This window comes from Aquaticitalea lipolytica (genome assembly GCF_014641635.1).
Classification (GTDB): domain Bacteria; phylum Bacteroidota; class Bacteroidia; order Flavobacteriales; family Flavobacteriaceae; genus Aquaticitalea; species Aquaticitalea lipolytica.
This window is the reverse complement of record NZ_BMIC01000001.1, coordinates 737207-794877: the sequence shown is the minus strand read 5'-3', so window position 1 is coordinate 794877 and position 57671 is coordinate 737207. Positions and strand designations below refer to the sequence as shown.

Here is a 57671-nt window from a genome sequence, read left to right as displayed (position 1 = left end):
CTCCAAATGGTTTAGACGGGAAAGAGATTTGTACAATTGCACGATATGCAGGAATAAGTAATAAAGTGTCTTCATTTGGTATATATGAATATCAGACCTCTAAAGATGATGATGTAACTGCAATGCTAGTGGCTCAAATTATATGGTATTTCATCGAAGGTGTAAATTGCAGAATTAAGGACGACGATTTTAAAGACGATTCTAACTATCAAAAGTACAATGTCTTAGTTGAAGATGACGAGTTAATTTTTTATAAAAGTATTAAAACAGGACGTTGGTGGATAGAGATTCCTTTTTTGCCAGATGTTAATAATAAATTAAAAAAGCATACGTTATTACCTTGCATGCACGACGATTATGTTGAGGCAAGCCATGGTAAAATACCAGAAAGGTGGTATAAAGCCTACAAGAAGAACAGTTTTTAATATTTTCATTTTTGTAAAATTTAACATATTATTTATCGATGAAATGCATCCTTTTTAGGATAAAGTGTAAAAAAAATGAAAAAAAAATTGTTTTTTTGAAAATATATAGATATGTTTACTGCCTTAAATTTTAAGAACTAACATTTACGACTAAAATAATTTAACCTCGAGTTTATATGAATATGAAGAAGTTTGCTTTATTAACCGCTGTTTTAGCTCTTTTGGCTAGTTGTAATTCTGGAGACAGAGGAGAACTAGTAGGAGTTAAAGGAAAGAAATGGCATCCAGAAAAACCTTATGGTATGACACTAGTTCCAGGAGGAGCATTTATTATGGGTAAATCAGATGATGATTTAGCAGGAATTAATGATGCGCCAACAAAAACTGCAACAGTTAGTGCGTTTTATATGGATGAAACAGAAATCACAAATAGCGAGTATCGCCAATTTGTGTACTGGGTAAGAGATTCTATCATTAGATTAAAGTTGGCAATTTTAGCTGACGACATTGGAGAGACTCCAGGAAATGGTGGAATTGGTGAATTTGCATTTAAAGATGCAGATCCAGAAAACATGACAGTTTACGAAAAATATATGTTCGATAACTATAGTGGTTTAGGACCAACAGGATACGAAGGAAGAAAATTAAACAAAGATGTTGATTTAATTTTTGATACTGCTGACTATCCAGATGAGTACTATGCTGAGGTTATGGATACAATGTATTTACCAATTGAAGAATCTTATAACGGTCAACGTACTTGGGATGTAAAGAAATTTAAATTTCAGTATACATTCATGGATATTGAGAAAGCTGCAAAAAACAAAAATTTAAAGCGTTCTGAATTCATTAAACAAGAAGAAATTGAAGTGTATCCAGATACAACTGCATGGATTAGAGATTTTTCTTACTCTTATAATGAGCCAATGCATAACGATTATTTCTGGCATGAAGCTTATGGAGAATATCCTGTAGTAGGAGTGTCTTGGAAACAAGCAAATGCATTTTGTCAATGGAGAACATTATACAAAAATGGATATCAAAAAAAGAAAGGCGCTCAACCTGTTAATAGATTCAGATTACCATCTGAAGCTGAATGGGAGTATGCTGCAAGAGGTGGACTACAAGGAGCTACTTTCCCTTGGGGAGGACCTTATGCTAAAAACGATAGAGGATGTTTCTTAGCAAACTTTAAACCTTTACGTGGAGACTACGCAGCAGATCAGGCATTATATACTGTAGAAGCAAAATCTTATGAGCCTAACGATTTCAACCTTTATAATATGGCTGGAAATGTTTCAGAATGGGTTCAAGGTTCATATGATCCAGGTTCTTATGAGTATATGTCTACAATTAACCCAACAGTTAACGATGCTAGCAATTCTCGTAAAGTTGTTCGTGGTGGATCTTGGAAAGATGTTGCATATTTCTTGCAAGTAAGTTCAAGAGATTACGAATATTCAGATTCAGCAAGAAGCTACATTGGTTTCAGAACAGTACAAGACTATATGGGAACAGATGTAACATCTAACGCTGGAGTTAACAAAAACTAAACTATCAAATCAAACAACTAAATAAACTAAATATTAATCTACTTAAGTAATTACTTAAATTAAAACAACTAAAATTATGGCACAATCAAGAGCAAGTAAGAAGTTTATGAACATGTCTTACGGACTAGGAGCATCAATCGTAATCATTGGAGCATTATTTAAAATTACGCATTTCGAAATAGGACCACTAACTGGTAACGTGATGTTGGCAATTGGTTTAATTACAGAAGCAGTTATCTTCGCAATTTCAGCATTCGAACCTGTTGATGATGATTTAGACTGGTCATTAGTATATCCAGAATTAGCTGGAGGACAATCTAAAGGTAAAAAAGAATCACCAAAAGATGCTGAAGGATTATTATCTAAAAAATTAGATGATTTATTAAAAGACGCAAAAATTGATGGTGAATTAATGGCAAGCTTAGGAGAAAGCATCAAAAATTTCGAAGGAGCTGCTAAAAATATGGGTCCAACTGTAGACTCAATGTCAGCTACTAAAAAATATAGCGAAGAGTTATCATTAGCTGCTGCACAAATGGAATCATTAAATAGCCTTTATAAAGTTCAATTAGAAAGCGTTAACCGTCAAGCGACTATTAATGAAGAAGCTGTAGAAAACGCAACTAAATTAAAAGAGCAAATGCAATCATTAGCATCTAACTTATCATCATTAAATGGTGTATACGGAGGAATGTTATCTGCAATGAACAGAAACTAATTAGTATAAGTCTAAATTTAACAATTAACTAAAAAAACTAATTAGAAATGGCAGGAGGAAAATTATCTGCAAGGCAGAAAATGATTAACTTGATGTATTTAATCTTCATTGCGATGTTAGCATTGAATATGTCAAAAGAAGTGCTATCGGCATTTGGATTAATGAACGAAAAACTGACTGAGTCTAATGATGCAGCTACAATACGTAATTCTCAATTTTTTGCAGGATTAGAGCAGCAAGCTATAGATCAGCCAGAAAAATATGCACCTTTAAAAGATCAGGCAGCACAAATATCAACTTTAGCAAATAACTTTAATTCTTATTTGTCAGACCTTAAAGGGCAAATGACAGCTAAGTTAAAAGATCCTAAAGATTACGAAGTAATGGATAAAGGTGATTTTCTTGATAATGAATTTTTTAAAGGAGATAAACTTAAACCAGAAGGAGAGAAGTTTTTAGCAGAAATCGCAAAATTTCGTGATGGTGTAGTTGCTATTATCGGAAATGATTACAAAACAATTGCAGACGATGTTAAAGAAAAATTTGCAACAGATCCAGTTAAAAACAGAGATGGAAATACAATAGATTGGTTAGATTACCACTACAAAGGTTTTCCACTTGTAGCTTCATTAACGAAAATGACGCAATTACAAGCTGATATTAAAGGAACTGAGTCTGAAGTTTTATCTTCAATGTTAGCTGGAAAGCTTAAAGTTGAAGCATCTTTAACAAATTTTGAAGCTATAGTTGTACCAGACAAAACTGCGTTCTTTAATGGAGAAAACTTTACTGGTAAAATTATACTTGGTAGAAAAGATAAAACATTAAGAGCTGATAAAGTAGTTGTTAATGGAAGAGAATTATCTAAAGAGTCAATGCAAGAAGGACGTACAATATTAGATTTTCCAGCAGGTAATGTTGGTGAGCAACCAATTAAAGGTCAGTTTACCTTTAAAGAAGGTGGAGAAGATGTTGTTATAGACTTTGAAAGTTCTTACTCTGTAGTTCCTAAACCAAATTCAGCTACAATTTCAGCAGACAAAATGAATGTTGTATATCGTGGTGTTACTAATCCAATGACAATTTCTTTTGCTGGTGTATCAGATAATAATGTATCTGCAAGCGCTCCAGGTTTAAGTAAAGGTTCTGGTACTGGTAAATATAATATGAATCCAGGTTCAGGTAGAGAAGTAACTATTAACGTTACAGGTAAATTACCTGATGGTACAACAGTAAGTGATAGAGCTACATTCCGTATTAAAGATATTCCAAAACCAACAGGAACTATTGCTGGTCAACAAGACAATGTAAGTTTGCCTCGTCAAAATGTTGAAATTGCAACTGTTGGTGCTATTTTAAATGATTTCGATTTCGAATTACCAATTCAAGTTGTTTCATTTAAGGTAAAAGTTCCAGGTCAACCATCTGTTAGCGTTAATGGTAACAAAATGAATGACCAAGCAAAAAATCAGTTACGTAAAGCATCTAGAGGTGATGGTGTGCAGATATTTGATATCAAAGCACAAATTATTGGAAACTCAGCATATAAGCTTCCAACTGTATCACCAGTATTTGTTGAAATTACAAACTAATATAATTTAGGTACTGTTTTAGCGTTATAAAAACATTAAGACTTTTGTCCCAAATAATAAATTAAGAATATGAAATTAAAAAGTTTTTTATTAACCGTTTTAGGAGTTAGCATCGCTACAAGTTCTTTTGCACAAGCCAACTTGTTAAATGCAAAAAAACCTGAAGAAATAGGTGTTAAAACCGAAGCTCAATTGGCATTAGATAATGACAAACCATTAGAATATGGTTATGTTGATGATAGAGATATCATGTTCTCAAAAATGACTTGGGAGAAAATTGTTCTAGATGAGCGTGCTAATTTTCCTTTATATTATCCTGTCGACACCAATAATATTGGTAAAGAGAGACGTTCTTTATACGATGTATTATTAAAGAATGTGAAAAATGGTAATATTGAGAACATTTACGATGATTCTTACTTTACTGCAAAACGTACTTTAAAAGATATCGAATCTGCATTATCTAAAATAGATACTTTAGATATCGGTTATCAACAGTACAATGCTGAAGGAAAGGTAGATCCAGAATATATTCTTAAAAGAGACATACAGTCTTATGATATTAGTGCATATTTAATTAAAGGCTTATGGTATTTTGATAAACGTTTAGGCGAATTAAGATATCGTTTGTTGGCGCTTGCTCCTGCAGCACCAGATGTTAACTTTATTGATTCAGATGATGAAGCTAACAAACAACCAATTGCTTTATTTTGGGTGTTTTTCCCAGAAGTAAGAGATATACTTCATGAAGCAAAAGCGTTTAATAACAAAAACAGCTCAATGCCAATTTCTTTTGACCATCTATTAAACTCAAGACGTTTTAATGGTTATATGTACAAAGAAGAAAATGTATATGGAGATAGAGAAGTTAAAGAGTATGTTGCTGATAATGCTTTAATGCAATTACTAGAATCTGATCGTATTAAAGAAAAGATTCGCAATTTTGAACAGGATATGTGGGCTTACTAATTTAGCCTTAAGCCATATATTTAAACGCTCACTTTTTTAAGTGAGCGTTTTTTTATTACATAAAAGTATAAATCTCATAATAGTAAAGTTCTTATTCTTCTTTACTTTTGACTAATGAAAGAACTCGATTATATTATTGTTGGTTGTGGTTTAGCAGGTATTGCTTTTAGTGAGCAATTGCGTGCAAATGATAAATCGTTTGTAGTATTTGATAACCAATCACAGCAATCTTCAGTAGTTGCTGCGGGCTTGTATAATCCAGTTATTTTAAAACGTTTTACTGAGGTTTGGAAAGCTAAAGAACAGTTAGAGCTAGCTCTGCCTTTTTATAAAAAATTGGAGGTTCTTTTAGATGTAAAGTTAGATTATAAACTACCAGTGTACAGACGTTTTGCATCTGTAGAAGAACAAAACGAATGGTTTACAGCTTCAGACAAACCAAATTTGGAAGATTATTTATCTACACAGCTTATTAAAAATGATAATCCATCTATCATAGCACCATTAGGTTTTGGTAAAGTATTGCAAACAGGACGAATTGATACTTCAACATTGTTAAAGCATTACAAGGTATTTTTAAAAGGGATTGATTCTTATTTTAATGAAACTTTTGATTATTCCGACTTAATAATTGAACAAGATTGTATCACTTACAAAAGCATTAAGGCAAAACATGTTGTATTCGCAGAAGGGTTTGGGATGATTAATAATCCATTTTTTAAAGCATTGCCACTAAATGTTGCTAAAGGCGAAGTGCTTACTATAAAAGCTCCAGATTTAAAAATTGATTATGTGCTTAAATCTTCAGTTTTTGTAGTTCCAGAAGGAAATGATTTATACTCTGTAGGTGCAACTTATAATTGGGATGATAAAACACACCAAATTACTGAAGAAGCAAAAAAAGAGCTGTTAGATAACTTAAAACAATTATTAACATGCAATTTTGAAGTTGTAAACCAAGTTGCTGGCATTAGACCAACAGTAAAAGATAGACGACCACTTATTGGTGTGCATCATACAAGCAAAAATATTGCAATATTAAATGGGTTAGGTACGCGTGGTGTTATGATTGCGCCAAGTGTTGCCAAAGAGTTGTATAATTATATAGAAAAAGGAATTCCTTTAAATAACGAGATTGATATTAATCGTTTTAATTATTAATTACTTTTTTGCTGAAGTTTTATCATAATGCATAAATAAGTTTATCCAAATATTTCTAGATAAACGCATTATAATAGGTGCAAAAACAATTAAAGTGCCAATTATGGCAATAAAAGCAGTAACTAAATTAGAATTTAAAAACAAATAACTAATAACAAAAGCTGCAACTGCAAAAGCAATCCCTACACCATAACTCACATACATTGAGCCATAAAAAAATGAAGGCTCTATTCTGTATTTAGTGTCACAATGCGAACATTTTTCATGAATTTTTAAAGTGTCAGGCAATATGTAAGGATTAGGATTTACATACATTGATTCTTCATGGCATTTTGGGCAAGACCCTTTAAAAATACTATACAGTTTACTTCCTTTATTTATCATCGAGATTGTTTACTTTTGCACTTTTAAAATAAAGTACAAAATTAGGTTTTTCTAATTAATGCTTTGCAACAATAGTTACAAAAATGCTTAACATACATAATCTTTCAGTGTCTTTTCAAGGTGAATATCTTTTTGAGGATATTACATTCAGACTTGGTGCTGGAGATAGAATTGGTCTTATAGGAAAAAATGGCGCTGGGAAATCGACTATGCTTAAAATTTTATCCAAAGAAATGGAACCAGATACTGGTCAAATCGCTGCAGATAAAAATTTGAGTATAGGTTTCTTAAAGCAGGATATTGATTTCGTTTTAGGACGAACAGTATTAGAAGAAGCCTATGAAGCATTTAAGGATATAAAAATTTTAGAAGCTAAAATTGACGACATTAATCATCAATTAGTTGAAAGAACCGATTATGAGAGTGAAGGTTATCATCAATTAATGGTCGATTTGAATGATGTACAACACCAATACGAAATTATTGGTGGTTATAATTACCAAGGTGAAACCGAAAAAATTCTTCAAGGACTAGGTTTTAAGCGTGAAGATTTTAATAAACTAACAGATACTTTTTCTGGAGGATGGCGAATGCGTATTGAGTTGGCAAAACTCTTGCTTCAAAACAATGATATTTTATTACTCGATGAGCCTACTAACCACTTAGATATCGAATCGATTATTTGGTTGGAAGGGTTTTTAAAAAATTATGTAGGAGCTGTTGTTATTGTATCACATGATAAGATGTTTTTAGATAACGTTACTAATCGTACCATTGAAATTTCACTTGGAAGAATTTACGATTATAAAAAGCCATATACACAATATTTAGTACTTCGTAACGAAATTAAAGCACAACAATTAGCATCTCAAAAAAATCAACAAAAGCAAATTGAACAAACTGAAAAGCTAATTGAAAAGTTTAGAGCTAAAGCCTCAAAAGCAACAATGGCTCAATCACTTATTAAAAAGTTAGATAGAATTGATCGAATTGAGGTTGATGAAGATGACAATAGTGTAATGACTTTAAATTTTCCAGTATCTGTAGTGCCAGGAAAAGTAGTGATTGAAGCACATCATATAACAAAAAAATATGGTGATTTACAGGTGCTTAAAAATATCGATTTAACTATTGAACGCGATAGTAAAACAGCATTTGTTGGTCAGAATGGTCAAGGTAAATCAACGTTGGCCAAAATTATAGTTGGAGAATTAAAGCACGAAGGTAAACTGAAGCTTGGTCACAATGTACAAATAGGATATTTTGCCCAAAACCAAGCAGAGTATTTAGATGGTAGCAAAACTGTTTTAGATACCATGATAGATGCTGCTAACGAGAAGAACAGGAGTAAGGTTAGAGATATTTTAGGGTCTTTTTTATTTAGAGGTGAAGAAGCTGAAAAATATGTAAGAGTACTTTCAGGAGGTGAGCGAAACCGATTGGCATTGGCTAAGTTATTGTTACAACCTTTCAATGTATTGGTTATGGATGAGCCTACCAATCACTTGGATATAAAATCTAAAAATGTATTAAAAGAAGCATTAAAAAGATTTGAAGGAACTTTAATTTTAGTATCCCATGACAGGGATTTTCTTCAAGGATTGACTAATAGTGTTTATGAATTTAAAGATCAAAAGATAAAAGAATATTTAGGTGATATCGACTTTTATTTAGAGCAACGTAATGTTGAAAATCTACGTGAAGTTGAAAAACGAGATGTTATTAAAGAAGAGCCTAAAGAAAGCAACAAACAATCTTACGATGATCAAAAGAAACTAAAGTCTTTAAATAATAGATTAAGTAATATCGAATCAAAAATCAGCCAATTAGAGAAAGATATTAAAACTATGGATGTTGATTTGGCAACTGACTATGATAAAACAGCTTCTGATCCAAAATTCTTCGATCATTATCAGGCTAAAAAGAAAAAATTAGAAACATTAATGACTGAATGGGAAACAGTTCAAGAAGAATTAGAAGGTATTAGCTCGTAAGTTAAACCTCCTTTTTTAAGTTTTTTTTAACTGCAAGCAAGAGCTAAATAGAATAGTTTTGTAAACTTATACCATCAAAACTATATTAATGAGAAAACTCATACTCACTATTTTAGGCGTTTTATTAATTATTGCCTCATTTTTTTTCGCTTACAAGCTTATTGAAAGTAAAAACAAAGTAAAACCTGTACCTCAAAAAGTAGTCAAAACTGTTTTTGTAGATACAGTTAAAAACTCAACAATTCCTATTGTAATTCCTGCAAATGGAAATCTTACTGCTAAACGTAGAGTTGAGTTGTATGCTGAAGTGCAAGGTATCTTTACGCCTGGTTCCACATTATTTAAAGCAGGACAAACTTACAGGCAAGGGCAAACGTTAATTCGTATTGATGCTTCAGAATATTATGCAAGTGTGCAATCTGCAAAGAGCAATTTGTACAATTCTATTGCAGCTATTATGGCAGATTTGCGATTAGATTTTCCTGAAGTATTTCCAAAATGGCAAGCATATCTTAATGGTTTTGATTTGAATAAAACAACACCAAAACTGCCTTCAATGGCTTCTGAAAAAGAAAATTATTTTATCACAGGAAGAGGTATTGTATCTAATTATTACAATGTTAAAAATTTAGAGCAACGTTTATCAAAATATACTATTTCTGCACCTTTTGATGGTATCTTAACTGAAGCATTGGTTACCGAAGGTTCTTTAATAAGAAGTGGACAAAAATTAGGCGAATTTATTGATCCTTCTGTTTATGAAATGGAAGTAGCTATTAGTAAATCGTTTGCTAATTTGCTTAAAGTTGGTGAAAAAGTTGAACTTAATAATCTTGATGGAACTGAAGCCTTTACAGGAATTGTATCTAGAGTTAATGGAAGCATCGATGCTACAACACAAACCATAACGGTGTTTATAGAAGTTAAAAGTGAGTTGCTTAAAGAAGGTATGTATCTTGAAGCAAGGTTAGATGCTAAACAAGAAGAAAATGCGATAGAAATTAATAGAAACCTTTTGTTAGATACAAATCAAATATTTGTAGTTAGAGATGGAGTTTTAGATGTTGTAGATGTAAAGCCTGTTTATTTTAGTGATACTAAAGTGGTTTTAAAAGATGTTCCAAATGGAGCTATTATTTTATCTCGTTCTGTACCTGGAGCTTATGCGGGAATGTTGGTAAAAATATTTGAAGACAAACCTAATAAAGCAAGCAATTAGGTATGAGAAAAATAATTGCATATTTTATAAAATATCATGTTGCAGTAAATGTATTTATACTTGCATTTGTTGTGTTTGGTATTGTTGGAATGTTATCTCTAAAGTCGTCATTTTTTCCTCTTGTCGATTCAAAAATTATAACCATTCAAATAGCTTATCCTGGAGCATCTCCTCAAGAGATTGAAGAAGGAATCGTACTTCAAATAGAAGATAATCTCAAAGGTTTAAAAGGTGTCGATAGAGTGACATCTACTTCCAGAGAGAATAGTGGTACAATTACTGTAGAAATCGAGAAAGGCGAAAGCATCGATTTTATGCTTTTGGAAGTAAAAAATGCTGTTGATAGAGTTCCAACGTTTCCAACAGGAATGGAACCACTTATTGTTGCAAAAAATGAAAATGTAAGAGAAACAATTTCTTTTGCTGTAAGCGGAACAGATATTCCATTAGCAACTCTAAAACAAATAGGTAGGCAAATTGAAAACGATTTAAGAGCAATTGATGGTATTTCCCAAGTAGAAGTTTCAGGCTATCCAGCTGAAGAAATTGAAATTGCAGTTAATGAAATCAGTTTATTGGCATATAATATATCTTTTGCCGAAGTAGCTCAAGCAGTAAGTACTTCTAATATTTTAGTTACAGGAGGAAACATTAAAACAGATGCTGAAGAATATTTAATTAGAGCTAATAATCGCTCGTATTATGGCGATGAACTTTCTAATATAATTGTAAGAGCAACACCTGACGGCAAAACCGTTCGATTAAAAGATGTAGCTGTATTACGTGATCGCTTTTCTGAAACACCAAATGCGACTTACTTTAATAAGGATTTATCTGTAAATGTTAGCGTAACAAGTACTAACAATGAAGACTTGGTAACATCAGCAGAAAAAGTAAAAGAATATATTGAAGAGTATAATCAAAAACATAACAATGTTCGTTTGGATGTTGTTAGAGATTTATCAATTACTCTTAATCAGCGTACAAAACTGTTAACTGAAAACGCAGTAATTGGAATGCTTTTAGTACTTATATTTTTATCACTGTTCCTTAATACACGATTAGCATTTTGGGTAGCATTTGGGTTGCCAATTTCATTTTTAGGAATGTTCATTTTTGCAGGTCAGTTTGATGTTACTATAAATGTATTATCTCTCTTTGGGATGATTATCGTTATTGGTATTTTGGTTGATGACGGAATTGTTATTGCTGAAAACATTTATCAACATTACGAAAAAGGTAAAAGCCCAGTAGATGCTGCTATAGATGGTACAATGGAAGTTATTCCTCCTGTAGTTTCGGCCATTATCACAACTTTATTAGCATTTTCAACCTTCCTGTTTTTAGAAAGCAGAATTGGAGAATTTTTTGGTGAAGTGTCTGTAATTGTAATGCTAACTTTAGCGGTATCATTAATTGAAGCGTTAATTATTTTACCAGCGCATTTAGCTCATTCAAAAGCATTACAGCGAAATAAAGAAGCCAATCCAACATCTAAAATAAAGCAGTTTTTCGCTAAAATGAGAGGGATTAATGCCTTTGGAGACCGAATCATGTCTTTTTTAAGAGACAGAGTTTATGCACCAATTTTAGATTTTGTATTCAAGTTTAAAGTACTATCATTTGGAATATTTGTTTTTCTTTTTGTAATGACTTTTGGTTTTATTGGTGGAGGTGTAGTTGGTGTTACTATGTTCCCAAGTATTGCAAGTGATACAGTGACTATTGAGTTAGGTATGCCTAACGGAACTAATGTAAAAGTGACTGATTCTATCATTTCTATGATTGAAGATAAAGCTGAAATTGTAAATAAAGAGTTCACTGAAAAATATCTAAAAGGAACTGATAAAGTATTATTTGAAAATACAATTAAAAGTATCAATAGCTCATCTAGTGCACGACTAGCAATTAATATGTTGCCTGGAGAGGAGCGACCAGATGAAATAAATTCATCACTGGTTGCCAATCGATTAAGAGAACTGGTTGGACCTGTAATTGGAACAGAGCGTTTAATATTTGGTTCAGGTGGTAATTTTGGTGGAAGTCCTGTATCTGTATCATTATTAAGTAATAATATTGATGAGTTAAAAGCAGCCAAAGTTGAGTTAAAACAAATTTTGGAGTCTAACCCATTATTAAAAGATGTTTCAGATAACGATCCTGCTGGAATAAAAGAAATCCGATTAGAACTTAAAGAAAGCGCATATCTACTTGGTTTGGATTTACGAACTGTAATGACTCAAATTAGGGCAGGTTTTTTTGGTGTACAAGCACAACGTTTTCAAAGAGGACAAGACGAAATTAGAGTTTGGGTTCGTTATGAGAAAGATAATAGGGCTTCAATTAACGATTTAGACGATATGCGAATTGTGACGCCTTCTGGAGAGCGTGTCACTTTAAAAGATATTGCTACGTATTCAATTGAGAGAGGAGATGTCGCTATTAACCATTTATCTGGTCAGCGTGAAATACAAGTATCTGCCGATTTAAAAGATCCAAGTACAAGTGCTTCTGATATTATGGAAGATATTGAGAATAATGTTATGGTTGATTTACATTCAAAATATCCAACAGTAACAGCTTCTTATGAAGGGCAAAGTCGAGAAAAAGATAAGCTAGTTGGTTCTCTTAATCAAACGGGATTGATTATTCTAGCATTAATTTATATAACTATTGCCTTTACGTTTAGAAGTTTTAGCCAGCCACTTTTACTTATTTTACTAATCCCATTTAGTTTAACTGCAGTTGCATTAGGGCATTGGCTTTTAGATTTTCCTTTAAATGTTTTATCCTTATTAGGCATTATTGCCTTAATAGGAATTATGGTCAATGATGGTTTGGTACTTATTGGAAAATTCAACACTAATTTAAGATCAGGCTTAAAATTTGACGACGCCATAAAAGAAGCAGGAAAATCACGTTTTAGAGCCATATTTTTAACCTCTTTAACAACAATTGCTGGTTTAGCGCCTTTACTTTTAGAAAAAAGCAGGCAAGCACAATTTTTAAAACCAATGGCTATTTCTATTTCATTTGGTATTGCTTACGCAACAGTGTTAACTTTATTAATGCTGCCATTGTTGTTGTCATTTAGCAATTACATCAAGCAAAAAACCAAATGGTTAGTTACAGGCAATGAGGTTACTAAAGAAGAAGTTGAACGTGCTATAAAAGAACAAAATGAAGAAAATGCACATTAAATATAACATATTATTACTGATAGCATTTTTATCAATATCAGTAAAAGCACAAGAAGTATTAACGGTTTCTGAGGCTATTGAATTGGCTTTGGAAAATAATTATGGTATTAAAATAGCATCTAACAACAACAGAATTGCAGAAAATAACACTAGCGTATTGAATTCTGGTTATTTGCCAACATTAACTGGAAACGCAGGTGCAACTTATAATTTAGATAATACTGAAGCCGAATTTTCTGATGGAAGAGTTACTAATTTAGATGGCGCAGAAAGTTCACGTTATAATGCGTCGTTAAATTTGAATTATACTCTGTTTGATGGTTTAGGAAGGCATTATGATTACAAACGCTTAAAAGAACAATATCAATTATCTGAATTGGAAGCTAGAGAAACCATTGAAAACACCATTTTTCAATTGTTTACAGTCTATTATAATGTGGCTCAAATCTCTGAAAATGTTGATGCTTTAGAGCAAACCTTGAGTATTTCTAAAGACAGAATAGTAAGAGCTCAATATCAGTTTGATTATGGTCAAAGCACAAAACTAGGAGTGCTTAATGCTCAAGTAGATATTAATAACGATAGTATAAATGTTATCAATTCAAAACAGCAATTAAAAAATACAAAGCGCGATTTAAATGTTGTTTTAGGAAATGCTTATGGAAATGAATTTAGTGTAGATACACTTATTAACTTTAAAATTGATATTAGTAAACAAGATCTTTTTGATAAAATGAAGTCAAATAATGTATCGCTTTTACAAATAGAAAAAAATATAGCAATTAATGAGTTTACTATTAAGGCCAATAAATCTGGTTACTTGCCAACGGTTGGTCTAACAGGTACTTATGGTTGGAATAAAAACAATAATAATGCAGCATCTTTTGTGGCAGTTTCTACTAATACAGGACTCTCAGGAGGTGTAAATTTAAGTTGGAATTTATTTGATGGAGGTAGGACTATTACACAAGTAAAAAACGCTAAAATAAATTTAGAAAATCAGCAACTACAAAAAGAGTCTGTGCTAATAAGTGTAGAGCGAGATTTTAATAATGCTTGGGATGATTATAAAAACAAATTAACCATTTTCAGAGTTCAGGAAGAGAATATTTTAACTTCAAAAAATAATTTTGATCGCACTCAAGAAAAATTCAAATTAGGACAAGTGACTTCTATCGAATTTAGGCAAGCACAATTGAATCTATTAAATGCTGAATTAAGCAGAAATCAAGCTAAATATCAAGCTAAAATTGCCGAACTTAATCTTTTATTGTTAAGTGGTGAGTTGCTTAATGTTCAATTTTAATAAGTTTAAGTATGGAAGAGTATTTTTTTCAATGTCCTTATTGTTGGGAAGATATTTCTATGCTTGTTGATTATTCTGTTTCTGATCAAAATTACATCGAGGATTGTGAAATTTGTTGTAATCCAATTCAGCTTGATATAGTAATAGAAAACAATGAAATCACTAGTTTTCAAGCAGAAAGCATTGAACAATGATTTTTGTAAATAGCTAAAATACAGCTGGTTAAATATAAATATAATTTCTAAAGATGCAGTTCGTCGAAAATAATTGGTAGTTAAACGATATTCAACTATATTCGTTATATAAATGTGCTCCCTCACAAAAATCTACCATTATGAATACTTTAAAAACGACATTGTTATTCTGTTTAGTTACCATACTATCTTTTGGTAACGTTTCTACAAAAGAAAAAGAAGCTTTAGTTGCTTTATATAATTCTACACAAGGACTAACTTGGAACACTACTTGGGATTTACAATCTCCAGTATCAACTTGGTTTGGTGTTACATTAAAAGATGATAAAGTAGTAGCTTTAGATTTGCCTTTTAACAACCTTAAAGGGAACTTGCCAGTAGAGTTTGGAGATTTGGTGAATTTAGAAAAAGTGAATCTTTTTAGAAATGATATTTCTGGAGCTATTCCTTCAACAATTGGGAATCTTAAAAATTTAAAAGAGTTAAATATCGCTTTCAATAAATTAGATGGCCAATTGCCAAATGAGATTACTAAATTATCTTCTTTAAAAACGTTGCAATTATTTATGAATAGATTAGAAGGGCAAATACCTTCAACTATTGGTAATTTAACTAAATTAGAAAGATTAGAATTATACAATAATAATTTATCTGGAGAAATACCTAGCACGCTAACAGATATAAAAGGATTAAAAGAATTATTAATAAGTAGCAATAGGTTAACAGGAAAACTACCTTCAACTATTTCTAACTTAAATGAATTAAAAGTATTGAGTGCTTTTGACAATAATTTATTTGGAACACTTCCATCTTCAATAGGTTCTATGGTAAGTCTTGAAGAATTGGTAATTGCAAATAATGCTTTTTATGGCGATTTACCTTCAGAGATGGCAAACTTAGTTAATCTTAAAGTTTTAATGATTGGAGACAATGATTTTAAAGGCGAATTAGTAAAATTAGAAGCTCAGTTTCCTAATTTAATGCAATTTGATTTTGCAAATACAAAAAGCAGAAGCGCTATAGCTACTTTAGACACAGAAGATTAGAAATATAAAGATTAATAGCAAATAAACTCCCATCAATTAATTGTTGGGAGTTATTTTTTTTATAAAGAAAAAGCTATTATATTTGCAGTCTAAATCGCGGGATAGAGCAGTAGGTAGCTCGTCGGGCTCATAACCCGAAGGTCACTGGTTCGAGTCCAGTTCCCGCTACTAGTAAAATCAGGCCTTTCAAGAAATTGAAAGGCTTTTTTGTTTTTACTGTACAACATATGTACAACAAAAAGGGATTATGTAATTTAAGTTTTAATTGTAAATATGATTATACTTATGTTTGAATACTATGGCGGAAAAGAAGAAACAACATTATGTACCTAAGTTCTATTTGAGATTCTTCTCGTCAAGAGACAACCCCAATCTCATTAAAGTTTGTATCAAAGATTCAGTTAAAATAATTCCAAATGCTGATTTAAATGGTCAAGCTCAAGAAAAGTATTTTTATGGTAAAGATTTAGAAAGAGAGAATTGGTTTGGAAATATAGAAGATAAAACTTCAAATGTGCTAAAGAAGGTCGTAAAGACAAAACAACTCCCAAAAGATAAATCTGATGATTATTATTGGATTTGGTTATTTATGTTATTACAAGCTTATCGAACAAGAGCTAATGCAGACGAATTTAATGAGATGGTAGATTCATCATTAAAGACTGCTATGAAATTTGAAAAGAAGTTTGAAGATTTTGAATTTGATAATTACTCTTTTGCCCATGATGACGCAATCGAAATAAGTTTAGATATTTTACTTAAGAGTTTGCCTATGTTATTGGATATGCAGATAAAACTTTTGAAAAATGATACTAATAAAGAACTAATAACTAGCGACAACCCCATATCAAAATACAATCAGTTTCTTGAGTCCAGAAAATTTCCTTACGGTCATACTGGAATTATGAGTAAAGGATTGCAAATTTTTTATCCTTTATCACCTGATTTACTTTTAACTATGTATGACCCTAGAGTTTATAAAGTTGGAAACAAAAAACAGTTTAGTAATATTCTAATGAATGCAAAAGACATCGAATTTCTAAACATTCTAACTTGTTTACACTCCAATAAATCAGTTTTTTCATCAGAAAAAGTTTCTGACTTTCAACTCGAACAAATTTTAGAGAAATCCAAAAAATATCAAGATCAGAAAGAATTAAAAACAAAAAACCATGATTCCATAACCAATAAAGATGGAACACATTCTGTTACGGTACAGCACCACCGTAATCCATTTATGATAAATCTTAACTTATCATTTCTAAAACAAACACAACATGCTAAGTCCTATAAACTGACTGGATATTATGCTGAAATAAGAAATGAAAGGTATCGAAATGCTGAAAATAGACCAACGCTTGAATAATTTTATATAGACTTTATCCACCAAATACACATAATATTTTCGATATTTGAGTTGAATAATTTTTTTGTAATGGGTATTAAAAATCAAAGACCACACCTATCCTCGTTGGAAACTGGCTGGAATAAATTCTGGAAAGACTTTTGGTCAGGTACAAAACCAACAATAGAAGCATCATGGTGTAAAACGGGTAGAATTAACCAAGGGTTAAAAACTAAAATCACAATATCTATAAATAGTATAATATCTCATCACAGAACTAAATTTAAAATTGGCAAAACAGGAGATGCCTATATTAGAGGTGATAAAAAAGATTACAGAAATGATTATCATTTTATGTATTTGTTATACAAATCGAAAAGTTCAAGTTATGTCTCAGAATTAGAAGAGCACTATATTGAAAAATATATGAAGTCTCATCCAAAAGCTAATCAAAACAAAAGGGTAAGGGCACCAGGGAAAAAGATGTATTCTTATGATGGGTACTACTACTTATATATAGTTTGCACAGATGAATGATGTTCTTTGCAACTCTTTATTTTATCTATATTGCAATGTTTACTTTAAAACTATGACATCCACCTCAAATGTTTTACCATTTATTGTTTGTATACCATTCAAATCATAAAAATTAGTTCTGTCTTTTGTTTTGTCTTGCGGGTCATAAATAAAGCAGACTAGATGTTTCATCCATTGACAAACATAATAAGATTGAATGTCTTCTTTTAATTGTTTGATAAATTTACTCTCGTCATTATCATTCTCCTTTATCATTTTCACTTCAATTAAGATTTTTTCTTCACGAAGGATTAAATCTATTTTCGTTGAAGTTGAACCTACTTTTTCTATTGGGTCTTCAGCTTTCATTTTTGGGAAGATAGGTTTGAGCATAATGTATAAGATATCTTGAACATCATATTCATCTTTAAATTGGAATACGTCTTTTCCTTTTCTTCTTGATTTTATTTGTTTAATGGCTTCAGGGAAATTATCAATAACTTGTTTTACTAAATCTAAAGGCTGAAGATTATTATAGGTAGTAGCAATATCTTGTTTTATATAATCTTCTAATATAATTAACTCCTGTAAGCCTAAAGATGAGATAACCATAGCATTGATTGTCTCTTTAAGTTCTTCTTCGTTAATTTGCTCACCAAAGATGTGTCTAATAACCGAATAGTTATTACCCTTAGCGCTATTAGCCATCCTTTCTTTAAATAGTAAAGGAAAGGCTTTATATAGAATATATTGGTTTTCCATTGAGCTGGAGTCGAATTTTGTTTCAACAATTTTTTTAAGTTCTTGTGAAGTGCTACTAGCTAGGAATAATCCGATTAATTTGAATATGTTATTATCTATTTGATTTTTTTTATTACTACTTGAAGTAAGAATTTTAATTTCGCTATCAGAAAGTGTTTCACCTTTAAACCCTCTATTGGCAAGCTCTTCTTGACCAGCTAGTGTATAATTTATAGGCTCTTTAGATATAAAACGATAAAATGAAGATTGAATGTTTTCTTGAATCAAAACACTCTCCCGTTCTTGTTTGTATTTGTCTATTAGATGAACCATAATTTATCATTTATATGCTTTAATCTGTCAAAATCCCACCCATCAATTTCTTTTAGTTTTTCTGTCAAAGCTACCATCAAACTTGGATACATTAATGTTACAGTTCTTTTGGCTGGCATATAACTTCTATGTGATAAGTCTGAAAACCAATAAACTTGTTGTGAAAGATATTGTAAGTCTTGAAATGTTGAACGTCCATCTAATCTTATCTTTAAAGGTAGGTTGCTGTGAGGAACAAAATTTAGAAGAGCTTCATAGTCATCTATTGGCAAATATAATCCTTTAGATACTTTCTGAGTCCCCTGCCCGTAGAAAAGACGGTAATTGTGACCATATGCTAAGTGAATAAGTGCAAAAGTAAATGAATACTCACGAAACAGTTCTATAACTTCTTTGACAGCAGAAAGTTCATATTCGCTACTCGGACTTTTATATATATGAAATATCAATCTAAACTCTTCACTACCGCTTATTGAAGCACTTTCTATTTCTTCTTTAATAATCCTCTTTAGAAAAGTCTTTAAATTCTCTTTATAGTTGTCAAAAGTAGATACTGGAGCACAGTCACCAACAAGATAACGCCCATCAGGGTCAAAAATCTGGGCTAACCCTAAAACGTGGTTTCCATCATCTAATGTTGTAGAACCAATTCCTATGATAAATTCTTTTTTGAGTTTATCTTCTTTTTCTATTGTCCAAGCTGTACCACCAATTTTCGCATAAATATTGAGAGTTAAGTTTGTCATTGCAAATGAATTGACACCTGTATTAACAGTTTCAACTCTAATTAATTGGGTTGGAATACCCATGCCAATTAATTTGGCTTTACAATAATAGTAAGGAGATTGTTTTACTGGAATTATTTTTTGGTCTTCACTAACAACTACAATGACCGTTTTAGACTTTTGTAATTCTTCATCATATAAAACACTTGCATAAGACTCTAATCTTTCATCTTCAATAAACTTAGTGACAAAAGTTATGTGCTTAATGTGCAGTTCTGTTTCTAGTCTGTTTTTTACAGTTTTTAGAAACGTTTCTGTTCTTCCTTCGTGTTTTTTTGGACAAATAACACCAATTTGGACAACGGAATCTATTTCATCAAATGAAGCAGGTTTATACTCTTTTACTTTCTGGTTATAATATTTAAGGTTTTTTGTGTCTTCTTGACCAGAATAAAAATATCTTTTTGGTCGTCTTAAAATTTGATGGTTGAATTCTGTTGATGGAATATTGTAAAATGTTATTGGTTTTAGAGAACTTCCATTTGGGAGCTTTACTTTAGGAATAATATTGCTATTTAACCAACTGACAAATTTGAAGATGCCTTCATAATTTTTCTGATTATTAAAATGTGTTTTTCTGAAACTCTCATATACGGCTGAATAACCCATAGCCTCGACATATCTCTTTACGGCAGGCGTATTGGGATAAATTTCATTTTCATCCCCTTTTAAACCAACAGTGTCAAAACCATTTGCTTCAAGAGTTTTTCGATCATTTAAAAACTTAAATTTTGTCCTTAATGATATCGTAAATCCTAATATTACATTATCATTTTTTCTAATAAATCTAGGAGTTATATTATAGCAATTGAATGCAGCTAAACCCTTAATCCCTTTAAGAATATTATTAGATGACAATACATCCCAAGAGTATGAATGGCTCTTTCTGTTAACTTCAAGGCGTTCATCATTAACGAGGACATTCATCAAACAAGATTCAACTATCTTGCTTATAATTTTTGGTTCAGTTTTCGAATTAACTCTAGATTTAATACTGTTTAATGGAAGTAATTTACTTGAGCCATTTTTGCTCCAATAATGAATTCTACTATTAACACGATAAAATTGATGGTCTGGATAATTGTCTTGTAATTCAAAATAGTCTTCCTTGGACTCATAATCTGAGTATGAGATATTTGATAAATCAAACTCATCGTTTTCTAGGTTTACTTTGAAAAAGTTTAAAAAGAGTCCAGCCATAATTATGTGTTAAATTCTGTTAAAGTTCAATTTCTATACCAAGATTGATAGGAATTAATATGGCACTTTAAACACATATAAATCAACTAAAAGGATAATTAAAAATGACATTGTGTCATATTTATGTAATGTAAATTGAAAAGAGAAAGTAGCTGTTTGATATTTAATACCATTAACTACTATCTCTTTTCTTTGGTTTATGTTTTAGATTACTACTCTTTTGTAAAATGATGAACATTAAATAAAATGTTGTCATTGACTGCTTTTTCCATTTCATCAGAAATAGAAGGTGGGCTGTTATCGTTAGCAGTAATAGTAATCATGCTTTCTAAAGCATCAGCCCAGCAATATAAATGGAATGATGTGGGAGTTCTTACACCACATTCCCATTTACTTACCAATCGGTCAGCAACACCTAGCGTATGGTTTAACTCGTCTTGGGTAATTCCAAGTTCGAGCCGTCTGGCTATGAGTAGTAACACGACATCCTTTAGAAAGTCAGTTCTAGTTTTATTGGGGTAATTAAACTTCATAGTCATAATAGACCTCCTTGTTGTAATTCCTTTTAAAAACTAATTGGACTGGAGCTTACGCACTCAATGGTTAATTTTCCATAAACAAATTAATACAAATTCGTTACAGTTGTAGTTTTTAGTGCGTATTCAATACTTTCATTAAGTCTTAGGTATTTCTTTCATAGAAAAGCAGAAAGGAATCTCTATGGTAAAAACAATTACAAATAATGATGTTATTCTCCTCGACCCTGACGAAGAGACTAAAGTTGTTACCCAACTTTTAATCGATATGAATGCCTTTATTTCAATCAAGACTGCTGAGATAGCCACTACATTGGATAAAACAACGCAGTATAGGGAACGTAAGGCAGGTAGGTTTCCTAAGTTACATTCGATAACGGCTTTAGGTCAAAGGAAAGCTTATAGGATACAGGATGTGAAACAGTGGCTAGAAAATCCATGTTCTTATTCTTCTTCAGAGGTTCATGACGGTTAAGAATAATATCTAAAGGTAATATCTCTTGTCTGAGTACATCAAATGTAGGGACGCTCTCAATATTTGGGCTATCAATAATTAAATTAATAGCTTTATTGAGGGCGTTCATTGCATTCTTCTTTTCAACATCATAAGTGTATTGGTCATAAACATCGGTAATATCATTCCTTACGTGGTTTAGGCACATCTTTACCAAGTCCTGGCGACCAAATAGACCTGCTAAGATTGTAGCCCCAGTTCTTCTTAGATCGTGAGGTGTGAAGGGTTCTTTGATTTTAAAGACGTTGAAATGACGTTTTATGGGCTGGCAAAGAGTCCGATTGTGCAATGGTTTAAGATTTGTCTTTATAACACCACATTTTGAATACTGTCCAGTTGAGCCAAACACCAAACCCTTTCCTTCTGTGTATTTTCCGACCTCTTTCAAGATGTTCATTGCTTTATCATTAAGATATATTCGATGCAAATGACCATTCTTTGTTCTTGGCAATGTCCAAATACGTTCATTAAAATCAATATCGGACCATTTCATTTGCCTTACTTCACCACCTCTGGCTAGGGTCAGCAACATAAATTTTAAGGCATATCTAACAATAGGGGTCATTTTGATTTTATCAACTCCATACCAAAACAAGTATATCTCTTGGGGTGTGAGATGTCTGTTTCTTTTCTTTTTCTTGATATTTAGCTTGATGTCTAAACAAGGATTATCTCTACGTCTCATCAATCCCATATCTGAGGCAAAATTAAATATCCGTCTTATGTAACTGTAAAGATGGGTTGCACTACTAGGAGCTTCCCTTATTGTAATGATTTCATTGAAGATTTTAGCCAAGTCTTTTGGTTCGATTGTAGTAATTTTTCTTTTTCCTAAATGAGAGATTAAATCTTTTTTCAAGCATTTTTCTTCGACTTTATAGCTCTTTTTTCCTGACTTTTTTGAATGTTCTAAATATAGTTCTACGAGTTGTTTGACAGTCAGCTCTTCATCAAACTGTTTTTTTAACTTTTTTAGTTCATCACTTGGGTCTGTTCCGCACTCAACCTTTGTTTTGGCTTCATTATACAATCGATGCGCTTCACTCAAGCAAACTTTAGGGTATCTTCCTAAATTCAACTTTCGTTGTGTTTTGTTAATTCGGTAGTAATACACCCAGGTTTTTGTTCCTTTCGGTGACACCCTTATACCGAAACCTGACAACCCTTTACACCAGAAAATTTTGCTTTTATCTGTTTTTAAATGTCTTATTGTAGGGTCTGTAAATTTTAGCGAAGTAACTTTTTTGGAAGCAAATTTGGAAGCAAATTTGGTGTTTTTGTCTGAATTTAAGTACTGCATTATGCAATCTGTCCTTTCTTGAAAACAAATAGTTAATGCTTGAATACTTAAAATCGGGGAGTACTGATACGCACAGTAAAACCCTCTACGCCTTTATCATCAACACCTACAAATAATACTGGACAAAGCGAAGAAATATATCTATACACTCATAGTCCGTATTTGTACGGTGTGCCCTGATAGCTCAGTTGGTAGAGCAAACGACTGAAAAACTGATTTTATCAATCTCTTTACCCAACTTAACCTGTTGAATTTAAATATTATTATCAAACATTAACCATTTGCGATTACTTTTTAGAAGCAAATATGGAAGCATTTAAGCATTGAAACTAAAAGATGTCAAATACTATCTAATGCCACCAATTAATTTACATTAATTAAGTCGTAAAAATTTTTTAGGATTCTCTCTCTAACTATGTCACTATTTTCATGATTAGATTTTAATCTTACTAGGCTATCAAGAATAATATCAACGGAAGTAGGAATAAAAGGCTTTGAGTTTAGCGAAGTAAAAGGGCCATCTGTTTCTATTAATAGTTTATTTAAAGGAATTCGTTCAATAATTTTTTGCCCATTCTTAGACTTTGTCATTGAGTGGTTAATCGAGAAATAAGCCCCAATCGATATTGCACGATCAAGCTCTCTCAAAGAACCGGAATACCAATGAAGAATAATCTTTCCTGAGAACTTATCGCCAATAATATTGAGTACTTCTTTTTCAGCCTTTCGGCTATGAATTGTCAATATTTTGCCACCCTCTTTATCGCAAGCTTCAATTATTTTCTCAAACACTAATTTTTGAGTCTTAAAATTCTCAGGTGACTTTTTAAAATTATCCAATCCAATTTCACCTATATATTTAGCTTTTGGAAGTAACTTAATAAATTGGTCTATTTCATTTTGCCTCTCAAAAGCTAATTCAGGATGAAGCCCTAAGGCTGGTCTTAAGAACCTTTTATTTAGCGATATTTTTTCTGTATAGAAAAAAACAGTTGGGCTGTTCGTTACGGCGATAGTATAGACTTTATTTTGCTCTATCTTTTCAGCAATACCCTCTGGATTAGGCATTAAATCTAAGTGGAAGTGCGTGTCATGATATCTCATTTTAAAAATTCGTTTACCTCGTCCATTCCGCGTAAATAAGTGTCAATATATAAATACAGGTCATCTTTTGATTCAAACGGGAGTGACCCAGAACTTAATAAATCAAACATGACTGACTCTTTGGATTTACCCTCAAGTCTTTTAAGGGCTAGTTTGAAAGCTCGAATGTCACTGCCAGATTTTTTCTTAGGATGCGGTGTAGATTTTGTTATGTCATGAACATATTGAGTACCCGTTATATTGCTTTTTTTCTCTGCTGACCGCCTTATGATACATGGGACACAATACCCACAATGAATTCCAGGTGGAAGCTTCGCATAGCGACTAATTTCAGAATGAGAACAGGACAATGTCGTTGGTGAAAGTTTTTTTAAAATTTTCTGATTTTTACATTCAGCCATCATTTCACCTTTAGTTTTTAACTGGTAAGGGTTGTAAACCTCATTTTCAATGCCTAATTCCCTTATAATCTCAATAAATAGTGATATGTAGAAAGGATGTGTCGTCCTAGTACTGTGACTACTAAGACGAGTGCCTGTTAAAGGTACATTTAATGAAATAAGACCGTTTTCTGGTATGATAAATTCAATATCATCCCCGAGTGAATTTGCAACTGTAAGCCCCAAACATATAAATAGAAATGACCTTGCCCTAGAGCTGATTTCCTTTGTTGCATTTTTGTGTTTTTGTTTGGGCTGTACATAAAACTGACTAAACGCAAATGCCTTATCACCATAATAATTTGATAATTCACTATATAATTTAGTTTGAACACTACCTTCAGACCCACGTTTATAATGGCTCACGAACGCAACTTTGGTTTTGTTTTCTAATAAATCTATCGCTCCAACGAATGAATCTAATCCGCCTGAAAATAAAGCAACTTTTTGGATTTTCAATGGATTAGGATTTGATATTAATTCCATTTGTTTTCCATTTGAATCTACTTTTTTTCTAAATTCAATTTCCCATTTATCACCACTTAAAAAAGACAATAATTTTTCTAATTTAATTTTGACAGCGTCCCATTCATTTAATGAATAGACTGGGTAATTTATTTTAAAATGTCTACTCCAACCTTGAAAACCATACCTATCTCTAGATACAATCTGGTCTATAGTATAAACACTCAAGGCTAAATGCATGAGGTCTTTTGCCATTAGACTTGGGGTTAAATTAAGTTTATCGAACTCTTTAAATACGTTTGTGCTTAAAATTGAGTTCTGATCTTTTATATCATACGTGTTAATACTTAATTTTTCCTCTGCGGATGAAATTTCCACATCAAAAGAATCCTTCGTATCGTGCTTAATAATTATATTCCAAGTTTTCATTTTTCTAATGTTGAATATGCTAAATCAAATACCTCTGTTATTATCTTTTGTCCTTGACCGCTATTTAAGTCAATTTCTGTAACATCAATTTTTTTAAAGTTGGATTTTACCTCTTCTTTAATAAATGTTTTCATTTCATTTTCTAAGTCTATAGCTTCAGTTTCAGTTAAGTTATTTCTCTCTAGAGCTAGTCCAGCCTCATAAACAAATTTTTTAAAGATATAGGCACTAACAAATTCCAATACAGTTTCAGTTAACATATCCTTATCTAAGCTATCCAATGAGTCTATGTCTTGACCTTGGTCTTCTAGTTTATTGTAAAGTTGTTCCATTGCCATCATAACAGCAGAACGAGCAATAGCATCATCGTTAGTTGAACCAATAGGAGCAATCTCATCAGCAATTCTGGCAAATACTTCTTCTGTAGATTTTCCTATACAATCAGATAAATTATAATTTCTAAGTGTCTGCTCAAAACCATTTTTTGAGACACCGCCCCAAAAGCCAATATAATTACCGCCAGTATTTATACCAGCTCTAGAACCTCTAGTTGCCCCTTTTGAACCACCACTAGACGACACATAAGACTTAGCGAATTTTTTGAAACTTGCACCCTTCGTTCCATTGGCAATTCTTGTCAAATAGCCTTTTGTGGATGATAAATCTTGTGTTGGTTGGGGACTATTATCTTGTTCTAAAGGTGAACTCTCGTCTTGTTGTTCATCATTACTTCCCTCTTGCCCATCCTGATTTTCTTCTTCTGGTGTTTCTGGGGAGCCACTTGGTAAAGCCCAATTTGGAAGCAATGGTGTTTTGCCTTTAGGTCCTCCTCCTGATCCTGATGTTCCCATAGTTATATACTTCTATTTAATTTTTTGTTTCGCTATTCTAGAAAGACCTTTGTTACTTGTGCTCGTACTCCAAACTTGGAGTAACTTAGACCCCATTGGTTCATAATCCGAATCCTTAACTATATCCTCTACCCATGTAGCAACACTCAAAGGTAAAGCTTGATGTGGCATACTATTTATTAAACTTAATAGTTGAGATATAAGTTCTCTCCTAACAGTACAAAAATCTATTAAACGCTTAAGTGTGGAAGTATCCCCTTTTTGTTTTCCCTCTTGAGTCATTTTTTCTGCCAACGATTGGTAAATGCCTGAAGCATCACCTATGCTTATAGAAGAAGCCAATTTTAAAGCTGAATTTCGTATCGTTTCAGAATCACTCATCAATTTCCTAAAAACTTCCTGTGCTTGAGAACTCATCCTCTGCAAATTAACCCCTGAAACTGAAAGCTTATCCCGAGAATAATAGAAATAAGATTGCAAGTTTTCATCTGCCAATAAGGGAGCTTGTGTATACCAATTTTTTAACCAAGAGTCTTGTAAATTTGCATCTTGCTCAATAGTTAGTTCTTTATCATCCTTAGAATTAGTCCCATTAGCATATTTCTCTAAAAGCCCTATTTCTGGTACAATGCCATCATTATTTGCTTGCTCTTCGTAAAAACTTTTAAAAGTTTCAGGTTTAAAATATTCAAGGAGCATTAACTTAGACAAAATTCGTTTATTTAAGGTTTCACCTTTCGATTTAGCCATTTCTTGTCTTAGTAACAATGTATTTAAAAATCTTTTAGTTTGCCTAGGATTGCCATTCAATCCGACAGTCAAAACTGGAATTAATTGAGCAGACAAAGACAATGTCTCTTTTAAATCTTCGCTAGCGCTTTTTACAAAATCTTCAACATTTTCCAAAGCAAAATTAAAACCAAATTGATCTTCATTCTTTTTCTTTAATACACTCTCTCTAACAAATTCAAACTCGCCTATATCAGTATAAAGACTGGTAAACAAAAGATTCACATAAACTGCTAGCTCTTGACCGTTCAAAGGAGGTATTCTAATGGGATATTGAATTAATTTTTCAAGATAATCACGTCCAATTTCGGTGTTATCTCCTGGGATATCAGGAAATCGTCTCCTTACTGCATATCTAATTAAACGCTCATCCGCGCCAATAACAAAGGCTGTGTTTTTGGCAAAAAGGAAAAGCTTAATTGCCTCCAATGTGGCAATAACCGTATCATGTGAACACCTATCTAAATCATCTATAAATACGATTATTTTTTTAATTTTTGTTTCATTTATCAACTCTTCAAAATTTAAATGAAACTCTTGGATATTTGTCCTTAAAGCTTCATCTGGGTCTTGTTCTGTTTGAGTCTTAATGTAGTCCTCATAATTAGTAGTAGATAACTTTTTTATAATGTCACTTGATGTGGTAAGAGCAACACCAGCTGGCCCCATAGTTAAATACCCTAATCCATGCTTTACAGCAGACCTTCCTAATTTTATTAGGTCTATTTTCCTCAGCAACTTAGCGGCTAACTTGAGTCCTTTTTCTCCTAAAGTTCTTTTCTTAATAATTTCATCAACAATTCGACTCATAAGGACAGTCTTTGTGTCTTCATATCCCTCAAACAACCAACCATTAAAACTAATTGTTAGAATATCATCATCGTCATTATATTTATCACCAATCATTTTCATAAGACTGGATTTACCGCTTCCCCAATCCCCATAAATTCCAATACTACAAGGGAGTAAGGCTTCATTATCAATTATACTTGTAACAGCACCTACAAGGTGCTGAAAATCTATAAAGTCAGAGTTGGTTTCGTTATCGTTCCACATAATTTTTGAATATCCAAAATACTTTTATGTTCATAGTTGTTATAATACTACAAATCTGAACAGACGCTTTCGCTTATTATTATAAAGGGCGAAATACACAAAAGAAAAGCCAATTAATAGCAATCTTCTGAATTAATTCTTAGGAAGAAGTAAAGTATAAATATAATTAAAAAAAACAACTTTTTGATGTAGAAAATTTTAGTTAGAAAAGAGGTATAATAGGTTTGTGCCCTATAGCTTAGAAGACGATTGATAGGCTTAACCTAAATAAAAGCCAATAAAAATAACTCTCTGTAATTGCTTTATATTTTGTCCGTTCTATAAATTCTTAAAAATTTCACTGACAAAGTTGTCTATATTATTGTCTTAATTATAGCATAACTCTTTTTCGAAGTGAATTGCTTTTTTTTATTCTTCTGTTTTGAAATTAAAATTTAAATCTTTTTAAGTCAATATAGACATATAAATTCCATTAGAATTTATTTTAACAACTTGGTCATGTTTAATTGACGACAGCAGAGAACGATCATCCGTTTGAAAAACAAAATTTACAGAAGGGTCTTCAGTAATTACATATTGAACGTGATCCCTTAATCGTTTATTGCCGTGATCAACAATTAAAGAAATATTTTTATCGTCTTGTTCTAGCATTTCAAGAATATCTAAAACTCCATAATCATTTTTATTATTTTTATAATCAACAACTATAATATTGTTTGAGTTTAAGACTCCTTCAACTTTTTTACCCATATTTCTGCAATCGAAAATTTTTCCTTCAATTGTACCGACAGTATTTATTATAGCTGATGCCCTTTTTTCTTCTACTACAAATGGGGTTTTTTTCCAATTTTTGAGATGTTTTTCTGAAATATATCTAATTTGTACAATATTTAAATCACCGTTTGGGTTAAATAAATACTCTACATCTAAAGGTTTCTTAAAATTGTCGAATAAAACTTGCATACATTTTACTAATCTTGCAGAAAAATCTAAACCAGATTCGAAATCTCCTAACTCTTTGGGAAATTGAATCGTATTATTTTTAATGCTTAAAATATGTGGATCACTTTGGTTATTAGTCGTTCGTGGTCTCGTTACGTACTCAGTTCGAAGATGATTCTTTGTACAGTAAGCTGTCCCATGAATTAGGTTTTGTTCTATACCTTTGTTGACAGGCTTCATATACATTAATCCAATAGTACGTTTAGAATTTATGTTATGCCTATTATAATATAAATCTGCATATCTAGTAAATCTTCCAGCAAGCACTTTTGCAGAAGCATAAATCAAATTAGTATTGTTATTATCGGGTACAAAACTTTTATAGACACCTGCAAAAGATATGTTGGGATATAAATACTCATCATATGGAGTCGGTCTAACTAATAATTTTTCTTCATTCAAAGATTCTTTTATATTTGAAATTAATTCTTTTTCAGAAGTTAGGTATGACTGAAAAATGTCAATTAGTCCATCTTCAATATTCATCCATTCTTTTGTAGTATTTTTTTTTAAAGTCCTTAAATTCAAAATTGAAGTTGATATTTGTGAATCAACTTTTCTGCACAAATCAAATCCTAAAGTGATAAATTCAGGAACATAAAAACCTCCGAAATGAGACAATAATTTAGCCTTTTCCAGAAAATCATTTCTTAATCCTTTATTTGTTCGTTGTTTCAATTTTAATTAATTATTTAATTTATTTCTATAATACCAATTTTGGTTTATCACTATATGGACGATACCAATTAACCGCAGTAGTGAATTTTTGTTTCCAATAAATAGCACTGTTTTTTTTTGATATTGTGGAAGGAATTGAATCATCTACTTTCATATACTCATAAATTTTCGACGGGACTAAAAAATATTCTATCAATTTTGCACCATATAATCTCTCCCTGTAGTCATGAAACCCAACCTCGTAAAATGAATTACAAAAAAACCCTATTCTATTGATTATTCTTCTATCCAATACAAGAAGAGCAGATGTATTTAGGTCTTGAAGAAGATTAAAATTTAGGTTGTTGATAATTCTATTTTCTATAAAAGACTTTTCAAACTTCATTTTTTGTTTTTCATTATTAGTTTTGAAGTAACCAATAAAATTCTTAGACGACATATAACTAAAAACTATATAATCAAAGAGTCCTTCTTTCAATATTTCTATATCATCTTCTAATAAGATTATAATATCCGAATCTCTATTCAAGAGTTTTTTAATTAATAAATTTTTACTTGTCCAATTTCCAATTCCACCAGTAATAGTTCTTGCAATAGTAGTGCACTTTAAAATCTCATCAATCTCGTTACTATTCCTATCAACAACAATTTCAATATTAAAATTTATAATATCCTCAATAAGAGAAAGGTGATAGATTATATTTCTAAGCTTGTGAGGCCTACAAACTTGAAGACCTATACCTATTTTTAGGTTATTATACATTGACTAATTATTTAAATGATCAAGCGCATACGATATTAATTTTTTTAATAGATCTTGGTCACCGTGATATCGATTTAACAAATCTTCGATGGATAGAACATCTCTTTCAAATGCATCGTGCGATGGCTCGAATTTACCTATAGAGAAAAACTCTGTAGTGAAAAATAACATTGATCTATTTGAAAATTTAGGTGTCAATAGTGCAAATGGCAAAGCTTTATAAAATGTTGTTCCAGTTTCTTCAAATACTTCACGCTTAAGGCTTTGCTCTAACGTTTCATTAGGTTCTATATGACCTCCAGGAATGTCCCATCCTCTTTCATTTCGGCATGACAGAATATTATTTTCTTTAAAAGCAATTAAAAATACGGATGTTATAATCTTATCACCCGTAAAAAGAGCCTTTTTATTATCGAGAATATCAATATTATACTTAACCATAAATCTATTAACCTAAGTTTTCTAATTGTAGAAATTCTTCTGAAAGAAGAAAATGCCTATTCGATTTACTTGTCTTTAGTACTTTTTTAAGACTTGCTGTTATTATAATCATTTCAGACTTTTCAATTTTGAAAAACGATTTAAAAACAATATTTGTAATTATTACTTTATATTTTTTCTGAACTAAACTAACCAATAAAGCAGTATTATATTTCTTGCTTTTAATTTCGATTTTTGGCAATTTAAAGCCATTATTTCCTTTTAAAACTAATAATTGCCCCTCCTTATTAAAAATAAGTAAATTTGTGAATTCAAAAAGACGTTCATCTTTCTCGCCGAATTCTTCATTACCTTTCAAAATGTTTTTTCTTGCACAAATTGTCATACTCCAGGAATTTTGAGAATCATCATTAATATTCAGTACTTTACTTATGTCTAGCTCTTTAGAGACATTATATGCTTTGGATAAAGACGGTATTTTATCTAAAAATGAAAGAACAATCTCTTTATTACAAATAATACGATGCCTCCATCTACTTTCTGTATTTTTATGCATATAACCTACCCCGTATAGTTGTGTTAAAGCCGCCGTTTGCTCTTCTAGAGACAACACTGGTCTCTTCTTGTGATCTAAGTTATCGATACTATTCATATGTTTAAGTACGATTGCCAAGTCAGGTAATGATAGCCTTAATATTCCTCCAGGTTTAAGAACTTTGATCCATTGATTTAAAATATCTTCCCAATCTTCCAAAAAAAAGTGCTCAATAACATGTGAAGCTCTTACTTCCCAAAAACGATTTTCCCATTCATCAGGTAACTCAATAGAATTAAGCTCAAAATCTGCATATTCACTTTTAATATCAATATTTAACCACGGTCTTGGAAAGATGTTTTCTTTAATAGAACCACATGCAATGTTCAATTTAGAAATAGTTTTAGGGAGTATTAGTTCAGTTTTTTTATTCATAAAATTTTCGTTTTGTACTTAAGACACTTGGCCATAAATTACATGGTTTCTGTTTAAAACCGAGGCTACAGAGAAGCAGCTTAAAATTTAGCTCTAGTTTAGAAAATAATCGTGATATTCTTTTTAGAAAAATATAAATTATCCAACAAACCAGAAGACCATATGATTTTTTATTCTTTAATGAATTTGGTATAATTAATTTATAATATTTTTTAGTTTTCTTTTGATATTCAGGGAATAAAATATCAAGCCTTATACATTCTATTGCAGTTCTTCTTTGACTCAAATAAAAGTCATAGAGATTGGTTATCGGATTGAAATATACAACTGCTAAATCACATTGCTTTATTACATCCTTACCTTTATGGTAAAGAATAGATTTAGATAGAAACACATCATCAATCATAGGTCCATCTTTTAATCGAAGATAATTTTCAATATATCTTTTTGCCTTAAAAGTCTTATCTAATATCGAAATTCTATCATTCCTAATTGCAAATGCACGTCCAGTGAAATAATTTTGCTCTTTGCGCATTTCTGGATAAAAATCTGGTAAATTAATTATTTTCTCAATAGTACTTTTTGCTTTTTTATGAGATATGCATTTAGCCCAAGCAATTTCCAAATTTTTATTTTGTTCCATTTCATTGATGAGTGAGGCAATACAATTCTCATTTAAAATGATATCCGCATCTAAAAAGATAATAAAATTATCATTACTCTTACTCTTCCATACTTCTTTATGAGCATAAATTTGACCTTCTTGACTCTTAAGTATTTTAAAACATATATTTTTATCGTCTTGAAAATAGGCATATTCATTAACTAATTTTTCAGTATCATCATTACATCCATTTAGAACTATAATAATTTCGAACCTAATTGAAAGAGAAGCTTTTTTAGTAGATTTTATAATTGAATCTAAACAATTAATTATTGTGTTTTCTTCGTTTCTGGCTGCAATTCCTATTGTAATTTCTTCAAGAAAATTTATCATTTTTTATTAGAAATAGATATTTGGAGCAAATCAACTAATCTCCTTTTAGTTGTTTTTAAGAAATCTTCATTTGAAGCACAATGAATGACTTTGATGTTATCTGTATTTAAATTGAAATCGTAGTCATCGAGTTTTATTTCATTTTTCCAAAAGGTTCCTATATAAGTATCATGTGCCAATGCAGTTTCTCGAAAATTGTTCTTTAGGGTAATATCAAAAAAGCCTTGTTCATCACACCATTTACTACCAAATCGTAAAAGGTATTCGATAAAATCATTCACTAATTTCCAGTTCCTAATAAAAAAATCTGTTGGATATAAAATTATATGAGCTCCTGGTTTGGGCATCTTTTTTAAATCTAGTTCATTTTTGAATCCTATTTCTTCCAAGATTTTTTCTGCATTTCCATGTGAAAAAAAATTACCTTGACAATGAGTATATTGACTATTTTTTTCTATTGATTCAAACAATTCAATTGGGTTTGAAAAAAAGAAACAATCTGAATCTATACTTAGTATTCTTGATTTATCAGATAAAAATGGGAAATCAATTAACCTTAAATGAAATTTAAAATCCTTTATTAATTTAAGTCTAGATTTATAGAAATCATTGTTTCCTATGATTTCTTTTAGTCGAGAATTAGCGTCATCTAGTAAAATAACATTTATAAAAGGGAAAATTTCCTTTATTAAATCCTTACATTCTTCATTAAAACTACCATCTTCGTGTATGTATATATTTAGGTAAAACTTTGAATAATAATAGAAACTTGTTAAAGATAGAAGAAGGTCTTCAAAATCATCTTTACAACACAAAATTCGACATTCAATATCATTTTTTTTAGAAAATTCCTTCGAAATTTTTTCTATATTTTTATCTCTTCTGAGATTATACATAACCTTTCTGATAATACCTAAAATTATTATGTCAATCATAAATTCTCAAATGATTTTATTTAAAAATTATTTTTAAGTATAATGAAATACTAAGCCGTATAATATACACATTAATAGTTATATTATGAAGTTCAATTTTGTGATTCTTTTTTCCAAACAATAATAACATTTTTAATAAGGGGGTTCGCTTCATCTTTCTTTTGTAGATATCTTTTATCCGTAACCCTAAGAGTTTTTAAAGAAAATTTAATTAGATAATCATAAAGTAATTCCAAACAAAATCCTTTAACCGTAACCATATGAGTTGCAAAAAATATTTTGATGACTCTTTCCTCATTTTCCACACCAAGCCAAGAGGTAAGGTAATGACTGTATGGGAAGTTCTGTCGTGTTCCATCAAGCAATATAAAATCTATGGTCTTGGTATCTCCAACTTCATATACCTTAAAATCTTCATCCTTAATTTCATCTATTTCTTTCTTTTGACTAGCCTTGGCAATTTCCAAGCTCTTGAATTTATAGTTCTGGCTCATAATCAATGTCTTTAATTTGTGTTTTTAATACCTCTCTTGTCTTTTCTGGGTTGATATCTATGGTTTTAGTCTTGAAATAATCGTGCTTTATGAGTTCGGTTGCCCCTTGCCGGTCACCTGATTTTTGAATTTGTTCCAGTAAATCTTCCTTGTCATCCGTATAGATGGTTACATTTTCTCTTGCCCTTGATACCGACACATAAAACTGTTTTTGATTGGATGCGGGAAAAGTTACGGCTGGTTGTGAAATGAACACTTTATCAACCGTTTTTCCTTGGGCGCTGTGAGAAGTAGAAGCGTACGCATAATCAAAATTACCGTAATTGGCTTCAAGTTTATAAATCGTATTTTTTGACCTTGATTCCTTAACCACTTCAATTTCACCTTTGCGGTTAACTTTTGTAATTCTTAACTGAGTGCCGTTATTCAATCTTTTGCCATTAGTATCAAAACCGTTTTTGGTAATCTTTATCTCATCCTTTAAGCTCAATTGGATTTCTCTTGTTAGATACACATCATAATCCTTTGCCCTTTGGGTGGGCAGGATATGATGTTTTCCCTCTTTGTCTTTAACATAGATTTTTTTATTCTCAATCTTATCAACGCTTAAAGCAGAACCACGTTTTAAACCTTCTAAATTCTGGTTCAATTGAATGATTTGACCTTTTCTGTAGTTTCGTAAATCTTTCTTTTCGGATTCGGTCAGATGTAAATTCTCATAGATAGTAACGTTCTTTTCTCTTTTTCCTAAAAAGCCATTTTCTCTCAAACCGTTTCTAATAGCCTGATTAGTCTCTCGAACCTTACTTTTTGTAGGGGCAATGACCAAAGCGGTTTTTTTCTGCTTTTTTGACTCCAGAAAATCATTTACTAGAACATTATCTATATCAGATGGAGAACATTCTTTAATACATCCTTGGCTTTCCAATTTATCAAAGCCTGTTTTGATATTGCCCTCACTAATATCCTTGACTGCTGACTTATAATGCTCTTCTTTTTGCCTGTAGATGGTTTCCATTGAAGCATAGGGGATATGGGCAACTGTTTGTAAAATGCGCATAGCATCGCCACGGTTGACCGCTGAATGTTGTTTCGGGTCACCCGATAGAACAAGTCTGGCTTTTTGCTTTTCTGCAACGTCCATCAAAGCGACCATATCTTGTGAACCGAGCATCCCTGCCTCATCAACCCAAATTACTTGCCCTTTTGTTTGTTCTTGGAGTTTCTTGTCAATTAAGAGCCTTGCAACTGTATCAGCTTTCTTGAAGCCCTCTTTTTTGAGAACATCCCTTGAAGCCTCAGCCGTAGGTGCAAATAAAAACACGTTTTTACCTGTTCTTTCAATCTCAGGGACAATTGTTTTAAGCAATGTCGTTTTTCCTGTTCCTGCACCACCTCTAATCATTGTCAGGTTGTTTTGGGATTTCATGACATGCTTTATCACATTTTGTTGTTCAGGATTTAAGTGCTTAAACTTTGAAACATCAAAATCAAATGCCAAAGGATGTAATCTGCCAATACCACTACGAGCAATATTCACCATTTTGCGCTCTTCTTTATGGACTAAATCAGTTGTACATAGGCGTTGACTTCCGACTTGAACTTTAAAAACGTTGTCATTCTTTTCCAATGCCCTATCAATATCGTCCAATGACAAATGTTTGTTGTCTATGGCATATTTATAACCTTCAGCTAAAATCTGCCTATCTCGTTTAACAGAGTTTCTTGTGAAAACGTGGTCTATAGAATGTTCAATGGATTTCTCAGCTGTGAGGCTCAAATCCGTTGTAGATTTTTCCTCTTTTACGTTCTCATCTATACCTTCTTTTATGAGTTGTTTTTTCCAGTCTTCTCTAAGTTCTTCCATTGTTAAGCCTTTTTTCTTTCCCGAACGTGTTCTAGCCCCTAATTGGTCCAGTTCCTTTTGGGATTGAATGCCCTTTTCTTTGGCTACTTGGCCAATAAGATTGGTGCGTTTTGAAAAATGGTCGATTGCCTTTTGTGGAATCATAGCCAGTTCAAAGCCGTTCTTGGTTTTCCTAATGTCGTAACCAAAACTGGAAAGCTTATCAGCTAACCGTTTTTGAAATCGGGCTTGGTGATAGGGCATATCCCTTTTGATGTTATGAAATTGCCCTGCCTTGAACTTGAACTCAACTTGGTCATAGGTAGCATTGAAACAGAAAATATGGGCGTGTAAGTGGCAGTCTGGCGCATTGTTTCCAACTGGACGAGCGGTTTGATGGATAAAATCAGCCCAAAGTAACTCGCCTGTATGCCTATCATCTTGCTGGTTCTGCACCCGAATACGAGCTTGGGCATCCTGTTGTATGTCAAGCATTGTTTCTTGAACACTTTGCTCAAAAGCTTTCAGCACCCTTTTGTCAGTGCCTAAACCGTGAAGAATTGAAACAGATTTTGGGCAATGGAATGAAATGTCATAACCGACACGTCTATCCTTAACAGTTCTTTGGGTAAGAGAGTCTCCAGTTGAAGGATTGATATTATCGCATAACTTATCAAAGGTGTCTTTATCAACGGTTTTGCCCTCAATACCTAAACGCATGGCAATCTTGCCATGAAAGCATCCGTTCATTTCTTGATCTTCGATGTAGTAATCTGCCTTGGATAAGGCATCCTTAAAGTAATTCTTAGCTTGAGCCGAAGTCTGGCTCTGAAACATTCGTATCATGCACTCTCATTCTTAAAAGATTAAACTTGTCTTTTAGAACTGAATTTTGCATATGACTACGCACAAGGTTAGAGAGCATAATGTTAAGTAAAGATAAGAAATACTTTCTCTTTTTTTTGTAAACTAAAGTATTTTTGATTGTGGATTAGTGTTCAATGATTTTTAACTTAAATAATGATGTATAGATTTAGACCAATTGAAAGCCTGTTGGGTAAGTATAAGGAATTAGAAAATCAAGAAATTTATTTTGCGTCACCTGAAGAGCTCAATGATCCAATGGAAGGATTAAGGGATGTCTTTTGGCAAGGTGATGAGATAGTTTGGCGGAATCTTTTTATAAACTATGCAAAAAGTTTACAAAGGATTTTTGCTCTAACAGTAATCTTAAATGAGAGCAAGGAGATAACAGAGAGCGATATAAAAGTATCTTGGGGATTATTTAACTTTAACTCAGTTCAAGATGAAAAGTTAAATAGAGAAATTATACAGGTATTATTTTCTAATAAGTTTATCAACAACCTAATCCTTAGCTTTCCTAAAAGAAAAAAACCCATCAGGAGATCTGAGTTATTATCCTATTTACAAATCATTCATCCTTTTGTCTTAAATAGCATTTCGCATATTTTCCTTAAAAATGGATTGATAGATAAATTAATATTTCATCAAAATCTAGACAGATTTGAAAACGCTATGAAAAAATCAGGAAGTTTACCTGAACTAACCAATAAACTTGAAGAAGAAGCTAACCCGAAACTTTCTACTGCTCTTTTTGATTTCTTTAATCATTATGCACAATCTAATGCTTTGAAAGCTCAATTATCATTTTCAGATGTAGAAATCAAAACCAATGCTTTCTTTCTGATATCTGAATTTCCAAATAAATTTATATCAAAGCTAGAGAATGAAATCTATCCGGATTGGTACTCAGCATCATTTTTAAGAAATAACAAGAACTCTGCTTTGTGGGGTCATTACGGAAATAATCATCAAGGTGTATGCTTGAAATACAAAACCACTAATGAAGGTGAAAAACTAACCCTCAACTTAGAGACAGAATATGGTTATAGTAGTGCTGGACCTACAATAGGAATGAGACCACATTCTTTCAAAAAAGTAGAATATCATAATGAACATGTCAGTATAGATTTTTTTAGGTCTTTGGGACGATTGTCAAAGAATCAACTCAAAGCTTTGTGGTATAAAAACGATAACCTTAGTTTAAGCGTTTGTGGTTCACACCTAGAATCAAAGCAAGAAGAAGATAAGTGGCGAAAAAACTATTGGGATAACTTTAACAAAAGTTTGGTTATAAAATTAAAAGAATGGGAATATGAGGATGAATACAGGTTGGTTGTTCATGGAGATTTAACAGACTATTCGAAAAAAGAAAAAAGAAAATTAAAATATGATTTCAAAGACTTGGAGTCGATCACATTTGGTATAAAAACACCCAATTCATCAAAACTTGAAATAATTAAAATTATTAATAATAAGTGTAAAGCCATTAACCGTAAAGATTTTGAATTCTATCAAGCTTATTATTCTAAGGGCTCAGGACAAATAGAAAGCTTTAAATTGAATTTATAATTTTAAGGCATAGGTTTAGCAGAACAGACACTCAGGCTTTTTTAATAAAGCAATCATTCCTGCTTTCCAATCTGTGCGTATTAAAGTCATTCGTTATCCCCTTATATCGATTGAGATGACATACAGCGATAACACCAACGCATTGATTAGCCCTTCACTTGCCCGCACCTAAACCGTGTGGTTACGGGCCAATCAATTCTGCCTTGGTGTTGTTTTCGCCATATCATCTCATTTTAAATAAAAGGAGTTTAAAGATGACTACTAAAAACACAAAACAAGATAAGCCTGGTGACCGCCCTACTCATGGTCTCTATGTAAAGAGTGACCAATTCGGCAATCCTATAAATATGCGATTTTCTGCAATTTGGAACAATCCTGAAAAAGGCTATATGAGCCTAAGCCCTGAAAAACTTCAAATTAAGGAGAATCCTAAAGCTGAAAATGGCGAGCCACGTTTTCAACTGTTCCTTAAAACCAAGATTTATGGACAAGATGCATCCATTCAATTTGGAGAAATCAAACCTGAAAAAGAAGCTAACTGCTTCGAGGTCAATCTTGGGGATTTAGTGATTTTTGAAAACAAACCTCGTGATGTAATTGAAAACAAACAAGCTTCACAGAAGAAAACCGCCGTTAATGGACAGCCACGGCCATAAAACGATAAAGGGGCTTTTTGCCCCTTTATTCTTCTAAGGAAAGGAAATTTTAATGTCCAAATATTCAAAAAAAGATATTCAACAAGAAATTACAGACCAGATCATTGACCTATTGGATAAGGTCAGTATTGAAAACTATCAACCACCGTTTGGTCAGCTCTCATCTTTGGGTTTACCAATAAACCCAATAACCGAAAACCCCTATCAAGGAATAAATATTCTTAGTCTATGGTTACATCAACAGGCTAAAGGCTATACATCCAATGAATGGGCAACCTTTAAGCAATGGGATGCAATCGATGCCTCGGTCAAAAAAGGTGAAAAATCCAGCAAAATTATCTTTTATAAGACCCTAATCAAATCGAAAGAAAATAGTAATTCTGAAATTGAAGAACTAAAGATACCGATGCTTAAGGTTTATAATGTTTTTAATGCCAATCAGATTGAAGGGTATAAACCCGAAATAGAAGAAGTTCAGATTGATAAGGTAAAACCTCTAAAAGCCCTTGACTTGTTCTGTGAGGAAACTCATGCAGTTGTTAAACATGGAGGCTGTCAAGCCTATTATGATATGGTCAATGACTATATTAATATGCCGATGAAAACTCTATTTCAAGATACGTCTCAGGCAAATGCAACTGATAATTACTATGCGACTTTGTTACATGAGCTTACACACTGGACTGGTGCAAAGCATCGTTTAAATCGCTTTGGCGAGCAAAACAAAAATGATGATATCAAGGAGAAATATGCTTTTGAAGAACTCGTTGCTGAATTAGGGTCTGCATTTCTATGCGCACAACATGGTATCACGCAAATACAACCTGAGCATCATGCAATCTATATTAAGAGCTGGCTGAAATCTCTCAAGGAAAACAAGACTTATATTTTTAAAGCATCTGCCCAAGCTTCTAAAGCAGTTAAATATCTAAATGACAAAGAACCAGTTTTGAGTATGTAAATATTCTACCACTTTATTCTTCTTAGGAAAGGAAATGGAATGAACTATAACACCAAATTATTAGCAGAGCAAAATGATATGTTCAGAAAACATATTGGAATGCTTGAAGCTGATACCATTGAGGTCAAGGGCAAATATTGCATGACGCAAGGCGTAGCGAATCTTACCAATTTTCAAAAATTGGATACGCTTATCAAACTTTGGGAATATAATGATTTTTCGGTTGAAGAGGATGTTTATAATGAGCATAGCTTTGGTCGCATTACCTTGGATGAAAACAAACAGGATATTCTATGGAAGATTGACTACTTTGACACAAATTATGAATATGGTAGTGAAGACCCTAGTAACCTCAATATAACACGAAGAGTTTTGACGGTTATGCTACCAAGTGAATATTAACTCTATTTAATAGCTTTTAAGATTAAAGCCATTCAGATTTGGATGGCTTTTCTTTATTGAGCAAACCCATAGACATTTCATAGTATTAGTTTTGTAGTTTTGGGGCTTGCAGCGCTTCGCTCGCTTTTTAGTACCATGCCAATATTTGTTTATAGACTTTAAGGTACTTTCCAAATTTCAGATAATGGCTTATTTCTAAGGTGTAAAATGGCTTTCATACAGTGCTACCCTCTATCGATAAACACAGCTTTTTAACATCAGACATCTCCCCTAAGCAGTGCTTATGACTTTTTACATTTAATTCCCTAATCTATTTATTTAATTCAAGCCACCTTTTGTGCGTTCTAAGAACTGATGTGTGAGACCATTTTTTACCTCTAAGGGTTTTGATTCTTTTTTTGTTCAATTCTTTAGCTAGATTTCTTGAAGACTTAATTCCGCTCTCGGTCATTTTATCAATTACTGGTCCAATTTGTTTAGCAAAATCATCAGCAGTATTTGAAATTTGAGTTCCAATATTTGGGTTACCATGGTTGAGGGATTCCTTATTACTAGAAACATGATTTATAGCTGAACACACTAGTTTTGATAAATGCGGTTCTTTTTGACTCAAAAACGGAATTTTTAATTCTGTGATTAAATCAAGTAATTCTTTGTTCTCTAGTACAGGATATATGCTGGTAAATTGAATAGTGTTTCTGTTGTCAATCCAGTTTGAGGCAACTAAGTGAATAACTTCAGGGTTACGAGCATCAATTAATTCCTCTTCGTTAAATTCAAAAAAAGATAGATCTTCTTTTTCGTTGTCCACTAGCAACTCCTTTCTACATTGTTTTAGTTCATAGGTATCAGTTAGTAGTTTATAAAAATCGGTTAAATAAACAAAAGACTTATCTCTAAAAGCTTCACCATATTCTCTATTGTCATAAAATGCAATTAAAATATCTTTTTGAGTGATTTTTCTTCTGATATCCAAAATGTAGTCAGCCTTTTGATAGATATATTCAAGAAAAGATTTAGCCCTTTGCCAAATGCCTAATCTATGATGTATATTAATAGATAAATGATTGTTCTGGATGACTTCTTTTGTTGCCATGTTATGTTTTACAGAGTTTATTTGAAAGCAATTTAATAAAAATAATTAGAATTATTTTGGAAATAAACTATAATTTGTTACATTTGAATTGTAATTACCACTTCACACAATTAATTACAACTTTATTAATCGTTTTTCGATTAATGCATTTATAAACACTCCATAGTTATTTTGGATTTCAATTGATGGAATCCATGAATTGATGATATTATTTTTTCAGAGTTTTTCTGAAGAATACAAGTATATTGATTGTGGAGTGGTCAATATTTGCTTGAAAGTAATGAGCTACAAGCATTTTAAGGGATTGGTTTGTTGTTTTTACCATCCGCCGTTTAAATAGTGTTTAGCTAGCACCATTGAATCTTTAAAATGCTTAGTTCATTACTATAAGTCCTATTTCACTTCACATAACTTATTAATAACTTATTTTTTGTTCTTAATGAATGAAAATTAATAACGGTGAAGGTCATCGGGGTGAATATTAACAATTAAATCTAGAAGTTATGTCTAAAACTTATAAGAACATTAACACTGGAACTACTTTTACTAATAATGGTCATAACACTATTATAAAAAAAGTAGGTGAGTCTCGAAAAATAGTAGAGACTCAGTGGGCTAACAGAAACAAAAATCTATAGTATTGGTTATACGTTAGTTTGAATCAAAAAAACTGAATTTTGAAGGTTAGAGAGCAAAATCAGTGAACTTATCCTAAACTGCGCACTTTGGAATAAGTTTTTAAAAGACCATCTACTGGACGCGGAAGATGTGTCTTTATTAATCTCACAATTTAAATCACAAGACATTAAGTATTCATATGCTTGGGGTAATGGCATATTTCCCCAACAGGGACTCTTGTGTCTAAAAACAAGTAAAATGGTAGAACAAAATGATCATTTAGATAGAGTACTCTGGTCATGGACTAATGAAGATTTCTTTCAAGTTAGGGATGCCTCAAATGGCATATTTGTTAGTGGTGGTTTGGGTTCAGGTAAAACTTCGGCGGTTGGAAATCTTATCGCAGGACATTATATGCTAAATGGATTTGGTTTTTTGGTACTAACAGCTAAAGAAAATGAAAAAGACCTATGGATAAAATATTGCAGGCAATATGGAAGAGAAAAAGACCTAATCGTGTTTTCACCCAATTCAGGACATTACTTCAATTTCTTTGAAGAAGAGTTGTTGCGAAATGATAAGGGTAAAGCTATTGCCCACAACATTGCTGATGTTCTTATGAATGTAATAAAATCTGGTGCAAGAGACAGTCAAGAAAGCGATAAGGCTTTTTGGGATTCGACCTTGCAACAACTAATTGTCAATGCTGTAGACTTATGTTTGTTGACACAAAATAGAAAGTTTGAGCATGTTTATAAAATTATCCAGTCAGCACCAAGAAACAACCAAGAAATCCATAATGAAAAATGGCGGGTCTCAAGCAAATGTTTTCGTTTGATTGAGCATACTGCTTTTCATTTGGATAAAGCCGACGATACACCGGAAAATATAAAGCTCAAAAGAAGATTACAGAATATAGAAGATTTCTTTTTGGAAAGCTGGATAAATCTTTCAGAGAAAACGAGAAGTATTGTGGAACAAATGTTCTTTGGGTTTGGTGATCGATTTATGAGAGAGCCTTTAAGAGAATTGTTTTCAGGTGAAACTACTGTAAGACCCGATGATACCTTTAAAGGAAAAATCATCATCATTGATTTACCAGTACTTGTCTACGATAAGACAGGTCGTGATGCTCAGGTGCTTTGGAAATACCTTTGGCAACGTACCATACAGCGTAGAAAAATCAGCAACAACAGTAGACCAGTTTGTCTTTGGGTAGATGAATTCCAAAACTTTATCAATCCCGACTATGACATCCAATTTCAGTCCATAGCGAGGGAGTATAGGGCTTGTACGGTTTATATTACTCAAAACCTACCTAATTTTTATCTAAATGCGGGTGGTGGTGAAATCGGTAAAACAAGGTTCAAGGCTCTTGCTGGTAACTTGGGGACAAAGTTTTTCTTGGCCAATTCCGACCCAGAAACGAATGAATATGCCTCTGAGTTAATCGGAAAGAATTGGCAATGGACAAACAATGAGGGGCAGACTTTTGGCGAGAAAAATAGTAGTAGCCAAGGGAAGTCAGAGATATTGACCAATATCGTTGAGCCTTCAGATTTCACAAGATTAAAAACTGGAGGATCTGAAAATGACTTTATGGTTCAAGCCTATGTCCATAGACAGGGCAAGACCTTTAAATATTACAGGCAATACCAAAATGGCGAATTAGAAGTCATTGAGGAAAGCCACAAATTAACCCATTTAAAACAAAACGTATTATGAGACGAGAAAGACAAGAATTCCAGCCCCGAAGAGGAAAACAAACAATTTTTAGAATTATTACGGCAGGACGTGCAAGCGCTCTTTACCAAATGGGAACTGACTTGATTTTTATCATTAGCTCATATCCAAGCTATATCGTAGAAGTTTTTATGCGCAAGCATTTTGGGGAACGCTATTTTTCATTTTCGGTTGCTGTCATCATTTCACTTACTATGCTTTATCCTTTTATATTTTTAGGCAATAGGGTTCGAGGGGCATTAGGGATATCGTGGTTACTTTTTACCTTATTATTTCTCTATAAATCAATTCGTCATCGAATGGAGTATAAGCGATTCAGTATGACTTATAACTTCGATAGGTTTAGCTATGCCGATGGTGAAATATTTGATTTTTGGTATGACCTGATTGGAACAAAGCTATTAGGTTTGACCGTTACCAGATACCGTATCTTGGTACTTTTTGAGCCTGCAATCCCTGTTTTAATCGGATTGCTCTTGATGTTAGTGAAATTTACGAGACCTATAGGAATTTTGATATTCTTCAGTGGATTATTGTTTGGCTATAGAAACACTATGAAAGCTTATGCAGCTCGAAGCTATGTCCTTGATGCTATTGATGAACAGATTGTTTCAAAATGGAAATACGATGTCATTATGGAAGAAAAACCAAAGTCACAAACAGGTGGTCTTTCCTTTCCAATTGAACTGCCTAAAAGCAATGATATAAGGCAAAACCTCATTGATAATGTGGATGAGAAAAACCAATTAGATATTTGGGCAAATGAATAGATTTAACAGGGGTGGCAATGGTCACTATCCAACATCACCTTATTTACGAAACGGACTTGGAATTCGATATAGTCATTCAAGTCCTTACGTGTGGTTTCACCCAAATCATGGCGTCTTAAAGCAGACCTTATATTCAGCTCAGAGAGGACGGATATATAAAGAGGTGGAGTGTAACCAAGACCATTTACAAGCAAATTACGGGCTTGGACCTCATAATCCAAGTCCTTTTCCCTGTATGCTTTTAGCTTGTCCTTACATATAGGAAGCCCAAAGGAATTAGTCATCGTTACACCTCTTGTTAAAAAGAAGTGTAACACAAAACGAAAAGAAATGACACAAAAACTAGATGACCTGGAGTTGGAATATATCCAAGAACTAGCAAAGAGCAGTCAAGAAATACAAGATTTAATAAAGGAAAAGCAAAAAGCTATTGATGATTTAGACAGGAGCAAGCAGATTTCCTTTAAAAAGTATGAGCCAGCACCTTATCCAAAGGGTGACATCCGCATCATTAAAATGCATACAAAATCACTGAAAACCGATAAGCAAATTGAAAGAGAAACCTCTGAGGTCAAGAATGATTATAACAATAAGATAAAACAAGCCCTAGAAGAAAAAGCCTTTAAAGGAGACCAAGACTACATCTATCCAGTTATCAAGAAAATGAACAAAGAAGACACAGCTATTCTTCTTGAACGAGGTAGACAAGCCTATAAGGAAAAAATACTTGAATCATCTCTCACCTTAAATTTGGACGATATAGATGACCAATACCAATCTTTGTATTTGAGTTTTGAAGAAAATGAAAAAGATATCGATAAATCACCATCGCCAAGCGATGATTATGAATGATTAATTATGCAAGTAGTTTGTTTAGAAGAAAAAGCGTTTTATGCTTTATTTGATAAGGTTGTTACCTATCTTGACGAAAAGCAAAAGGAAGAACCCCTTCAATGGATAGATGGCGAACAGGCTATGGCAATGCTTAACATCACATCCAAGACAACACTTCAAAAACTAAGAGATGAGGGCAGAATACGTTTTTCCCAACCGCAAAAACGTATCATCCTTTATGACCGCTATTCCCTACTTGATTACTTAGAGCAACACGCCAAAGAACCTTTTTAATGATGGAAGAACAACATAGGATAGATAAGGACTATAAGGAAGCCTTTAACCAAGGCTATACCTTGTCAAAGGAATTAGGATTGAAACCAGACATTTTGGACGGACTAAAAGCTGGAAAGCATCGCATAAGAGCAATGAAAGATGGTATGTCACAATACCAAGAGGAAATAATCTTAAGCAAAACTAAAGATCAGAATAAAGACAGTATTCCCTCATTGGATATTGATAGTATTGACAATTTTTATATTGACTTTAAGGAGCAGGACAAAAACCTAAATAAAGATATTGATATGGACTATTAAGTACTGAAAATAAAATAGCCTATCATTGATAGGCTATTTTTATAAAGCTTTGACTTTGAGGTTATTGCTTAACTATCTTTTTAACTATTGAGCTTTCACCTTTTGAAATCTCGATAAAATAGATTCCAGAAACCAATCTTTCCAAATTGATTTTATTGTCAGTTATGGGTATATAACTAATAAGCTTTCCATCTAATGAAAAGATTTTGATTTTGTCTATCTGTCCATTAGTAACATCTATATTAAGTTCAGTTGTAACTGGATTAGGATATAACTTTATATTCTCTTCTGAAAATTCAGAAATACTTAGACCAGAACAATCAAGTCCTCCATCTGTAATAGTCCACCCTAATACATTGATGAGTGTATTTCGTGCGGTCTCACTATTACAATAATTACTATTGCCACCATGAAACGAAACATTATTTTGTAATTGAAGATTCACCCAAGCATTAAGGATAGCATCATAATTTTCGGTTGATAGTGTCAAGCCTTGAAACATAAACGCCATATCGTTTACATTGCTTACATCCCAACTGCTCAAATCTTGGTCAAGTGAGGTTTGCGTAAACATTTGACGCATTGACATTACATTGCTCACGTTCCAATTATTTAACGGTTGGTTGAATTGGTCCGCATTATTGAACATTCGTTCCATATCTACCACGTTAACAACATCCCAAGAATTTAGAGGTTGATTAAAAACGTCTGCATGAAAGAACATGTTATACATATCCGTCACATTACTCACATTCCAACTGTTTATTGGTGAATTAAATAAGTTTGCCTCTCTAAACATACTTGTCATGTCTGTAACATTACCAACATCCCAATTGTTAATATTTTGATTAAATGCTTCAGTAAAATTAAACATGAATGACATGTCCTCAACGGCACTTACATCCCACATATCTAATGGCTGATTGAACATATCGTTAAATTGAAACATACCTCTCATACTTTCAACATTACTAACATTCCAATTATTTAATGGTTGATTATAAACAGAAAAGCTAAAAGTAAAATTCATAAAACGTACATTACTAACATCCCAATTATTAATACTTTGATTGAAAGAAGTCGTTTCTACGAATGTGTTGTTCATATTTATGACGTTGCTTAAATCTGGTACATCAGTTGCATTGATAACTAAATTATTTGCGCCAAAAAAGGAAGAAAACAAAGAAGACCAAGCAATACTGCCCCATTGGTCAACTGATAAAAGTTTCTCTTTCATATTAGGATCGTCGTTAATATAAAAGTGTGGAAACTGACCTCTTATTCTAACGGTGTAGGTTCCTGCTGTTCCATAGTCATGTTGAGCATTCCCTGTTTTTCCAAATTCATCAAAAACACCATCATTATCCCAATCAATATCATAGTTATAAACGCCTGTGAAAGTTGGAATTCTAATCACCGTATCTGGTAGTAAGCCAGGATTATCAGTTTTCCAAGTGGTCACAAAATCACCAGTTGATATCTGAGCTTTAGTGAGATTAGTAGTAAATAAAGTAATCAATAGAAGTAGGTAGAAGTTCTTTGTTATATTGAGTTTTGTTAAATAGCTTTTCATTGTATATAGATTTTAAATGAGTATTACGACTTGATTCAGAATAATGTCGAAAAGTTATGGTGGTCGAATATGCTGAAAAAGGTATACCATCGGCAAAAAAAGAGCGTGGAACTTAGAAGTGTCCCGATATCGTGGTACTGGTATACCAAAGAGTCAAAGACAGCGACTAAGCCCACGCCTTACCGTGGGCATTAGTTCTGACTTATCACTCAACTCTTTAAAAATTACCAGTTTTCGATATCGGTGAAAAGTAAGCTAATGCTTATTTTATATGTTTTACTAAATTATATCTCTGTATATTTTATAGTTTATTATTTGTTGAATCTAATGTAATGATTCCAAAAACCACACCAAAGAAGTTTTTAAACTTTTTATTTTCAAGAGGTAAATGACACTAAATTATCATCAGCAAAGGATGTATAATTCACATCTGTTAGAATAATGTGGTCTAAGATTTTTAAATCTAGATAGTTTGCGCCTTTTACTAATCTCTCCGTTAGACTTATATCTGAGGCACTTGGTTTTAAGTTTCCTGAAGGATGATTGTGTCCTAAAATTATTGAGCATGCACGAGCTTTTAGGGCGGAGGCAAAGACGAGCTTTGCATCGACCAAGGTTCCTGAAACACCACCTTGGGAAATGGGTACAATTCCCATACAGCTATTGTTACGATCAAGTAGTAGTATCTTAAACTCTTCAAAAAGGTTGATGGTCAAATCATTCCAGTTTTCCCTAAAGAGCTTTTCAGCATCTTTAGAGCAAGATACTTTTGGGCGTTCAGAAGCTTTTACCTTGCGCTTATAGTTAAGGGATATTTCACTAATATTGGTTTTGAATTTTTCTGTCATAAAATATCAATAACAGAAATCACATTTTTTTTTACGCACAGAACGATTATTTTCTATATATTTAGACTACATTATCCCTAAGAATTTAATAGCAACTAATATTTTTTAAATCTTATCGTTTATGCCATAAGGCTTTAAACTAAATCTATTATTAGCTATGAAAAGAATCTATTCTGTTTTAATCGTCGAAGATCATCAAATTAATATTGATAGTTATAAGAGGGCTTTAGATGTAGTTGCAAATGAAGTACCTAATACTAAATTTATAATTGCAGAGGCTAAGAATTGCGATGAAGCTTTTGATAAAATAAAATCACAGAATAAACTTAAAGGTTTTGACTTGGCTGTTTTAGATATAAGTCTTCCATCTAGCCAAAAATATGATATTTTAAACGGTGAAGTTTTAGGACAAAAAATTAAAGAAAAGTTTCCTAGATGCAAGGTGTTAGTTTGTACAAGTTATAATGATAATTATAGATTAAATAATATTCTTCGTTCCTTAAATCCAGAAGTCTTTTTAATTAAGCTCGATATAGATTTCTCAGATTTAATAATTGCTTTCAAAGAGATTATTAATGACGGTTCTTACTACAGTAGAACTATTCTTAATTTGATGAGAAAGAAAGCCAATAGTAATTTTATTTTAGATGAATTAGACATACAAATTCTTTATGAAATTTCAAATGGTGCAAGAATGAAAGAGTTGAAAGACCTTGTGCCACTATCTAAAACAGGTATTGAAAAAAGAAAAAGAAAAATCAGAACATATTTTAATATTACTGATGAGAATGATCGTGAACTTGTTCTAACTGCTAAAGAGAAAGGGTTTATTTAGGTTTTTCTATTAGTGTTCATTATACTCACTATTTGTGAGCATATTAGCTTTGTTAACGAGTATTAGATTAATACCTTACATCCTACAATTTTTTTTCAAAAAAGTAAAAAAAATCACTAAAGATACTTCCAATCTTCTTTAGGATTAATTCTTTAATCATAAACTGATTATGGGCATTCTTTTGAATTTTATTATTTAATATGTTTAAAGCACTGACTTACTTATGATTGATAATTGTGTAAACGCTACGAAACAGCTATTAACTTTGCTTAATATTAAATCCACTTCAAATTATCTAAAAGATTGCATTCTTTCTCATACAGATCATCCTAGTTTACTCTCTATATCAGATACTTTAGAGAAGTATCAAATTGAAAACTTAGCAGTAAAGATTGATATCAATAAGCTTAAAGTGATGCCAATGCCTTGTATTATTCAAGTAGATGTCAATAATGAATCTTTATTCTATGTGCTTAAAAATATAGGAGATGAGACTGTATCATATTACGATAATAATAACAAAAAAGTGACAGTGCCTATTAATTTTTTTTTAAAGATATGGTCTGGTATTTGTTTGTTAGTAGAAACGACAGAGCAATCTAGAGAAAATGGAATTGAAAAAAAATTAGTAAAAAAAAGAAAACAAAATGTTTTAAAAGGAAGTATAGCTACTCTACTGGCGAGCTATTTTATTATTAATCTTTTAATAACAAAAAATATTACTGATATATCATCAGCTTTTTACATTATTGCTTATACTGTTTTAAAATGTATTGGGTTGACTACAGGCGTTTTTTTATTATGGTTTGAAATCGATAAATATAATCCTGCATTACAAAACTTTTGTTCAGGAAGTAACAAGAAAATAAATTGTAATGCGGTATTAGATTCTAAATATGCTATGTTATTTAATGGCAATCTTACACTAAGCCTTTTAAGTTTTTCATATTTTTTCGGATCATTATTTTATTTGTTAGTATTTGGTTTTCAAGCTACTTCTCTTTCTGTATTAGGAATATTTAGTCTTGCTTGTTTACCAGTCATACTAATTTCAATCTATTTTCAGGCTTTAGTCATAAAGCAGTGGTGTAAATTTTGCATTATTATTCAAGCCGTTCTGGTTTCTGAAATTTTTATTACGCTTTTTAGTAAATTTTATAAAAACCCTATAGACTATAAAGTCCTTCCATTATTATTGGCATTATTATTAATTCCTGTATTAATTTGGACAGAGCTTAAACCGCTGCTTAAACAAGAGAAAAAAACGAATGTTTACCGAAGAGATCTTAAAAAAATCAAAAATAATCCAACGGTATTGGAAAGTTTATTAAAAAAATCCAGAAAAATAAAAACATCTACTGAAGGCTTGGGGATTACAATAAGCAATAATAATTCAGCTAAATATAATATTGTTAAAGTGTGTAATCCTTATTGTCGCCCATGTGCAGAAGCTCATCCCATTTTAGAAGCATTAGTTGATAAAGGGAGTGTTAATTTACAAATGTTGTTTACGGCAAGAGCAGATAACAATGATATTAAGGCAAAACCTGTAAGTCACTTTTTAGCTATTGCTAAACAAGGTGATAAAGAGAAAACAAGACATGCACTAGATGATTGGTATCAAACAAAACATAAGGATTATGATTTGTTTGCGAATAAATATCCCGTAAACGGAGAGCTTAATAAACAAAATAATAAAATTCAAGATATGAGGGAATGGTGTGATGCTGAAAATATAACACATACTCCGACTATTTTTATAAATGGATATGAATTGCCTAAAGAATATGGAGTTGATGATTTAGAAGAGGTTTTAATTTAACAAACTAAGAACAATATTCTGTTCAAAAACAATACCCTTTCGCGAAGGACAGACATAAACCTTGAGTGTCTTTAACTGATCAAGGCAAATATTTTAATATAAATTTTTTATTATGAAAAACTTAAATTTAAAAAACTTAAATTTAGAAGAAGGAAATGTTCTTCAACGAAATCAATTAAAAACTGTAGTTGGAGGAGGTTCGAGTGTTTGTGCAACAGGAAGAACAGTTCATTTTACGTGGTCTTGTCCTGACGGTAGTGCATCAGGGAGTGCAGTAACATGCCCAGAATTTCTTCAAGCATATAACGATATGTTGAACGACTTTTGTGGTTTATAAGCACTAATCATTAATCTTGATTATGGATAACCTGTATTAAATTATAAGTAATACGGGTTATCCTATCTATTAGAAAAAACAATAAATTAAAATGAAAAAAGTATCAATTTTTATTTTTCTATTAATATTTCAACTAAGTCTTTTAGCTCAAGAAAAGGTAAGTGGAGTAGTAAATTATGGTCAGAAGCAGAGTTTTGGAATGGGTGCGCCAATAGGAATTGATTATAACGCAGAGCTTGTTTTTGATTTTGAAAGCTCTACTTATACAGTTTCAAAAGATTCTTTAGAAGGAGGGCATGTGAAAAAGATGGAATTAATTAATAAGAATGATGAACATGCTTTTTTTGTTCCAAAAGCAACAACGCAAGATGGGTTTTTGTACAATATAAATTTAGAAACAGGTTTTATCAAGAGTAGAGATGTTGGATTTAACTACGTTAAAGATTCCATACCTAAAATAAAATGGAAGATACTGAAAGAAACAAAAGAAATAGGAAGCTTTGTCTGTGTCAAAGCAATTTGCAATTTTAGAGGACGAGATTATACTGCTTGGTTTAGCCTAGATATACCTTTGCCTTATGGACCATGGAAGTTGCAAGGCTTACCAGGACTTATTCTTGAAGCTTATGATACTGACAAAGAGATCTTTTTTTATTTTAAATCTATTGAATATCCGAGTGCAGGAAAACGTAAAATAATCGTTCCTAATCCTAAAACTAATATTGACATGGAAAGAGGAAAGCCAACTTTAGAAAGAGAATGGATATCATTTCAAGAATTTAGAAAAGAAATGCTAAAAAGACATGCTGCTAGTACAAAAATGGGAAAAGTTTTTATGGCGCAAATGGAGAATGTACATAAAGCTGAAAATAAGAACCCAATGAAAAATTTTTATATCGAAATCTTTGATGAAGAATAGATGCCTACTTTTTATAATATCATTTGCTTTTTTTTACTGTAATTCTCAAGATTTATTAGTCTCAGGTAAAATAATAAATGAAGAAACTCTCGTTTTGTCTAACATTAGTATTGTTTTTTATATAAACCAAAATATCGCAGAATACACTTATTCAAATGAAAAAGGGATGTACAATGTTAATGTAAGTAATTTAAAAAATCTTGATACTCTAAAAATAGTAGCTAATGGCTTAGGTTATAAAAGCAATATAAAAGAAATAATCTATAAAGGACAAAGAGAGTTAACTAACAACATTACATTAGAAGAGAAGCCAGAGGCTTTAAAAGAGGTTGTGTTAGAGGCTTGGGAAAAAATAAAAGTTAGTAAAGACACTGTGACTTTTAGAGCATCTAAGTTTACTGATGGATCTGTTGAAGTGGTTGAAGATTTATTAAAAAAAATTCCAGGTGTTGAGGTGCTAAAAAATGGGGAAATTGAAGTTAATGGTAAACCTATTGATAAACTTTTAATTGAAGGTGATGACCTCTTTGATGATAAATACAAAATATTATCAAAGAATTTAGATGCAAATAATATTTCCAAAGTACAAGTATTAAATAATTTTGAAGATAACCCTGTTCTAAAGAGTTTTCAAGAATCTGAAAAAGTAGCATTAAACTTAATGTTAAAAGAGGATAAAAAAAATGTTTGGTTTGGAAATATAAATATTGGACTAGGAACAAACGAACGGTATGAAGGTTCAGCTAATCTTGGGTTGTTAAAAAAGAAAGTGAAATTTTTTAATTTCACAAATATCAATAATACTAGAAAATTGGCTATACCCCAAGTAAGAAGTAATTCCACAATAACCATCTCTAAATATCAAGCTGAAAAAAAAATTGAAAAGAACAATAACACCATTGTTAATATAGATAATTTAACGAACACTAATTTTTCTGATAATGAAGATGTATTCAATAACTCTTTTCTAAATTCATTGAGTTTTGTTACCAATCTTTCTGAAAATACTAAGCTCAGAAGTTTAAGTTATTATTCGTCTGATATAATAGATAAACAAAATTCTAGTTTTGTCGAATATTTTGTTTCGCCAGAACCTATTGAATATTCTGAAGAGAATAATATTAACATTAAAGACATAATATTTGCTACAGAATTAGAAATTAAACATTATAATAATAAAACGTATTATAAGTATGATTTTTCATTTGAAAACAATTCTACATTGAAAGATGGGAACTTAATTTTTAATGAAAATGTAATTAATCAAGAACAAGAAGATAATAAACATAATTTTTTCAATCATCTTAATGTTACAAAAAAACTTTCAGAAAACAACTTGTTATTGGTTTATTTGTACCATGGACAGAATAACACTAAACAAAATCTTACTATCCATCCAAATATATTTAATCAACAATTCGAAGAAGAAGACACACAATCATTAGTGCAACAAAATTCAAATTCTCCATTAAGATATACTGGAATATCAACAGAGTTAATTACAAAACTCAAAAAATCTGAATTTGGTTTAGAGATATTTGGAAATTATGATCACGACAAAATTAATTCTACATTTTTAGTTAATAATCAAGTTTCAGTTGATTCTCTTGCTAACGATACGGATTATAAAAAAACAAATTTAAGTGCACGAGTAAGATACAAATATGATTTTTCTGATAAATTCAAATTAAGATCATCTCTTGTAATTTCTCAAAATTACACAAATCTTAATAACAGAAAAGAAGATTTTTTTTTCGTTAACCCAGCAATATCCTTCACCTATAAAAAAAAACAATCTGTACTCGGACTTAATTATAGTTTTACAAATAATATACCTGAGATTTCTTATTTAAATGAAAATTATATTCTTAAAAATTATAGAACATTTTCAAGAGGCTTAGATTTCATTGAACCTTTTAAAAGTCATAATATTGGATTTAGGTATGTTTATAAAAATTATAAAAAAATATTTCTGATCAATTCCTACCTCTTCTATAACTTCACAAACAGGAACTATGGAACTGAAAATTTTATAACTGAAAACTCTAATTTTATTGATTATAAAATTTTAGATGGAGGAAGTTTACTTGGCTATAATATAAGCATTACAAAGTATTTAAGTTCTTTACCTTTTTTAATCAAATTCAGTACAAATCAGTTGTGGAGTAATAATGATGTGCTAATCAATAATGAATTTGGTATCACAAAAAATTATAATGCCAACTATCAATTCAAGTGTACAACGTATTTAGACATCCCCTTAGATTTTGATTTAAGTTTTAAGTATAATTATTCTAAAGGACAATTCAGTGATCAAGAAAACTCTTTTGATTATTTAGAAGCTTCATTAAATTCGATTTTAGAATTATCAGAGAAATGGAAAATACAAATTACCAATGATTTTTATTATATAAATAAGAATAATTTTTTATTCACTAATATGAAAATAAACTTTAGCCCTAATGGAAATAGGTGGTCGTATCAATTACAAGGGAGTAACTTGTCTAACATAAAGGATCTAACTAATATTAATATTTCTGAAAACCAAAAGCGAAGCTCAAGTTTTAGAATTGTACCGAGATATATTCTATTAAATTTAAAATATAGATTTTGAGAAAACCTTTTCCTTTCTACAAACAACCTGATTCTAAAGATTGTGGTGCAACGTGTTTAAAAATAATAGCAAAATATTATAAAAAGATAATTTCTATAGAACAACTTCGTAGGTTAAGTGAAACTACACGTTCAGGAAGTAATTTATTGGCTTTAAGTGATGCTTCAGAAGAAGTAGGCTTTAGAAGTTTAGGGGTTAAAATTAACTTAGAAAAGTTAAAAGAAGTTCCCTTGCCTTGCATTTTGCATTGGAACAAAAACCATTATGTTGTGTTATATAAAATAAGAAACAGAACTTATTATTTTTCAGACCCAGCACATGGATTATTAAAATACAATAAAGAAGAGTTTTTAAAACATTGGATTGGTAATAACGCTACAGATCAAACAGAAGAGGGTATAGCCTTATTATTAGAACCTACAGCGAAATTCTATAATTCTAATTTTGATAAAAGCAAACATGACTTTGGATTTAAATTTTTATCAAAATATTTATTTAAATATAAAAAGTTTCTATGGCAGCTGGTCATAGGTTTAATAGCAGCCAGCATACTACAGCTCATTTTTCCCTTTTTAACTCAAAGTATTGTTGATGTCGGAATTAAAAATCAAGATATACATTTTATTTACTTGATACTATTTGCACAATTAGCATTGTTTGTAGGTAGAACTGCAATAGAGGTTATACGCAGTTGGATATTATTGCATTTAAGTACACGTATAAATATTTCTTTGGTTTCTGATTTTTTTATCAAGTTGATGAAACTGCCAATTGCATTTTTTGATACAAGGATGACAGGAGATATTCTTCAACGAATTAATGATCATCGACGTATAGAGCGTATTTTAACGACATCATCATTGAATGTTTTATTTTCATTGGTGAATCTTATCGTTTTTAGTTTAGTATTGGCATACTACAATTTATTGCTTTTTGGGATTTTTTTATTAGGTAGTTTTTTTTACTTTCTATGGATAATTGTCTTTTTAAAAAAACGTAAAGATTTAGATTACAAGCGTTTTTCAGTAGTGAGTGAAGAACAAAGTAAAGTCATTGAGCTTATCAATGGGATGCAAGAAATTAAACTTCATAATTCAGAAAAACAGAAGCGTTGGAATTGGGAGTTTTTACAAGCACGTTTGTTTAAAGTGTCTATTGAAGCTTTGGGATTAGAGCAATATCAAAGTGTAGGCTCTAGTTTTATAAATGAGTTAAAAAATATTCTTATTACGGTATTATCAGCAAAACTGGTTATTGATGGTGAAATTACTTTGGGAATGATGCTTGCTATTAGTTATATAGTCGGTCAATTGAACTCGCCCATATCACAGCTTATTAATTTTATTAGGGAAGTTCAAGATGCCAAAATATCTTTAGATCGTTTGTCAGAAATTCATAATAAGGAAGAGGAAGAACCATTCGGGCAAGAGCGCATTACTGACATCGATATAAATGCAGATATTAATATTACAAATCTTTCATTTCGTTATATAGGATCTGACCAATTAGTACTTCAAGATTTAGATTTGCATATTCCAGCAAATAAAGTTACCGCTATTGTAGGTGTAAGTGGCAGTGGGAAAACCACTTTAATGAAACTCCTCTTAAAGTTTTATGACCCTATTGAAGGACAGATAAATTTGGGGAACTATAACCTGCAACATATTTTGCAAAAAACTTGGCGTAATGAGTGTGGTGTAGTAATGCAAGAAGGTTATATTTTTAATGATACAATTGCTAACAATATAGCAGTTGGTGAAGATTATGTCGATAGAAAAAAGCTTATTCATGCAGTAGATGTTTCTAATATAAAAGAATTTATTGAAACGCTACCATTATCTTATAACACCAAAATAGGGATGGAAGGTGTTGGCTTAAGTACAGGTCAAAAACAGCGTTTATTAATAGCTAGAGCAGTTTATAAAAACCCTAGTTTTTTGTTTTTTGATGAGGCAACATCTGCCTTAGATGCCAATAATGAGAAAGTGATATTGAAAAAGCTTAATGCCTTCTTTAACAACAAAACAGTAGTTGTCATTGCTCATCGTTTAAGTACAGTAAAGAATGCGCATCAAATAGTAGTACTTGATAAGGGGAAAATTGTAGAAACAGGAACACACGAGGTATTAATAAAGAATAAGGGTGAATATTATAAATTGGTTAAAAACCAGTTAGAACTTGGAAATTAGTTTTTAGACAATATGTTAGAAAATAAAGACAAAAAAAAGGATAGTGTTAAAAATCGAAACGATGAACTTCAAGAGAAGCTTGACAATTTAACCGCTAAGTTGTTTGAAAATAATGACAATAATGAAAGTATAGA

Annotated in this window: 51 protein-coding genes and 1 tRNA gene (2 of these 52 running past the window's edge); 32 read left to right on the top strand and 20 right to left on the bottom strand. The window is 31.6% G+C overall.

The window, feature by feature from the left end:
• The 6 genes from IEW41_RS03700 to IEW41_RS03675 all read left to right on the top strand — a co-directional run.
• Positions 1-425 carry the 3' end of a formimidoylglutamase gene (locus IEW41_RS03700; protein ID WP_188604982.1) on the top strand. Its footprint begins 742 nt before the window's first position, so only the last 425 of its 1167 coding nucleotides appear in the window; its start codon lies off the left edge, out of view; the stop codon is at positions 423-425.
• Between the two features lie 182 nt (positions 426-607).
• Complete coding sequence (gene porK / locus IEW41_RS03695) at positions 608-1978, top strand: T9SS ring complex lipoprotein PorK/GldK (RefSeq protein WP_188605585.1); 1371 nt, start codon at positions 608-610, stop codon at positions 1976-1978.
• A 76-nt stretch (positions 1979-2054) separates the two neighbouring features.
• Positions 2055-2696 (top strand): type IX secretion system motor protein PorL/GldL, encoded by a 642-nt coding sequence (porL, locus tag IEW41_RS03690; RefSeq protein ID WP_188604981.1) that lies wholly within the window; start codon positions 2055-2057, stop codon positions 2694-2696.
• A gap of 47 nt (positions 2697-2743) precedes the next feature.
• Positions 2744-4288: a type IX secretion system motor protein PorM/GldM gene (porM, locus tag IEW41_RS03685; RefSeq protein WP_188604980.1), complete on the top strand. Its 1545-nt coding sequence runs from the start codon at positions 2744-2746 to the stop codon at positions 4286-4288.
• A gap of 69 nt (positions 4289-4357) precedes the next feature.
• Positions 4358-5257: a type IX secretion system ring subunit PorN/GldN gene (porN, locus tag IEW41_RS03680; RefSeq protein WP_188604979.1), complete on the top strand. Its 900-nt coding sequence runs from the start codon at positions 4358-4360 to the stop codon at positions 5255-5257.
• Between the two features lie 114 nt (positions 5258-5371).
• Positions 5372-6418, top strand: coding sequence for an NAD(P)/FAD-dependent oxidoreductase (locus IEW41_RS03675; RefSeq protein WP_188604978.1), 1047 nt, complete (start codon positions 5372-5374; stop codon positions 6416-6418).
• On the opposite strand, the gene IEW41_RS03670 is transcribed toward IEW41_RS03675, so the two are convergent.
• Positions 6419-6802: a DUF983 domain-containing protein gene (locus tag IEW41_RS03670; protein ID WP_188604977.1), complete on the bottom strand. Its 384-nt coding sequence runs from the start codon at positions 6800-6802 to the stop codon at positions 6419-6421.
• An 83-nt stretch (positions 6803-6885) separates the two neighbouring features.
• On the opposite strand from IEW41_RS03670, the gene IEW41_RS03665 reads away from it, so the two are divergent.
• From IEW41_RS03665 to IEW41_RS03625, 9 genes are all read left to right on the top strand, one after another.
• Positions 6886-8796: an ABC-F family ATP-binding cassette domain-containing protein gene (locus tag IEW41_RS03665; protein WP_188604976.1), complete on the top strand. Its 1911-nt coding sequence runs from the start codon at positions 6886-6888 to the stop codon at positions 8794-8796.
• Between the two features lie 88 nt (positions 8797-8884).
• Positions 8885-10015 carry an efflux RND transporter periplasmic adaptor subunit gene (locus tag IEW41_RS03660; protein WP_188604975.1) on the top strand — a complete coding sequence of 377 codons (1131 nt, stop codon included), beginning with the start codon at positions 8885-8887 and terminating at the stop codon, positions 10013-10015.
• Positions 10016-10017: 2 nt separating this feature from the next.
• Entirely contained in the window at positions 10018-13215 is a 3198-nt protein-coding gene (locus IEW41_RS03655) for an efflux RND transporter permease subunit (protein ID WP_188604974.1), read from the top strand.
• Complete coding sequence (locus IEW41_RS03650; protein ID WP_188605584.1) at positions 13205-14521, top strand: TolC family protein; 1317 nt, start codon at positions 13205-13207, stop codon at positions 14519-14521. The genes IEW41_RS03655 and IEW41_RS03650 overlap by 11 nt, the downstream gene beginning before the upstream one ends.
• Positions 14522-14532: 11 nt before the next feature.
• On the top strand, positions 14533-14715 hold the full coding sequence (locus IEW41_RS03645; RefSeq protein ID WP_188604973.1) for a CPXCG motif-containing cysteine-rich protein: 183 nt from the start codon (positions 14533-14535) through the stop codon (positions 14713-14715).
• A gap of 140 nt (positions 14716-14855) precedes the next feature.
• A complete protein-coding gene (locus IEW41_RS03640; RefSeq protein ID WP_188604972.1) occupies positions 14856-15761 on the top strand; it encodes a leucine-rich repeat domain-containing protein in 906 nt (301 codons plus the stop codon).
• Positions 15762-15856: 95 nt separating this feature from the next.
• Positions 15857-15929, top strand: a tRNA-Met gene (locus IEW41_RS03635).
• 130 nt (positions 15930-16059) lie between these two features.
• Complete coding sequence (locus IEW41_RS03630) at positions 16060-17127, top strand: DUF4238 domain-containing protein (RefSeq protein ID WP_188604971.1); 1068 nt, start codon at positions 16060-16062, stop codon at positions 17125-17127.
• A 69-nt stretch (positions 17128-17196) separates the two neighbouring features.
• A complete protein-coding gene (locus IEW41_RS03625; RefSeq protein ID WP_188604970.1) occupies positions 17197-17643 on the top strand; it encodes a hypothetical protein in 447 nt (148 codons plus the stop codon).
• 39 nt (positions 17644-17682) lie between these two features.
• Here IEW41_RS03625 and IEW41_RS03620 read toward each other — a convergent pair whose 3' ends face one another.
• From IEW41_RS03620 to mobF, 16 genes are all read right to left on the bottom strand, one after another.
• The gene (locus IEW41_RS03620; protein WP_188604969.1) at positions 17683-18696 is read right to left on the bottom strand and encodes a PD-(D/E)XK nuclease domain-containing protein; all 1014 of its coding nucleotides are present in this window, start codon (positions 18694-18696) and stop codon (positions 17683-17685) included.
• Positions 18684-20681 (bottom strand): argonaute/piwi family protein, encoded by a 1998-nt coding sequence (locus IEW41_RS03615; RefSeq protein WP_188604968.1) that lies wholly within the window; start codon positions 20679-20681, stop codon positions 18684-18686. The genes IEW41_RS03620 and IEW41_RS03615 overlap by 13 nt, the downstream gene beginning before the upstream one ends.
• Before the next feature lie 212 nt (positions 20682-20893).
• Positions 20894-21214 carry a helix-turn-helix domain-containing protein gene (locus IEW41_RS03610; RefSeq protein ID WP_188604967.1) on the bottom strand — a complete coding sequence of 107 codons (321 nt, stop codon included), beginning with the start codon at positions 21212-21214 and terminating at the stop codon, positions 20894-20896.
• A gap of 362 nt (positions 21215-21576) precedes the next feature.
• Complete coding sequence (locus IEW41_RS03605) at positions 21577-23031, bottom strand: tyrosine-type recombinase/integrase (protein WP_188604966.1); 1455 nt, start codon at positions 23029-23031, stop codon at positions 21577-21579.
• Between the two features lie 363 nt (positions 23032-23394).
• Complete coding sequence (gene qatD, locus IEW41_RS03600) at positions 23395-24135, bottom strand: Qat anti-phage system TatD family nuclease QatD (RefSeq protein ID WP_262891369.1); 741 nt, start codon at positions 24133-24135, stop codon at positions 23395-23397.
• Positions 24132-25469: a Qat anti-phage system QueC-like protein QatC gene (qatC, locus tag IEW41_RS03595; RefSeq protein ID WP_188604964.1), complete on the bottom strand. Its 1338-nt coding sequence runs from the start codon at positions 25467-25469 to the stop codon at positions 24132-24134. The genes qatD and qatC overlap by 4 nt, the downstream gene beginning before the upstream one ends.
• A complete protein-coding gene (gene qatB, locus IEW41_RS03590; protein ID WP_188604963.1) occupies positions 25466-26320 on the bottom strand; it encodes a Qat anti-phage system associated protein QatB in 855 nt (284 codons plus the stop codon). Before qatB ends, qatC begins: the two co-directional genes overlap by 4 nt.
• 12 nt (positions 26321-26332) lie before the next feature.
• Positions 26333-28165, bottom strand: a complete 1833-nt coding sequence (locus IEW41_RS03585; RefSeq protein WP_188604962.1) for a KAP family P-loop NTPase fold protein — start codon at positions 28163-28165, stop codon at positions 26333-26335.
• A 444-nt stretch (positions 28166-28609) separates the two neighbouring features.
• Positions 28610-29845, bottom strand: a complete 1236-nt coding sequence (locus IEW41_RS03580) for a hypothetical protein (RefSeq protein WP_188604961.1) — start codon at positions 29843-29845, stop codon at positions 28610-28612.
• Positions 29846-29870: 25 nt separating this feature from the next.
• Positions 29871-30608 (bottom strand): hypothetical protein, encoded by a 738-nt coding sequence (locus IEW41_RS03575; RefSeq protein ID WP_188604960.1) that lies wholly within the window; start codon positions 30606-30608, stop codon positions 29871-29873.
• 3 nt (positions 30609-30611) lie between these two features.
• Positions 30612-31049: an NUDIX domain-containing protein gene (locus tag IEW41_RS03570; RefSeq protein WP_188604959.1), complete on the bottom strand. Its 438-nt coding sequence runs from the start codon at positions 31047-31049 to the stop codon at positions 30612-30614.
• A 7-nt stretch (positions 31050-31056) separates the two neighbouring features.
• A complete protein-coding gene (locus IEW41_RS03565; protein ID WP_188604958.1) occupies positions 31057-32019 on the bottom strand; it encodes a class I SAM-dependent methyltransferase in 963 nt (320 codons plus the stop codon).
• Complete coding sequence (locus IEW41_RS03560; RefSeq protein WP_188604957.1) at positions 32012-33016, bottom strand: glycosyltransferase family 2 protein; 1005 nt, start codon at positions 33014-33016, stop codon at positions 32012-32014. The genes IEW41_RS03565 and IEW41_RS03560 overlap by 8 nt, the downstream gene beginning before the upstream one ends.
• Positions 33013-33951 (bottom strand): hypothetical protein, encoded by a 939-nt coding sequence (locus tag IEW41_RS03555; protein ID WP_188604956.1) that lies wholly within the window; start codon positions 33949-33951, stop codon positions 33013-33015. Before IEW41_RS03555 ends, IEW41_RS03560 begins: the two co-directional genes overlap by 4 nt.
• 92 nt (positions 33952-34043) lie before the next feature.
• Positions 34044-34418: a hypothetical protein gene (locus IEW41_RS03550; RefSeq protein WP_188604955.1), complete on the bottom strand. Its 375-nt coding sequence runs from the start codon at positions 34416-34418 to the stop codon at positions 34044-34046.
• A 10-nt stretch (positions 34419-34428) separates the two neighbouring features.
• Entirely contained in the window at positions 34429-37137 is a 2709-nt protein-coding gene (mobF, locus tag IEW41_RS03545) for a MobF family relaxase (RefSeq protein WP_188604954.1), read from the bottom strand.
• 174 nt (positions 37138-37311) lie between these two features.
• On the opposite strand from mobF, the gene IEW41_RS03540 reads away from it, so the two are divergent.
• The 4 genes from IEW41_RS03540 to IEW41_RS03525 all read left to right on the top strand — a co-directional run bounded on the left by IEW41_RS03540 (position 37312) and on the right by IEW41_RS03525 (position 40743).
• Complete coding sequence (locus IEW41_RS03540; RefSeq protein WP_188604953.1) at positions 37312-38724, top strand: DUF2971 domain-containing protein; 1413 nt, start codon at positions 37312-37314, stop codon at positions 38722-38724.
• A gap of 254 nt (positions 38725-38978) precedes the next feature.
• Positions 38979-39380 (top strand): hypothetical protein, encoded by a 402-nt coding sequence (locus tag IEW41_RS03535; protein ID WP_188604952.1) that lies wholly within the window; start codon positions 38979-38981, stop codon positions 39378-39380.
• Positions 39381-39432: 52 nt separating this feature from the next.
• Positions 39433-40341 carry an ArdC family protein gene (locus tag IEW41_RS03530; RefSeq protein ID WP_188604951.1) on the top strand — a complete coding sequence of 303 codons (909 nt, stop codon included), beginning with the start codon at positions 39433-39435 and terminating at the stop codon, positions 40339-40341.
• Between the two features lie 39 nt (positions 40342-40380).
• A complete protein-coding gene (locus IEW41_RS03525; protein ID WP_188604950.1) occupies positions 40381-40743 on the top strand; it encodes a DUF3768 domain-containing protein in 363 nt (120 codons plus the stop codon).
• 310 nt (positions 40744-41053) lie between these two features.
• Here the strand turns inward: IEW41_RS03525 and IEW41_RS03520 are convergent, their stop codons facing one another.
• Positions 41054-41839, bottom strand: coding sequence for a hypothetical protein (locus IEW41_RS03520; RefSeq protein ID WP_188604949.1), 786 nt, complete (start codon positions 41837-41839; stop codon positions 41054-41056).
• A gap of 503 nt (positions 41840-42342) precedes the next feature.
• Between IEW41_RS03520 and IEW41_RS14605 the strand changes: the two genes are divergently transcribed.
• The 6 genes from IEW41_RS14605 (at position 42343) to IEW41_RS03495 (ending at position 46400) form a co-directional block, all read left to right on the top strand.
• Positions 42343-42477, top strand: a complete 135-nt coding sequence (locus tag IEW41_RS14605; protein WP_262891368.1) for a hypothetical protein — start codon at positions 42343-42345, stop codon at positions 42475-42477.
• Between the two features lie 238 nt (positions 42478-42715).
• Entirely contained in the window at positions 42716-44182 is a 1467-nt protein-coding gene (locus tag IEW41_RS03515) for a type IV secretory system conjugative DNA transfer family protein (RefSeq protein ID WP_188604948.1), read from the top strand.
• Positions 44179-44970, top strand: a complete 792-nt coding sequence (locus IEW41_RS03510) for a hypothetical protein (protein ID WP_188604947.1) — start codon at positions 44179-44181, stop codon at positions 44968-44970. The genes IEW41_RS03515 and IEW41_RS03510 overlap by 4 nt, the downstream gene beginning before the upstream one ends.
• A 330-nt stretch (positions 44971-45300) precedes the next feature.
• The gene (locus tag IEW41_RS03505; protein WP_188604946.1) at positions 45301-45822 is read left to right on the top strand and encodes a hypothetical protein; all 522 of its coding nucleotides are present in this window, start codon (positions 45301-45303) and stop codon (positions 45820-45822) included.
• 6 nt (positions 45823-45828) lie between these two features.
• Positions 45829-46098, top strand: a complete 270-nt coding sequence (locus IEW41_RS03500; RefSeq protein ID WP_188604945.1) for a helix-turn-helix domain-containing protein — start codon at positions 45829-45831, stop codon at positions 46096-46098.
• Positions 46098-46400 carry a hypothetical protein gene (locus IEW41_RS03495; RefSeq protein WP_188604944.1) on the top strand — a complete coding sequence of 101 codons (303 nt, stop codon included), beginning with the start codon at positions 46098-46100 and terminating at the stop codon, positions 46398-46400. The genes IEW41_RS03500 and IEW41_RS03495 overlap by 1 nt, the downstream gene beginning before the upstream one ends.
• Before the next feature lie 61 nt (positions 46401-46461).
• On the opposite strand, the gene IEW41_RS03490 is transcribed toward IEW41_RS03495, so the two are convergent.
• Together IEW41_RS03490 and IEW41_RS03485 are read right to left on the bottom strand one after the other, a co-directional pair.
• Positions 46462-47973 (bottom strand): BspA family leucine-rich repeat surface protein, encoded by a 1512-nt coding sequence (locus tag IEW41_RS03490; RefSeq protein ID WP_188604943.1) that lies wholly within the window; start codon positions 47971-47973, stop codon positions 46462-46464.
• 377 nt (positions 47974-48350) lie between these two features.
• Positions 48351-48821: a JAB domain-containing protein gene (locus tag IEW41_RS03485; protein WP_188604942.1), complete on the bottom strand. Its 471-nt coding sequence runs from the start codon at positions 48819-48821 to the stop codon at positions 48351-48353.
• A 157-nt stretch (positions 48822-48978) separates the two neighbouring features.
• Between IEW41_RS03485 and IEW41_RS03480 the strand changes: the two genes are divergently transcribed.
• The 7 genes from IEW41_RS03480 to IEW41_RS03450 form a co-directional block, all read left to right on the top strand.
• Positions 48979-49656, top strand: a complete 678-nt coding sequence (locus tag IEW41_RS03480; RefSeq protein ID WP_188604941.1) for a response regulator — start codon at positions 48979-48981, stop codon at positions 49654-49656.
• A gap of 223 nt (positions 49657-49879) precedes the next feature.
• A complete protein-coding gene (locus IEW41_RS03475) occupies positions 49880-51478 on the top strand; it encodes a vitamin K epoxide reductase family protein (protein WP_188604940.1) in 1599 nt (532 codons plus the stop codon).
• Positions 51479-51590: 112 nt separating this feature from the next.
• Positions 51591-51815: a hypothetical protein gene (locus IEW41_RS03470; protein ID WP_188604939.1), complete on the top strand. Its 225-nt coding sequence runs from the start codon at positions 51591-51593 to the stop codon at positions 51813-51815.
• A gap of 91 nt (positions 51816-51906) precedes the next feature.
• Positions 51907-52734, top strand: coding sequence for a GLPGLI family protein (locus IEW41_RS03465; protein ID WP_188604938.1), 828 nt, complete (start codon positions 51907-51909; stop codon positions 52732-52734).
• Positions 52735-52828: 94 nt separating this feature from the next.
• Positions 52829-55348: a TonB-dependent receptor gene (locus IEW41_RS03460; RefSeq protein ID WP_188604937.1), complete on the top strand. Its 2520-nt coding sequence runs from the start codon at positions 52829-52831 to the stop codon at positions 55346-55348.
• Entirely contained in the window at positions 55342-57537 is a 2196-nt protein-coding gene (locus tag IEW41_RS03455) for a peptidase domain-containing ABC transporter (protein ID WP_373282955.1), read from the top strand. The genes IEW41_RS03460 and IEW41_RS03455 overlap by 7 nt, the downstream gene beginning before the upstream one ends.
• A gap of 12 nt (positions 57538-57549) precedes the next feature.
• Positions 57550-57671: the start of an HlyD family secretion protein gene (locus IEW41_RS03450; protein WP_188604935.1), read on the top strand. It continues 1279 nt past the right edge of the window; the window shows 122 of its 1401 coding nt (coding positions 1-122); its start codon is at positions 57550-57552; the stop codon falls past the right edge of the window.

Bases quoted from the DNA above. Each gene is read 5' to 3' on its own strand.
- porK (WP_188605585.1), top strand. From the start codon at position 608: ATGAAGAAGTTTGCTTTATTAACCGCTGTTTTAGCTCTTTTGGCTAGT.
- porL (WP_188604981.1), top strand. From the start codon at position 2,055: ATGGCACAATCAAGAGCAAGTAAGAAGTTTATGAACATGTCTTACGGA.
- porM (WP_188604980.1), top strand. From the start codon at position 2,744: ATGGCAGGAGGAAAATTATCTGCAAGGCAGAAAATGATTAACTTGATG.
- porN (WP_188604979.1), top strand. From the start codon at position 4,358: ATGAAATTAAAAAGTTTTTTATTAACCGTTTTAGGAGTTAGCATCGCT.
- IEW41_RS03675 (WP_188604978.1), top strand. From the start codon at position 5,372: ATGAAAGAACTCGATTATATTATTGTTGGTTGTGGTTTAGCAGGTATT.
- IEW41_RS03670 (WP_188604977.1), bottom strand. From the start codon at position 6,802: ATGATAAATAAAGGAAGTAAACTGTATAGTATTTTTAAAGGGTCTTGC.
- IEW41_RS03665 (WP_188604976.1), top strand. From the start codon at position 6,886: ATGCTTAACATACATAATCTTTCAGTGTCTTTTCAAGGTGAATATCTT.
- IEW41_RS03660 (WP_188604975.1), top strand. From the start codon at position 8,885: ATGAGAAAACTCATACTCACTATTTTAGGCGTTTTATTAATTATTGCC.
- IEW41_RS03655 (WP_188604974.1), top strand. From the start codon at position 10,018: ATGAGAAAAATAATTGCATATTTTATAAAATATCATGTTGCAGTAAAT.
- IEW41_RS03650 (WP_188605584.1), top strand. From the start codon at position 13,205: ATGCACATTAAATATAACATATTATTACTGATAGCATTTTTATCAATA.
- IEW41_RS03645 (WP_188604973.1), top strand. From the start codon at position 14,533: ATGGAAGAGTATTTTTTTCAATGTCCTTATTGTTGGGAAGATATTTCT.
- IEW41_RS03640 (WP_188604972.1), top strand. From the start codon at position 14,856: ATGAATACTTTAAAAACGACATTGTTATTCTGTTTAGTTACCATACTA.
- IEW41_RS03630 (WP_188604971.1), top strand. From the start codon at position 16,060: ATGGCGGAAAAGAAGAAACAACATTATGTACCTAAGTTCTATTTGAGA.
- IEW41_RS03625 (WP_188604970.1), top strand. From the start codon at position 17,197: ATGGGTATTAAAAATCAAAGACCACACCTATCCTCGTTGGAAACTGGC.
- IEW41_RS03620 (WP_188604969.1), bottom strand. From the start codon at position 18,696: ATGGTTCATCTAATAGACAAATACAAACAAGAACGGGAGAGTGTTTTG.
- IEW41_RS03615 (WP_188604968.1), bottom strand. From the start codon at position 20,681: ATGGCTGGACTCTTTTTAAACTTTTTCAAAGTAAACCTAGAAAACGAT.
- IEW41_RS03610 (WP_188604967.1), bottom strand. From the start codon at position 21,214: ATGAAGTTTAATTACCCCAATAAAACTAGAACTGACTTTCTAAAGGAT.
- IEW41_RS03605 (WP_188604966.1), bottom strand. From the start codon at position 23,031: ATGCAGTACTTAAATTCAGACAAAAACACCAAATTTGCTTCCAAATTT.
- qatD (WP_262891369.1), bottom strand. From the start codon at position 24,135: ATGAGATATCATGACACGCACTTCCACTTAGATTTAATGCCTAATCCA.
- qatC (WP_188604964.1), bottom strand. From the start codon at position 25,469: ATGAAAACTTGGAATATAATTATTAAGCACGATACGAAGGATTCTTTT.
- qatB (WP_188604963.1), bottom strand. From the start codon at position 26,320: ATGGGAACATCAGGATCAGGAGGAGGACCTAAAGGCAAAACACCATTG.
- IEW41_RS03585 (WP_188604962.1), bottom strand. From the start codon at position 28,165: ATGTGGAACGATAACGAAACCAACTCTGACTTTATAGATTTTCAGCAC.
- IEW41_RS03575 (WP_188604960.1), bottom strand. From the start codon at position 30,608: ATGTATAATAACCTAAAAATAGGTATAGGTCTTCAAGTTTGTAGGCCT.
- IEW41_RS03570 (WP_188604959.1), bottom strand. From the start codon at position 31,049: ATGGTTAAGTATAATATTGATATTCTCGATAATAAAAAGGCTCTTTTT.
- IEW41_RS03565 (WP_188604958.1), bottom strand. From the start codon at position 32,019: ATGAATAAAAAAACTGAACTAATACTCCCTAAAACTATTTCTAAATTG.
- IEW41_RS03560 (WP_188604957.1), bottom strand. From the start codon at position 33,016: ATGATAAATTTTCTTGAAGAAATTACAATAGGAATTGCAGCCAGAAAC.
- IEW41_RS03555 (WP_188604956.1), bottom strand. From the start codon at position 33,951: ATGATTGACATAATAATTTTAGGTATTATCAGAAAGGTTATGTATAAT.
- mobF (WP_188604954.1), bottom strand. From the start codon at position 37,137: ATGATACGAATGTTTCAGAGCCAGACTTCGGCTCAAGCTAAGAATTAC.
- IEW41_RS03540 (WP_188604953.1), top strand. From the start codon at position 37,312: ATGATGTATAGATTTAGACCAATTGAAAGCCTGTTGGGTAAGTATAAG.
- IEW41_RS03535 (WP_188604952.1), top strand. From the start codon at position 38,979: ATGACTACTAAAAACACAAAACAAGATAAGCCTGGTGACCGCCCTACT.
- IEW41_RS03530 (WP_188604951.1), top strand. From the start codon at position 39,433: ATGTCCAAATATTCAAAAAAAGATATTCAACAAGAAATTACAGACCAG.
- IEW41_RS03525 (WP_188604950.1), top strand. From the start codon at position 40,381: ATGAACTATAACACCAAATTATTAGCAGAGCAAAATGATATGTTCAGA.
- IEW41_RS03520 (WP_188604949.1), bottom strand. From the start codon at position 41,839: ATGGCAACAAAAGAAGTCATCCAGAACAATCATTTATCTATTAATATA.
- IEW41_RS14605 (WP_262891368.1), top strand. From the start codon at position 42,343: ATGTCTAAAACTTATAAGAACATTAACACTGGAACTACTTTTACTAAT.
- IEW41_RS03515 (WP_188604948.1), top strand. From the start codon at position 42,716: ATGGTAGAACAAAATGATCATTTAGATAGAGTACTCTGGTCATGGACT.
- IEW41_RS03510 (WP_188604947.1), top strand. From the start codon at position 44,179: ATGAGACGAGAAAGACAAGAATTCCAGCCCCGAAGAGGAAAACAAACA.
- IEW41_RS03505 (WP_188604946.1), top strand. From the start codon at position 45,301: ATGACACAAAAACTAGATGACCTGGAGTTGGAATATATCCAAGAACTA.
- IEW41_RS03500 (WP_188604945.1), top strand. From the start codon at position 45,829: ATGCAAGTAGTTTGTTTAGAAGAAAAAGCGTTTTATGCTTTATTTGAT.
- IEW41_RS03495 (WP_188604944.1), top strand. From the start codon at position 46,098: ATGATGGAAGAACAACATAGGATAGATAAGGACTATAAGGAAGCCTTT.
- IEW41_RS03490 (WP_188604943.1), bottom strand. From the start codon at position 47,973: ATGAAAAGCTATTTAACAAAACTCAATATAACAAAGAACTTCTACCTA.
- IEW41_RS03485 (WP_188604942.1), bottom strand. From the start codon at position 48,821: ATGACAGAAAAATTCAAAACCAATATTAGTGAAATATCCCTTAACTAT.
- IEW41_RS03480 (WP_188604941.1), top strand. From the start codon at position 48,979: ATGAAAAGAATCTATTCTGTTTTAATCGTCGAAGATCATCAAATTAAT.
- IEW41_RS03475 (WP_188604940.1), top strand. From the start codon at position 49,880: ATGATTGATAATTGTGTAAACGCTACGAAACAGCTATTAACTTTGCTT.
- IEW41_RS03470 (WP_188604939.1), top strand. From the start codon at position 51,591: ATGAAAAACTTAAATTTAAAAAACTTAAATTTAGAAGAAGGAAATGTT.
- IEW41_RS03465 (WP_188604938.1), top strand. From the start codon at position 51,907: ATGAAAAAAGTATCAATTTTTATTTTTCTATTAATATTTCAACTAAGT.